Below are 55,250 nucleotides of genomic sequence, written 5' to 3' on the forward strand. Positions count from 1 at the left end.
TCATTTTAATTTCTACGGGATAACTAACTCTAGTTGCCAACGCAAAAACACCTCCAAGGTTGTCCCCATATCTTACGACATGGTCAGGTTCTCTTGAAGGTGTTTTGATTTGTCTCACATTACGGGGTCAGTCCCAAAGGTCCGGACCTTTTTGTTCGTTTATCGCGTTTATTTCCGATTAGGCGACCATTCGCTAGGCGCCGATCCGGACGCTTGGTTCAGCGGTGCGGCTACTTGCACACGCGCCGGGTTGGTCACTTCCAGCGTAATCATCGATGTGACGACCGCTTGCATGGTCACGATCAGGTACGTTCAAAAAAAGATGGCTTTCCAATTGGGTAATTCCAACGAAAATCGTTTCTCCTTCTTGTTCTCGATGGCTCTATTATACGATTCGCGCAGAACGGCAGGCAAAGTCGCCATTTCCGCATTTTGGGCGATTTTCCGGCGGGAAAGGGCATGGCGGGCAAGCCACTTTTCGCGCTCGTGTTGTATGTAGCTCGCACTCGCTGGCAATCGCCCGCACGTCATGTTCGAAAAATCTCTGGAAAAAAACCCGCACTGCGCGAGGCTTTTATGGTTTAATCTACGGTATCAGATTGCGTATGGCATGCCGTGTCCCGCGGCAGCGAAAGGAAGTCGTTAGCATGAGTCAGGCCAACATTTTGCTGATTGAAGATGAAAAGAAAATCGCCCGCCTGCTGAAGCTGGAGCTGGAATACGAAGGATATGAAGTGACGGTCGCAGAGGATGGAGCAGCCGGATTGGACTGTTTCAAAAGCGCAGCGTGGGATTTGGTCCTTTTGGACGTGATGATCCCGCGACTGAGCGGGATGGAGGTGCTGCGGCGGATTCGCACGTCAGACACCTTGACTCCGGTCATTTTGGTGACCGCCAGAGATTCGCTGCCCGACAAAGTCAGCGGACTGGATTTGGGGGCGAATGATTACATCACGAAGCCGTTTGCCATCGAGGAGCTGCTTGCCCGGATTCGCGCGTGCTTGCGCATGGCTGGGGCGCGAAAAAAAGAAGAGGAAGAGGCGCCGCTGCGCGTGGGCGATTTGCTTGTCGACGAGAAGAAACGGCTCGTCATGCGCGGCGAATCGCCAGTGGAGCTGACGCCGCGAGAGTTCGATCTGCTCGTCTATCTGGTGCGGCATGTCAACCAGGTACTCGGCCGGGAGCAAATTTTGAACGAAGTGTGGGGCTATGACTACTACGGCGATACGAATATCGTCGATGTGTACATCCGTTATTTGCGCAAAAAGCTGGACGATCCTGCTCATCCTCCGCTCATTTCGACGGTGCGGGGAATCGGGTATTCGCTGAAGGAGTAGAAGGGATGACGATTCGCAGCAAAATTCATCTGTTTTCAACCGTGTGGCTCGTGCTCGTGCTGTGTATTATCAACACCTCGATCTACTGGCTTTTTTACAAGCAAATGACCGGGCTGGAATTGGAGCGGCTTCAACTGCAGAGCGAAAAAATCGCGCAGCGGCTGCATGAAGCAGGCAGTCAGGCAGATGCGACTGAGCTTTTGCAAGCGTATTTGGCGCCGATTGAGATGATCCGTATCGTGAATCAACAGTCGCATCCGGTAGTGACAGCGACGAAAGATGTGGACTATGCCAACTGGCGACCTGTATACAGTGCGCAAGAAACGTACCAGGTTGTGGAAAAGGCTGGCGTGCTGCATGCTGTCGGCCAGGTGCCGATGATTGCGGGTGACGGCAGCGTCATGTCTCTGGAAGTAACCACGGGCTTGTCGCACGTACAGGAAACGATGCAAACATTGCTCATCGTGCTGCTGGTCGCTTCGCTCGTCGTCTTGCTGCCGTCGTTTCTTGCCGGCCGGATGCTCGCAAAACTCATCGTGGAGCCGATCCGCTCCCTGATTCGCACGATGGAAGAAATCCAGAAAAAAGGCCAGTTCAAAAAGTTGGAGCTGCCAGTCAAATCCAACGACGAGCTGTACCAGATGGGGGATACGTTCAACAAAATGATGGACATTCTCCAGCTGCACTTTGCGAAGCAGCAGCAGTTCGTCCTCGATGCGTCCCACGAGTTGAAGACCCCGCTCACGGTGATCGAAGGATATGCGACCATGCTGAAAAGGTGGGGGATGAACAAGCCGGAGCTGTTGGAAGAGTCTGTCGAGGCGATCTATTCCGAAGCGGTGCGGATGAAAAAGCTGACGAGGCAAATGCTGATGCTGGCGAACCCGGACGAGGAAGCCAATCTGGATATGCGGGCAGTAGACGTGGTCGAGCTATGCGAAGAGACGAGCAAATGGATGAGGCGCACCTACGAGCAGGAAATCCGCGTCGAGGCGCAAAGCGCAGCGGTTTACGCGCTCGCTGACGAGTCAAGGCTCAAGCAGCTGCTGGTGATTTTGCTCGACAATGCGCTGACCTACAGCCAAAAGGCTATTCGAATCGAGATCGCCGAACAGCGAGACACGGTGAGCTTGTCTGTGATCGACCAGGGAGTGGGCATACCGGAAGAAGACCTTGTCCATATTTTCGACCGCTTTTACCGCGTGGACAAAGCGCGGGCAAGAGATACAGGTGGCACAGGACTGGGCTTGTCCATTGCCAAGCGCATTGTCGATGTGCACAACGGCAGGCTGGATGTCCAGAGTGAAGTCGGGGCAGGCAGCCGTTTTACGGTGACGTTGCCCAAAGCAGCCCGAGAGAAAGCGGGGGAGAACGCTTGAAACAAAGACGTGTGTGGTGGCTCTTGGCCCTGCTCTTCGCAGCGGCAGCTGTTTTCGCTCTCTCCCGGATTGCTGGAGGAGAGCCGGAAGCAGGGCGCACGATCCGGGAAGTGGAGGAGTCTCTATCCGCTCGCTACGGCAAAGTCATTTCCGCTTTGGAGAAGACCGGGGAGGCAGGCAGAGAAGTATATGTCGGGACAGTGGAAAATGAAACGGGAACGTACCAGGTTGTCGCGGACGCCGAGACGGGACGGGTGATACGGATTACCCCTCTGGCGAAAAAGCAGACACCCCCGGACAAGACCGTACAGCCCGTGGACGAAAGCAAGGAAACCCCTCCTGTACCACCTGCGAACAACGAGCTTGCCAAAAGCGGAATCTCACTCGATCGGGCCAAACAAATCGCGCTGCAACAAGTGGCCGGGACGTTTGACAGCATCGAAGTAGAGCATAAAAACGGCGCAACCGTCTACGAGGTAGAGATCAAAACTGACGAAAACCGGGAAGTGAAAGTAAGCATCGATCCGCTGACGGGACAGGTTTTGTCGATCATGTGGGAGGATTAAGTCCGTTCTCAGCAAATTTTAATCTTCTTCTCTCTGTTCGCTCATCTGCGTCTTGTAGCATGAAGACAGCAGAGAAAAAGGAGAGAATTTCCATGAAAAAAATCGTCATGTTAGCAGCAGGTATCATGCTCGTAGGAAGTTTTAGCGTCACAGCCTTGGCGAAGACGCATCAGCACGTTCCTCAGCCGAATCAGCAGGCTGTGCCCGTCTTTTTGGAAGTAGATGAAGATGTCCCGGCAGACTGGGCGAAGCAAGTACGCCTTACTTCCGAGCAGGCACAAAAAATCGCGCTCGGCGTCCAACCCGGAGTGATCAAGGAGTGGAAGCTGGATCGCGCGGGAACGGCGCTCGTGTACAAAGCGGAAATCGTCCAAAACTGGAAGGAGACCGATGTGTACGTCGATGCCGTAACCGGGCAGGCGTGGCGCGAGCATGATCCGGCCCGCAAGCAGCAGCTGGTGAAGATCACCGCAGAGACAGCTCAAAAGATCGCCTTGTCCAAAGTGAACGGAAGCATCAAGAAAATCAAGCTGGATGAAGACGATGGACAGTACGTGTACGAGGTGGAAGTCCGTACCTCTAACCGCCAGGAAGCGGAGCTGGAAATATCGGCTACCACAGGCGACATATTGAGCATGGAGTGGGACGACTAAGTTTGTTGCGGCGCCGGAAGCCGATCTTTGTTTGCAAACAAAGGTCGGCTTCTGGAATTTTCCTTGGGAATATCCGCTATTCCATGGTATAATTTTGACGCCAATATACGACTAAGGAGTATGGATGATGGAAAAAAAGCTAATCTTCGGTCATAAAAATCCAGATACGGATTCCATTTGCTCGGCGCTCGTTTACGCTGATCTGAAAACCAAGCTCGGCGACAATGTAGAGCCGGTTCGCCTCGGTGTCATCAGCAGCGAGACAGCGTTCGTCTTGAACTACTTCCAGGTAAAAGAGCCGCGTCTCGTGGAAACAGTAGGAAATGAAGTCAACGAAGTCATTCTCGTCGACCACAATGAACGTCAACAAAGCGCAAACGACATCGAGCAGGTGCAAGTAGTCGAGGTAATTGACCATCATCGCATTGCGAACTTCGAAACGAGCAACCCGCTGTACTTCCGTGCAGAGCCTGTCGGTTGCACGACTACGATTTTGAAAAAAATGTACAAGGAAAACGGCGTGGACATCCCGAAAGAAATCGCGGGCCTGATGCTGTCTGCGATCATTTCCGACACGTTGCTGCTGAAATCCCCTACCTGCACTGCGCAAGATGTTGCGGCAGCTCACGAACTGGCTGAGATCGCAGGCGTGGACTTGCAAGCATACGGCCTGGAAATGCTGAAAGCAGGCGCTGACCTGAGCGACAAAACAATCGCTCAACTGCTCTCTTTGGATGCAAAAGAATTTCAAATGGGCAGCGCGAAAGTGGAAATCGCCCAAGTAAACGCCGTGGACGTCAACGATGTACTGGCCCGCCAAAGCGAGCTGGAAGCAGCGATCTCCGCGATCATTGCGGAAAAAGGTCTGGACCTGTTCGTCTTCGTGGTGACAGACATCTTGAACAACGATTCCGTTGCGCTGGCGCTCGGCAAAGCAACCGAGGCAGTAGAAAAAGCGTACAACGTTACGCTCGCAGACAACAAAGCGGTGCTCAAAGGCGTTGTATCCCGCAAGAAGCAAATCGTTCCTGTACTGACAGATACGTTTCAAGCTCTGTAATTGTTAGAAAAAAGCAAGCTGCCCGGACACATTGGTCTGGGCAGCTTTTTTCATGCATTCAAAACGGATTGTTGTTGTGCTGTTGCAAATGATGCATCGTCTGGTGAGCATAGGCGTCGTCGCTGTAGTGGTGGACGGCGTGCTTGTCTCTGGCCCGCAAGCTGACAGACCCTGTAAAAAAGAAGGCCGCGAGGAAGGTGGCTGCTACTGCGATGAGAAAATAGAGCAAAAGACATTCCCCCTTTTCACAATGGCTTGCTTTTACAATAACATTATTTTCCTGCTGCTACCACTGTTGACTTTGCCGGTGCGTAAATGTGTACGATGAATTTGTCAGGAGGGATACAAGATGGAATATACCGTGCAAAAGCTGGGTCTCCTGGCAGGTGTCAGCACCCGGACATTGCGTTACTACGATGAGATTGACCTTCTCAAGCCGGCGAGAATCAATTCATCCGGGTATCGTATTTACGGGCAGGCAGAAGTGGATCGGTTGCAGCAAATTTTGTTTTACCGCGAGCTTGGTGTCAGCCTGGAGGAGATCAAGGAAATCATGAGTTCTCCCACCTTTGATGCGGAGCGGGCACTGCGGGAGCACCGGGAGAAGCTGTTGGAAAAACGGGCGCAGCTGGATCGGCTGATTGCGAATGTCGATCTGACTTTGGCGCAGCGAGAGGGGACGAAAACAATGACAGACAAACAGAAATTCGAAGGCTTCAAACAGCAGTTGATTCACGACAACGAGCAGCAGTACGGCGAAGAAATTCGGGCCAAGTATGGCGACGAGCGAGTAGAGCGTGCCAATCGGAAAATCAAAGAGATGAGCGAGGAAGAGTATGCGCAAGTCGAGCAATTGAACGAAAAGCTGCACGCGACGCTGAAGCAAGCGTTTGCCAGCGGCGATCCGGGCAGCGAGCTGGCCCAGCAGGCAGCCGATTTGCATCGCCAGTGGCTCAGCTTTTACTGGGACAGCTACAGCAAGGAGGCGCACGCAGGCGTGGCTCAGATGTATGTCGATGATCCGAGATTTACGGCTTACTACGACAAGGAGCAGCCTGGCCAGGCAGCATTCCTGCGCGACGCTGTCGTCATTTACACACAAGCCTAATGACTAGCGAAAAACTTCCCCTGAACCGCGCATGCTTTTGGCGGTTCGGGGGAGTTTTTTGTTTGGGCGCTATTTTTCTTTGTGTTTGTTATGTTATATAATTGTTCATTATCTGATACAAAATGCAAAGAGAGGAGCACTCTGGTGGAATCAATACAGACGATCATTGGAGCAAACTTGGAGACGATTCGCAAAAAGCGGGGCTTGAGCCTCGATAAAGTAGCGGAGCTGACGGGCGTAAGCAAAGGCATGCTGCACCAGATTGAGCGCGGCGATTCCCAGCCGACGGTGACGACCTTGTGGAAAATGGCAACAGGTCTGCAAGTGTCGTTCTCATCGCTGTTGAAGGCGCCGGACAGTGCCGTTTCTTTTGTGTCAATCGCAGACGTGTCGCCCATCATCGAAGACAACGGCTTGTGCCGGGCGTATTTGCAGTTTCCTTTTGATCCGATGACCAAGCTGGAAATGTTTCGCATCGAGCTTGACCCGGGGGCAAGCTACTCGTCGACTCCACACAATGAAGGCGTCTACGAGTACATTACCGTCAGCGCGGGCGAGTTTTGCCTGAAAATCAAGGACGAGCTGTTTCGCATGTCGGAAGGTGACGGCATCCGTTTTGCTGGAAACGTTCCCCATCAGTACAGCAATGAAGGCGAAAAGCAAGCCGTCATTCAGGTCGTGATGTATTACGCAGAGCCGTAACCGTGACTGTCGTTCACAGCTAACGAAAAACGTGTGAAAGGAAAGGAGCAAAACTGATGCAGCCATTAAAAGAAAGCGCGCAGAAAGTGCAAGCGAGATTGCAACAATTGGGGTATGACAATCAGGTGGTCGAACTGCCGGATAGCACCCGCACAGCAGCGGAGGCAGCGCAAGCGATCGGATGCGAGGTCGCGCAAATTGCCAAGTCGATCATTTTTCGCCGGAAGACGACGGACAAGCCTGTTCTGGTCGTGGCAAGCGGCACAAACCGGATCGACGAAAAGCTGCTCGCGCAATGGATGCAGGAGAAGCCGGGAAAAGCAGATGCCGATTTTGTGCGCGAAAAAACCGGATTTGTCATCGGCGGTGTCTCGCCCGTCGGACATCTGGAACCGATTGAGACGTGGATTGATGAGGATTTGCTTCGCTTCGAAGTCATCTGGGCGGCTGCCGGGCATCCGAACGCTGTTTTTTCGCTGACGCCAAAGCAACTGGTACAAATGACGAATGGCGAAGTAGCGCGCATCGCTTCCCGCCCGTAACCAGCCAAGAAACGGCAAAGCCCTCTCGAATCCGGGCACGATCAATGGTAAAGTGGAAATATTCACACGATATCAAGTTGGCAGGGGGAGAAAAATCGATGCAGCCTACTGAACCGATTTCCTTGGGACACCGCATCCATCTGATTGACGGCTTTGACATGGGCTGGGCGGAGCGGACGGGAACGTATGTAATAGCAGAGGAACAATTGACGCTTGTCGAGACAGGGCCAAGCCCGTCCGTGCCGTACATTGTGGCAGGATTGCACAAGCTCGGCTTTTCGCCGGAGCAAGTCAAATACATCATCGTGACGCACATTCATCTGGATCACGCGGGCGGGGCAGGCTTGTTTTTGCGCGAATGCCCGCAGGCCAAAATCGTGGTGCATCCAAAAGGAGCGCGCCATCTGGTGGACCCGAGCCGCTTGATTGCGGGAGCGAAAGCCGTTTACCAGGACGATTTCAACCGCCTGTTCGATCCGATTGTGGCGATTCCCGAGGAGCGAATCTTGGTGCGAAAAGACGGAGACACCTTGCCGATCGGGCCGAACTGTGTCCTTGAATTTTTGGATTCGCCCGGCCATGCGAACCATCATTTCAGCATTTACGATCCGGTTAGCCGCGGCATGTTCACAGGTGATACAGCGGGCGTTTTTTATCCGCAACTCCAAAAAGACGGATTGCATTTCGTTTTGCCGTCCACGTCTCCAAACCAGTTCGATCCGCAGGCGATGCTTGCGTCTATCGAGCGTTTTCGCAAGCGCGAACTCCAGCGTATCTACTTCGGGCATTTTGGCATGACGGAAGAAGTGGAGGACGTCTATCGGCAAGTGGCAGAGTGGCTTCCCGTATTCGTGGCAGAAGGCGAGGCGGCCGTTTCCGCCGGGCTTGGCACGGAGCAATTGGGGGACAGGCTGTTCGCTCTTGTCAGCCAGCATCTGCAAGCGCGCGGCATTGCCGAGCAGCATGAAGTGATGAACGTCCTGCGACTGGATTTGCAGGTGTGTGCGATGGGAATTATCGATTACTTGCACAAGCGCAAGCAGTAATTTTCGTCGGTTAGGCAAAAGGCCAGTGGCTGCTGCAGGTTGACGGGTAGCCTGGGCCTGCGTTTTGGTGCAAAATGACGCATTCTTTTTTGGGCCAAGGAATGCTATGATGGTGGGTGAGTCTTAGCTTGCAGGCACAAACAACTGAATACAGCAAGCAGGTGCCTCGTCTGTCATGGGCGAGGTGAAAAGGGAAGCCGGTGCAAATCCGGCGCGGTCCCGCCACTGTAAAGCGGCTGTCGCAAGCCGCAAGCCAGGAGACCTGCCTGTTTGCATGATGTGCCTGCGCCTTCGCGGAAAGGTTCGGCCCGTTCAGGACTTTTTGGCGTGACCAGATCGTTCTGGCAAGTCGACCCTTTTGTTTCCCGCTGGAAGCGAAGGGGTTTTTCTATGCTAAGAATCAACCAGTTGCCCAGAAAGGAAGTTATACATATGAAACGTTCGTGGAAACTGCTCATGCCCCTGGTCATTGCTGCAAGCTTGGTCGGCTGCACAGGCAATGGCAACACGCAAACAGCCCCTGCTCCAAAGACAGAGGCGCCACAGACAACACCACAGGAAACAACGGCCAAAGCGACTGTCTACCCGCTGACGGTCAAAGATTCGACGGGAAAAGAAGTGACCTTGCAAAAAGAGCCGCAGCGGATTGTCTCCACCTCTCCGGGTGAAACAGAGATTTTGTTCGCACTCGGCCTGAACGACCGGATCGTCGGGGTGTCCGACTACGACGATTATCCGGCAGAAGCTGCCACGAAGCCGAAAGTGGGCGGTGTCGTCAAGCCGAGCGAAGAGGCGATTCTCGCCCAGTCGCCTGATCTGGTCATCGGCGGAATCTCGATGGATGAGCCTGTCGCTGCGAAGCTGAAAACGTTAGGCATGCCTGTTTACGTGACTCACCCGCAAAAAATGGATGAGATATTTGACAACATTTTGGCGATGGGTGTCATTACAAACAGACAGGAGCAGGCGGAAAAAGTAGTCGCAAGCATGAAGCAGGACATCGCGCGCGTGCAGGAAGCGGTCAAAGCGGTGAAGCCGGAAGACAAGAAAAAAGTGTACCTGGAGTTTTCGCCGGGCTGGACGGTGGGCAAAGGGGAATTTCTGGATGAGCTGATCTCACTGGCAGGCGCGACAAACATTGCCGCTGATACCCAAGGGTGGAACCCGATCAGCGAAGAAAAGATTTTAAAAAGCGATCCTGACGTCATTTTGTATGCAAAAGGCATTACGGACGACAAGACAGGGAAAAAGCTGGAGGACATCATTGCGAACCGCAACGGCTGGGACAAGATGAAGGCGATCCGCGACAAGCAGATTTTCGGGATGGAGCAAAATTTGCTTTCGCGCCCGGGACCGCGGATTACCCAAGGTTTGATCGAGGTAGCCAAAGCGATTTACCCTGATCTGGTGAAATAAAATGAAGAAGCAGTTGCTTTTATGGGGAGGAGCCAGCAGTCTGATCCTGCTGGCATCGGCGGTAGTCAGCATTTCGATGGGAGCGGCATCGCTTCCGCTTTCGCAAGTATGGCTGATCTTGTTGCATCAGCTCCCCGGCATGTCGGACTTGGTTGCCGTGACATGGCCGGATTCGTCCGAGCAAATCGTGATGAAAGTGCGTTTTCCCCGCGTCATCCTAGCGATTCTGGTAGGGGCTTGCCTGTCGCTTGCGGGCGCCGGATTTCAAGGGGTGCTGCGCAATCCGCTCGCAGACCCGTTTACGATGGGAGTGGCATCCGGAGCTGCTGTCGGTGCCGCTTTTCTGATCCTGTTTGGCTTGCAATTCGCTTTTCTCGGGGAATGGAGCACGCCTGTGGTCGCCTTTTTGACGGGGCTGTGCAGTCTGTGGATTGTACTGTCGCTGGCGAAGACGCAGGGCAAGCTGCAAACAGAGACGCTCATTTTATCCGGGGTCGTCATTCAGGCGTTTCTCGGTTCGCTCGTCTCTTTTATGGTGTCCTTGTCGAACCAGACGGTGAACGAAATCGTCTTTTGGCTGATGGGCAGCTTGTCGTTTCGCGGCTGGGCTTTTACGTATGTGCTGATTCCGTATGTGCTGATCGGCGTAATCGTGCTGGTTGGCTATGCCCGCTCCTTGAACCTGTTTGCTCTGGGTGAGCGTCAGGCGGCGCACCTGGGCGTCAATGTCGACAAGACGAAGCTCATTATTTTGCTCGTATCGACTTTGTTGACGGCGGCAGCGGTTTCGATCTCAGGGATCATCGGCTTCGTTGGCCTCGTCGTGCCGCATCTGGTGCGGATGCTGGTCGGGCCGGATCATCGCATCCTGCTGCCGATGTCGGCGATTGGCGGCGGCATCTACGTCCTGTGGGCGGATACGCTGGCGCGGATGCTGCTCGTTCCTACGGAAATCCCGCTCGGCGTCGTGACCGCGTTTTTGGGAGCGCCGTTTTTCGCCTATTTGTTGAAGCAAAACAAACGAACCGGAAGGAGGTAGCTGCGATGATCCACGTACGAGGTTTGCAAAAAGCTTACCAGGATGTATCGGTTTTAACAGAAATCGATTTTGACGTGAAGCGGGGCGAGTTTTTCGGCATCATCGGCCCGAATGGCAGCGGCAAATCGACGCTGCTGAAAATGATCTCCAGCGTCATTGCCCCTGATGCGGGAGAGATTACGCTCGCCGACAAGCCGCTTGCCCGCTATACGCGCAAAGAGCTGGCTCGTGTTCTCGCCGTACTGGAACAGGAAGGGCTGCCTCCTGTCGGTTTCCGTGTCCGCGAAGTGCTGGAGATGGGACGCTTCCCTTATCAAAACTGGCTCGGTGAGGAAAAGGATGACGTCACGCCGCTGATCGAGGAAATCATGCAGCTGCTGGGGCTTGTGCCGCTGGCGGAGCGCACGCTGGATCAGCTGAGCGGCGGGGAGAAGCAGCGCGTGGCTTTGGGCAAGGCGCTCGTGCAAAAACCGCAACTGCTGCTGCTGGACGAACCGACTACGTACCTCGATATCGGCTACCAGATTCAACTGATGGATATCGTCCGCAAGTGGCAAAAGACGACGCAAGTGACCGTCGTGGCGGTTCTGCACGACTTGAATCTGGCGTCGCTCTACTGCGACCGCATCCTGATGCTGCACAAAGGAGTGCAGATTGGCGTAGGAACGCCGCAAGACATGCTGCAAACGGACAAGATTGAAGCGGTGTACGGGACAAGGCCGATCGTCATGGAGCACCCTGTCCATCATTTGCCGCAAATCATGCTGCAATCCCGGGCGTAAGGAGACGTTGGAATGATCGTACTTGTGACAGGCGGTGCGCGCAGCGGAAAGAGCACGTTTGCGGAAAAATATGCGGCTCATCTGGGAAAAGCAGGCGTCTATATCGCCACCGCGCAAGCTTTTGACGAGGAGATGCGCGAGCGGATCGCAAGGCATCGCGCGCGAAGACAGCAAAGCGGCTTTCTGTGGGAGACAGTCGAGGAGCCTTATGCACTCGCTGACGTGATTCGCTCGTTGCAGCAGCGAGACGAGTTCAAGCAAAATCAGGCAGTCGTGCTGGTTGATTGCCTGATCGTCTGGCTGTCCAACTGGCTGATCCGCCACGAACAGGAGCAGGCAGTGGAACGCACGCTTGCACAGGTAGATGAGCTGATTGCAGCGCTGCAACATTTTCCCGGAACGATTTTGTTCGTTACGAATGAAGTCGGAGACGGGCTGGTTCCGGAATATCCGCTGGGACGCATGTTCCGCGATTTGGCGGGCCTGATGAACCAGCGCATGGCGGCGGCAGCCGATCAGGTTTTCCTGCTCACGGCAGGCATTCCGCTGGAGATCAAAAGCAAGGCGTTTCGCTTTTAGGAAGGGGAAAAGACGGTTCGAGTCGTCTTTTTCCCTTTTTTATGCTATAATATAAGAAAAGCAATGGAAGGGATCAGGATACCATGCGTCCCCATAGGACGATCTGGAAACGTTTTGACCTCTCCTACATCTAGCTTCGTAGTAGTCGATCGTCACTTGGACGACCAATCTACTACGAAAGCGAGGCCCTTTGTATGAGTAGCGACTTATACTTGCGATGTTCCTCCGTAGTCGGTTGGTCGTCTGTGCCAAAACCGACAAAAATGCGAGGAATCGATGATGAGGAGAGCGCTGCAATTTGTTCAACGTTACGGTATGATTTTGTTTGGAGCTTGTTTGCTGGCATTTGCGTATTATCACATTAACTTTCAGAACCATTTGTCTGAAGGTGGCTTTGTAGGTTTGGGCCTGTTGGCCAAATACGTCTTTGACCTGTCGCCAGCGTTAATGGTGCTGCTGTTGGATATCCCGCTGTTTTTGGTTGCCTGGTTAGTGAGAGGGCGACAATTCATCTGGGATACGATTTTTGCCTCTTTGGCTTTTACCGGGTTTTACGAGCTGTTTGAGCAGTATTCCCCGATTGTCATGGACATGAGCAGAATGATGCCCCTGGCTTCTGTACTGTCAGGCGTATTGACCGGACTCGGTACGGGACTGGTTTTGCGCTACGGAGCAGCGACGGGCGGCGACGACATTTTGTCCCTGTTGCTCAGCAAGTATACGGGATTGTCCATCGGTACGATTTTCTTGTTGCTGGACGTGATGGTTTTGTGCCTGTCGTTCTGGTATGTGCCGATGAAAGAGATGCTGTACACCATTTTAGCTGTAGTCATTTCCAGCCAAGTGATTACCTGGACGGTCAAATCCGGAACAGGAATCGCCGTAGAGGAAGAGGCGCACGCTCATGGCAACGTCTCTGTGACGCACCAATGAAAATGAGTAATCCAGTTGAAAAACATGCCTATACACATGCGCGAAAAAGGCCAAGTCGGGTTAGCTGTCGACTTGGCCTTTTGCCATTTCTACGTACATAACTATATGGCGAAGTAGTGGATACTAACCCTTACGAGAGTTTTGACGGAAAGGACGGGGGAGCAATGAGCGATCGTTTTTTTGGCAACTACAAAGCGTTCGTGGTCATCCCGGCAAAAGAAAAGGGAGCGGGGCCAAAAGCGTTTGATCCAAGCGATTACAGCCGCCATTTCATCCTGACGTTTTCCTTGTACGATTCGCTGATTACGTGCTGGAAGGAAGCCGGGAAGTTCAAGGTTCAGCCGCGGCAAGGCTTGGCTCGTGTCATCGATGCGTTTAACCTCAAGCACGACGGCACGGCTTACTTGCAAATGCTGGAGATGGAGGACGACCAGCCGTATTTTGTGCTGGCGTTATCTTGCAAGTCGGCCGCCGATCACGAGCAAGCAGCGATTAACCGGATTACGCAGCTGCTGGAAAAAGATTTCGCCACGGATCTGTTGATCGGGGAAACATGGTACCAGCTGATCGGCGCCAAAGGCAAATTCGAGCGGAAGCTGTTCTCCTACAACATACAGCCTTATGCTCAACCTCCGAAGTAGTCGGCGAGTCCATCCGCGATGGCTTGCGCGGCTTTTTCCTGGTACGAGGACGTGCGAACGAGCGCTTCGTCTTTTGGATTCGATAAAAAGCCCAGCTCCACGAGCACGGACGGCCTGTCGTTTTCCCGCAGGACGTGGTAGTCGCCGTAGGAGATGCCGTTGCTTTTCAAGCCTATGCCGCTTGCCAGGCGCGATTCGATACTGCGGGCGAGGTCGTAGTCTTTGTTTTGCGCATAAAAAAAGGTCAAGGTGCCGCTGTTTGGCTTGGTCGAAGAATTGTAGTGGATGCTGACGAAGGCGTCTGCTCCCCGCGCCTCGCTGATCGCCACCCGCTGCGAGAGCGAAGGCTTTTCCGCATCGCTCGTCCGCGTCAAAATGACCTGCGCCCCGCGCTGCCGCAGCTTGCTCGCCAACAGCGCCGTAGTTTTCTGGTTCAGCGTCTTCTCTTCGGTGTTCCACTTCGTTCCGAGCGTTCCTACATCGCTTCCGCCGTGCCCCGGATCAAGCACGATGACTTTGCCCCGCAGTCCGCCTGACTTGTTGCTCTTGCCTGTGGCTGGACTGCTTTTTCCTTCCTGGATGTAACTCGACGATACCCAGCCTGTTTTGCCATCGGCGGTTCTGGCCTGGAGCCAGTCTGCTTGCCTGTTGACGATCTCTACCTGCGTGCCTGCGGACAGCACGTGCAAAATGTCATGCGTAAGTCCGGGACCTTTGCGCATGCGCAGCGCATCGGCTGTCACGAAGCCTGTTTTTTTGCTGCCAGAAGTTGCTGGGGCTTGCACGGATGTGCCTGAGCTTTTCGCAGGGGAGGAGGCGGTGCCAGCCGCGCCTTTTTGCAAGTAATAGCCGGCAACCCAGCCGCTCGTGCCCTGGTAGTTGATTTTCACCCAGCCATGCGATTCGTCCGAGATGGTCACGGATGTACCGTACTTCAGCGTCGCAACGACGGACGACTGCAAAGCTGGTTCGCTGCGGACGTTCAGGGAGGTCGCAACGACTTTGGCTTGCGCTTGCGCTGCTTGTGCCGGCTCCGTGAAAGCGGCCACAGCGAAACATACAGTCAGCGCGCCGAGCAGGGACGCTGTTTTGCTTGTTCGTTTCATGATGTCTACCTCTGGTCATCGATTGTCAGTTGCTCTTTGGACAATGATAAAGGGAAAAGCAGCCTGCCAGTAGGGCATTTTTTCCTGATTTTGCTTAGGAAATTAGTGGAGGGGAGGAACGTATCGCGCCAAAGCGTTCGCGGCTGACTCAGCCATGCGCTTTTTCAGCTGATCGTTCTCGACCACTTTGACCCGCAAGCCGAGAAAGCGCAGCCGGGACAAAATAAATTCTTGCTCGTCCTGTAAAAAGCGCAAGATGATCGTGTATTCATGTGTGTCCGGGTCGTAGGCGACGTCTTTGTCAAAGCAGGAAAAGGCGTATAAGATGCGCTGCAGCTCGTTATTGTAGCGGCGCACGACCAAGATTTTCGCCGATTTTTTGCGCGCCGCCAGTTTTCCGGCAATGACGGGCAAAAAGCTGTCGTACCACTCGTCCTCGATGTAGATTTCCTTGATGGACTGGATGAGCGAGAGTGGCGTGGTAAGCAGTTGATTGGAATCGACTGTCAACCAGATCAGATACCAGTCTTTTTTGACCAGGGAATACTCCAGCTTGTACGGGACGCCGCGCTGCTTGCGGAAAGCCGGGCCTTTTCGGGTAGCGCTATGAACCAAAATGTGATTTTTGCCGAGAATGATGCGGCGCAACTTGCGGATGAGCGGGTGCCAGACTTGCTTGGTGGACGCGCCCGCTTTTTCCACAAACGATGCTTGATCGGCTGATCGTTCGTGCGTGGCGGTCAGTTGCTGGAGCTTTTGCAAAGTATCGGCTGCAAAAAAGTGGGCGGCGGCCGGGTGGGCAAGCATCATGGCAAGCCATGCTTTCTCGTGCGACGTCACCGGATACAGGCCCGCTTCGTCCAGCCGCGCAACAAGCTGGTAGTTGTGTATTTTATCAAACAGATTCATAGTAAGCGAGCAGCTCCTCCCATTCTTTTTGAAACTGCCTGCGCAAAAAAGCTGGTGCAAGCACTTCGCAACTGGAACCGAAGCTGCGAATCCAGGGCGTGATCTCCTGCGTGCCGTTGACTGTGATCTCGTACACGAAGCTGTCCCTGGTTTCTTCCGTGATGCTGCCCCACTGACCTTGCGCCTCGACTCTTTCCTTGATGAAAGAATGCGGCGTGTGCTTGGGGTGGAAGAAGCGCAGCCTGATCGTCACGGGATCTCCTGTGTCGATGAGCCAACTCGTCTGGATTTGCTTGTCTACGCGCTCCTGCATGCGGGCAAAAGCGTCAGGATGGGCTTGTTTGCCGAGAGCGAGCTGGGTCATTCCTTCCACGCGGTATTTTTTCAGCGGGCCATTTTCGCTTTCCTGCGCGAGCAAATACCAGCGCCCGTACTGATGGTCAAAAATGACCCGCAACGGGTACACGTTTTGCGGCTTTCCTGACGAATCGCGCTGGAAGGCCGGATTCGTATTTTGCGAATCGTAAAATTTGCTGCGCTTGGGCGTGAAATAGCAAAATTCAACCATTTGCTGCTTGGTGATCGCAGCGGCGAGAATCAGCGCCTGCTGCTCGTCAAGAATGCGGGAAACGAAGTGATATTTGAACAAAAAGGCTTGCCAATCCTCGCGTTGCAGGCGTCTGTCCAGGAAGCGTTGTGTCTTGTGGCGCAAAAAGTAGCCGGGCACAGCAGGCAGTTGCGTGTTTGCCATGATGTCGATGAAGTCGTGCAAGTCCAATAGCTCGTCTTCTGTCAGGCAGTTCCACAGGTCTTGCGCGAAGGAATAGACGAACGGACGGGCTTCCCCGCTTTTTTGGATGACGCCGAGTTCTTCCAAGTATTTCAAATCTTGCCGCAATGTTTTTTCATCCGGAACTTCGCCAGTTGGCGTGGAGAGAAAACAATCCAGCAGCTCTTTTGTAGAGCACGGCTGTTGGCTGAGTTGCTCCAAGAGGCGGGAAAGCCGCTCCACTTCCGACTCTTTCAACGATTTGGCGTGATAGAGAAACATCAGGAAATTGTCGGTGACAGCGAAGTGGTTGTAGCGCAACTGTGTGTAGTAACCTTTCTTCTCCTCATCCGTCACGTACTGGTAGATCGTGGACTGGATTTCCTTGAGCTTTTTCACCGTTTTATCCAGCGTGTGTACGGAGATGCCCAGTCTTTGCGCCAACTGTTGCCGATTGTAGGCGCCTGCGGTCAAAAACATCAGCCTGAGCAGCTGCATTTCTTTGTCAAAGCCTTCTCTAGCCATTTACATTCATCCTTATCCGTGCCATTTTTTCCAAATTAGTCCTCATATTACGAAAGAGCAAGAGCCAAAGTCAAGTCGTAATACTTTTGCCATGTTCATCCATGCAAAAATGAGCGAAGATAACGACAGAGAGAAGGAAGGGCACGCAAAGCTTGCCCGCTGGAAGGAAGAGAGGAGAACACGATTATGAAGACGATAAACCACGGACAGCACCATCGGGAGGTTCAGCTCGGCTCTGGCTCCGTGCATGTGTTTGCCAACGATGAAGTGTTTGCCAGCTTTGGGGAACGCGTATACGAGATGGCAGAGCACAATCTGCGCATCCCGCGCAATGTGTATTTTTCTTACACGCCGGATGCCCATGTCGGAATTGGAACATGCATTGGGACGACTGCGGTCTGGAATATGCACGACGGATTTGTGTCACCGTCGATTGTCGGTTCGGATATCGGCTGCGGCATGCGTGTGCATATGACGCCGCTGCACCGGGACGACTTGCAGGACAAAAATTTGAAGCGGAAGCTGATCGAGGCGATAGAAGCGTACGTGCCGACCTCTGAGCGCGGACAAACGGACTTTACAGACATTTCGATCGAGGAAGTCGTAAAGCATGGACTGAACGGACTGCCGGCTGCTTATTTGGCGAAGCCGACAGGCGAGCCGGGAGAAGTGAGCCGATCGCTTACACACGTGGAAAAGCATACATTTGCCTTCGATCATGCGGCGTTGGCACACATTCCGGCCAAGTCGTGGCAGCGGGCGTGGGGTCAGCTCGGAACATTGGGGGGAGGAAATCACTTCATTGAAATCCAGGCGATCGAAATCGCGGAAGAAAACCGGGAGATCGCCACAGAATGGGGCTTGTTCGACGGGCAAGTCGTGATCATGATCCACTCTGGCTCCCGCGCCTGGGGAGCGACGCTGGGAAGAGATTACACGAAAAGCTTCAAGGAAGCGATGTTCAAATGGGGGATCGAGAACCCGGAGCCGAATCTGGTTTACGCGCCAATCGAGACGGCGGAAGGGCAAAGATACTTGAACCTGATGTACTCGGCGTTGAACTACGCCGTTACGAACCGCCATCTGATCGGCTACTCCGTGGAACGGGCTTTTCAGGATGTGCTGGGAAAAGACTTTTCGACCCCGGTGCTGTACGATTTGATGCACAACTACGCCCTTCAGGAGTATCACCGCAACACGCCGATGTTGATCCACCGCAAAGGGGCGACCAAGGCGCTTCCGGCAGGCCACTTCCAAAATCCGAAGGCGTACAAAAAGACTGGGCATCCGGCGCTGATCCCAGGCTCGATGGGAACATCTTCCTACATTATGGTAGGGGCAGACAGCGGAGCGAAAAACTTTTACTCGATCTGCCATGGCGCAGGACGCGTGCGCTCCCGCAAGGCTACGAAAGAAATCGTGACGATTGATCAGTTCGAGCGCGCCTTGCGGGTAGGCGAGGATGACGAAATCATGGTCAATCACCGCTCGCTCGCAGCGATTTTGGATGAATGTCCGCAAGCTTACAAAGACGTGGATCAAATTATCGATTCCGTCGTCGGGGCAAAATTGGCGTCTGTCGTAGCCAAATGCAAGCCGCTGATCGCAATCAAAGGGGTATAAGAAGAGGTGGTTCCCGGTGTCGCGCGGGGGCCATCTTTTGATTTTTCCAAAATAGGTTCGAATGTAACATAAATTGCATGGCTTGTGCAACCGATATCAAAAAGGAGACATTATAGGGGAGATAGGGGAACAAATATGGCTACATACTATTACTTCACCTGCCAAAAGTGCCGAACCCGGGGGGGAGTTTTCGGCGAACAGCCTTGGGGGTGGGGGAACTTTGACATGATCGAGTCCTTCAAGTTTCTGGCCCATCACATCCGCACTTGCGGGGAGGATTCCATCCGCGTCATCTCGGAAGATGTGGACGAATACGTCGATCAGTTGCATGGAGAATACAACACCTTCCTGGAAGAGACGAAGCATATTTTCCCGCATTCCAAAGATTGGGAGTTTCTTGATCGGTGGAAATCGCTCAAAGTCGAGGAATTGAAGGAAAAATGGGTAGAGGAAAACCGGATCGCGCATCCGGATGAACGTTTGAAGATTTGCGGTACGCTGGAGGACTTTGAAATTTTGCAGCAGCGGGCGGGGCGCATTTCTTTTTTGGCAAAGGTGCGGGACGATACGGACACGCTCTGGAAGGTGGTTGCCAGCTCGCCTGAATTGCCTGTCTTGCATCATTCCTATATCATCATAGGAGTAAGACAGGATCATCCGGAGCTGGGGAAAATCGTGGAAGTGTTCAAGATGGTTCCCCGCTCTGTAGATAGGAAAGAGAGGGAAGGCGAACGTGAAGCTTGAAGCGATCAGTGAACTGCTTGAAAAAGTACGGGAGCGCAATCCGCTTGTGCACAACATCACCAACGTTGTCGTGACCAACTTTACAGCCAATGGCTTGCTCGCGCTCGGAGCATCTCCCGTCATGGCTTATGCGAAGCAAGAAGTGGCGGACATGGCGAAAATCGCCGGATCACTCGTCCTGAACATGGGCACCTTGAGCGAGCGGGAAGTAAAGGCGATGCTGATTGCGGGCAAATCGGCCAATCAGCACCACGTTCCGGTCTTGTTCGATCCGGTAGGCGCAGGAGCAACCCCGTATCGAACCGAAACGGCACAAAAAATCGTGCGCGAGCTAGATATCGCCCTGGTTCGCGGAAATGCGGCGGAGATTGCCAACGTCATCGGGGAATCGTGGGAGATTAAAGGCGTGGACGCAGGCGAGGCAGGCGGAGATGTCGCTTCGCTCGCCAAAGCAGCTGCCGAGAAGCTGGAGACGGTAGTGGCGATCACGGGCAAGGTGGATGTCATTTCAGATGGCAGTACGGTGTACGCCATCGACAACGGCCATCCGATCTTGACCAAAGTGACGGGAACAGGCTGCCTGTTGACTTCCGTCATGGGGGCTTTTGCCGCTGTTGCCGAAAACACGTTGGCGGCGGGGGCTGCTGCGCTCGTCGCATACGGTGTGGCTGCGCAAAAAGCAGCGGAAAAATCGGCGGCAGACGGTCCGGGCAGCTTCCAGATTCAGTTTTTGGATGCGCTGTCCTCCGTATCGGCCGACGATATCCATCGGCTGGGCAAGATCGAACAGCATAAGCTGTAAGAACCGAAAGCAGACTCGTCGCTGTTCGGAAGCCGAGAAGCCGGATTTTGGCAGCAAGTTGCCTTGGGTGGGGCGGGAAGAGCAGCTTCTTCCCGTCTCACCGCTTGGGCATGTGCTTTTGGGAATGAAAAAATCCCCTGTTTTCCAGGGGACGAAAATGATCGCGACTGTATGGCTATGATTAGGCTAGATAAGTTAGGGCGTAGCTGTAATTTCGCAGCGTATAGCATAAGAGCTTCTTTTGGTGCTCCGAGAGCGCTAGGAATACAAATTCTACTTGATCATTTTCAAACTTGCGGACGTAAAAGCAGGAAATCCCATGGCAGATCACTTCTCTTTTAAGCGACAGTGCAGCACGGGCGTCGGTGCATATGTGTACTTCCACGGCGTGTAACCTCCTTGGACATTCAATAGAGTACCAAAAAAAGCCAAGGAAAATCACGGGAAATATGGCGGAATTATGTCCAAGTAGTTACCGTTTTTTGTATAAAGAATGATAAGAATGACAATTCGTAAAAAGGCTACTTCATGTCGTCAGGAATACACTTCGATCGGGAAAAATAGGCGGAAATCATCGCAGCCATCCTGCCTTTTTCCGTGCTCATATCGATCTTGTCCTGCAAACAGCGCAGCAGCTCCTGATCGCAGCTGCACGAAAAGTAGCCGCGCTTCTGGTAGCAGTAGTCATGTTTTTTGCAGCAACGGTCGATATCGTCGATAGGGGCGCCTGGTCCAGAGCAGCCTGGCCCGCACCAATTTCCGTACAAACAAGGGATACGTCTTGCCCGCCGTCGTCTTCTGCCCACCTGTCATCACTCCGCAACATAGATGATTACTGGTAGCATATTGGCGGAGGGAGAAACTTGCTTTAGGCAATTCCCACAAATTTTAAAATATATCTTGTAATCGTTTGCTAGATATGATAGATTAATTCTTGCCTGAGCTGTACAGCTCGGCAAGTGATACAGATGGATGGATGTCCGAGCGGCCGAAGGAGCACGATTGGAAATCGTGTAGGCGGGGTCGACCCGTCTCGTGGGTTCAAATCCCACTCCATCCGCCATCTTGGCCCGTTGGTGAAGCGGTTTAACACAGCAGCCTTTCACGCTGTCATACAGGGGTTCGAATCCCCTACGGGTCACTTAGAAGCCCAACAACTGGTTGGGGCCCCGGCGAAAGTCGGGGTATTGTGGAGGCTTAGCTCAGCTGGGAGAGCATCTGCCTTACAAGCAGAGGGTCGGCGGTTCGATCCCGTCAGCCTCCACCATTTTCATACGCGGTCGTGGCGGAATTGGCAGACGCGCTAGATTCAGGTTCTAGTGGTGGCAACACCGTGGAGGTTCAAGTCCTCTCGACCGCATCGCTTTATCAATGAAAGGTTCTTGTTCTGCTGTTTCTGGCAGAACAGGAGCCTTTTTGCTATTTCCAAATCATGTACAAGCATTTGGCCATGCAAAACAAAAATCCCATCCATACAGAAAAAGGAGCCGGGGACCAGCCTCCGACTCCTTTTCGCTTTTGCCGATTATGACCCTGGCCGTTTGCGCCTGAACAAGAGATACAGGAAAAACGGAGCGCCCACTCCGGCGGTAAATACGCCCGCAGGAATATCGAGCGGCAAAAACAGCATTCGTCCCGCCAGATCGGCAAGCAGCAGCACGATTGCGCCGATGAGCGCTGCCGTCGGGATGACGATTCCGTAGCGATTGCCGACGAGCTTTCTCGCCATATGCGGGGCAAGCAGGCCGATGAAGGAGATCGTTCCGGCGATGCCGACCGCTACCCCGGCGAGGGCGACGCTGAGTAGCATCGCGGCCATTCGGCTCATCTGAAGTCTGCTGCCGAGACCGATCGCTGTTTCTTCGCCGAGCGCCTGAATGTCCAGCTCTTTCGCATACAAGAGCGACAGCGGGATCAAAGCGACGATCCACGGCCAGATGGCCTTGATATAGCTCCAGTTCGTCCCGTACAAGCTGCCCGTCATCCAGTTCAGCACCTGGGCTGCGAGATAGGCGGGGCCGCTCAGCAGCAAAAACATCGTCAAGGCGCTCATCGCCGTCGAGATGCCGATACCGATTAGCACGAGCCGGGACGGAGTGACTCCCTTTTTCCAGGCGAACGAGTAGTTGACCGAAGCAGCGGCGAATGCCCCTGCGATCGCGATGATCGGCACGTAATGAATACTGTAGCTGGTAAAGGCGGTCATAAAAGCGACCACCGCTACCGAAGCGCCGCCCGTAACGCCGAGCAGGTCCGGAGAAGCGAGCGGATTGCGGATCACTCCTTGCAGCAGGCTGCCGGAAACAGCCAATGCCGCGCCGATCAGGAGCGCCGCTACGATGCGTGGCAAACGAAACTGTGTAATAATCAGATCGCTTCCTTCGCCGTTCATGCCGACAAGCGACAGGACCACGTCCCGAATCGGAATGGACACACTGCCGAGCGACAGACAGAAGACGGCGAGGATCAAAGCCGCAACGGCAAGCGAGCTTACGATCGTCGCATTTTTCCATGTCGGACGTCTCTTCATGACTTCCTCCTTCTCGCCACGAAGATCAGGAACGGAACGCCGATCAGCGCCGTCGCCACGCCGACCGGGACTTCTTTCGGCATAAGGACGAAGCGCGAGGCGAGGTCAGCCGCTACCAGCAAAATCGCTCCGGTCAAGGCGCTGTAAGGAAGCAGCCAGCGGTGATCGCTGCCTACCGCGTATCGGCACAGATGCGGCACGATGAGTCCGACGAAGGCGATCGGTCCCGCCGCCGCTACGGAGCTGCCAGCCAGAAGGACGACTGCGAGCGCGGAGGCGGCCCGGATCAGTGTCAGCCGCTGACCGAGCGACTTGGCGTTGTCGTCGCCTAGCGCCAGCACATTGAGGGAGCCTGCGATCAGCATTGCGAGGAGCCAGCCGACGCACAAGTACGGCAGGACGAACAGCAGATGGCCCAGCTCTCGACCCGATACAGAGCCGATCATCCAGAGCAGCGCCGTTTCCAGCGAATGCTTGTGAATGAGCATAATCCCTGAGGTGACCGAGGACGCGAAGGCAGCAACAGCCGCCCCGGCCAGCGTCAGCTTGATCGGCTCGAAACCGCCGCCCCCCTGCATGCTCAGCGTGTATACGAACAAGGAAGTTATCGCCGCTCCGCCGAGCGCGATCCAGATCATGCTGCTCATCGGCAGGGACGATCCGGTTAAGGCAAGTCCGATAACGATAAACAGAACGGCACCGGAATTGATCCCGAGCAGAGAAGGCGAGGCTATCGGGTTTTTCGTCAGCACCTGCATGATCGCTCCGGCAACGGCCAAGCTCGCTCCGACGGCGGCGGCGATCAGCGCCCGGGGAACACGCGTAGTCGTCACGATCAGATGCTCGTTGGAGCCGTCAAACTGTGTATAGGCGAGCCAGATGTCGCGAAGGCCGAATTGTTGCAGCCCGAACAGGACGCTGGCCAGCATCCCGAGCAGAAGGATCGCACACCCGACGGCAAGCCCGATCCATTTCCGCTTGCGACTTTGCATCACTATCCCATTGTCCTTCACCTCTTTTCGTGTTCTGAACAAGAAAAAAACCGGCGTCAGCTTCAAGCCGACGCCAGCCAGCGTTTATGTTACTTCACTTCGAAATAAGCGGCCAGCTCATCGAGCAGCAAGTTCGCCGCCTTGTAGCCGCCTGCCGAGTTCCAGATCGCCTCGTCTACCTGGATCACCTTGTTCGCTTTGGCAACGTTCAAGTTTTTGAACAGCGGGTCGTTTTTCCATTCCTCCACAACCTTCGCCGCATCGTTTTTCCCGGCTTGCTCCGACACGAAGTAAAACATGACATCTCCGTCCATGCTCGGGATCGTTTCCTTCGTCATCACTTCGATAAACGAATCTTTGTCCTGAGCGGGCGGGCGAGCGATGCCGAGTTGATCGAGCAGCACCCCGGAGAATGTCTGCTTCTGGTAAATCCGCACCTGCGACGCGGAGAAGCGGACGACCGACACTTTTGTTGCCGCTTTGCTGCCCAGCTTCGCCTTCACGTCGGCAACGCGCTTGTTGAAGTCCGCCATCGCTTTTTCGCCTTCGTCCTTCTTGTTGATCGCTTCCATGTACAGCTTGAAATTGATTTGCCAGTCGCCAGCCAGGTCAGCCGCGAATATGGTCGGCGCAATCTGGTTCAACTGCTCGTATATTTTCTCCTGCCGGACTTTGTTTCCGATAATGAGATCCGGCTTCAAGCTTGCGATCATCTCGATATTCGGCTGCAACTCGTCGCCGACGACCGTGACGTCTTGCATCTCGTCCTTGATATGGTTGTACCACGGCGAGCCGACCCACGATTGGACGGCGCCGATCGGCTTCACGCCTACAGCAAGCAGCGCTTCCGTACCTTCGTTTGTCAAAATGACGACTCTCTTCGGCGTGCCGTTCACTGTCGTTTCGCCCATCGCGTGCTTGATGACGCGGGGGGCTTCTTTATCCGACGAAGTCTGGGACGCCGGGGCTGTCGCCTCTGTATTTTGCTGTTGTCCTGCCGGCCCGCTAGCCCCCGTACCCGGATTTGTCGTACCTCCGGAGCATGCGCTTAGCAGCAAAGCGAAGCAAAAGAGCAGTGTAACGGCTAAAGATGTTCTGGTCTTTCTACGCATCGATAAATGTCCCTCTCTCTCATGTTGATAACGATTATCAATTACATGAACACTATACCGTTGAAGCTCTCGCGCAACAATGGGAGATGTGGACAGGAAGGATGGATTTTTTAGACGTTGCTCCTGTTTCAGCGCCTTTTCTTTAAAAGCGGTCGGCGAAACGCCCTCGTTTTTTTTGAACTGGCGGCTGAAATAGTAGCTGTCCGGGTAACCGACGCTTTCGGCAATTTCTTTAAGCGTGCAATCGGTCCCAAGCAGCAGTTCTTTCGCTTTCGTCATGCGAAGCTGGATTAAGTAATCGATCGGGCTCGTCTCGTAGCGTCGCTTGAACCAGCGCAAAAATTGGCGCGGATTGCAGTCGAGCATCTCCACAAGCGATTCGAGCGTAATCGGCCGGGCGTAATGCTGGTTCATGAACAGCACCGCCTGGGTGACCGGGTCCGGCTTGATCGGCTCGATTCCTTGCTGGTCGAGCTGTCGCATGACTTCGTAGACGAATTGATAAAATAACGACTTCACATGCAATTTGTCGATAAGACCAGCCGCGATCCATTCCTTGGCCATTCGCTCGGCGATATCGAGCAAAAAAACCGGATATTGCGGCGCAAATCCGTACTGCATGCGAAACGGATCGTCCAGCTCCGCTTGCCGCATCAATTCTTTGCGGCTAGGAAGGGAGGCCGATGCCTTGTACAAAATCATGTAATATTCGAATGATTGCTTGGCGGCAATATCGAGGCAAACGCCCTTGCCCCCGTGAAAAAGATGAAACCGCTGCGCATCGTACGGCACTCCGTCGAGCCTTACTTGCGCGCTTCCGCGGGTCGCATACAAAAAAGCGTTGGCTGGCAGCCGATAGGCGAGCAGCTCTTCGCCGCTTTCCATGCTTCTATGCCGTATATCCATCACTTTGACGGAAGCCTGATTCCATAGCAACAGATGATCGTCCAGTTTCATTCGTTTCGCCTAGCCCCTTCCAACTCCAAGCTCAAGTCCATAATGCTCGTTGCTACTCATTATATTTGATAATAATTCTCAATTACAACGACTATTCTTATAAAAGGAGAAAAAAGATAGGGACCGTCAATGAAATGTCTACGTTGGAAGAGCGGATGACTTTGTTCTGGGAAGTATTCGGAATGCCTGAGCAAGCGAAGGAATTTATCGCACAGTATGAGACAAAACGCGAGGAATCATCTATGAAGATCTGGGGATGAAAGCTCCGGCCATGGTTGAAAAAGAGTTTTTCAACCGAGAGAACCCAAAATCGGAAGGCTACTATTCGCCGATTTCGCTGGAAGTGATTGGGGAATGCTTGCACGACGCTGACATCATCGCATACACGAATTTTGCGCCCCAAGCAGACGTGCTGGAAAAGCAACTTGACTCGGTTGGGATATGGAAAACGATTCCGGCAGTGAAGCAAGGAAATGTTATGTTTCATTCGGTTAGCGATACGCTGTCAGATTGTCAGATAGAAGGAAAAGCAAGCAGTGCCCGCTGTTTTGTTTGTAACCGCGGCTTGGCAGAGAGGGGGACAATCGCCTTTATCGTGTCAAGCCGCTTTTGGTGCGTTCACGCGACTGACTGAGGGATTGACTCGCTTGTATTATGGATTGCTCAAATTTGGCATATATGGACGTTCCTCTTCATTCCAATACTTGCTAAACTTGCCTACATCATACATCAATTCAATTCATGAGGAGTGAAGAAAATGGATGGAGTGCGTTACAAGGTAAGAGAAGTGTTGGACAAGAGCAAGATTGAGGCATTTTTGCAGCAAGCGCGAATCGGGCATCTTGGCATGGTCGACGGACAGTTGCCGTATGTGGTTCCGCTCAATTTTGTTTGGACAAATGGGAAGCTTTACTTCCATGGAGCTACTGGCGGGAGACGCAATCAGGTGATGAGCGCGAATGCGGAGGTCTGTTTTACGGTTTGCGAGGAATACGGAACGATTACTGATCCGGTGCCAGCCAAGACGGACACAGCGTATATGAGTGTCATCGTTTTTGGCAAGGCAGAACCCGTCGCCGATCTGGATGAAGCGACACACATGCTGCAAGAAATGATTCATAAATACGTGCCTGGTTACTATAAACGGCCGTTGCCCAAGCAGCACGTAGACAAATACCGTTCAGCCGTATTCGGTGGCCCGGTGCAGGTGTATCGAATTGATCCACAGCACATCACCGCCAAAGAAAATCCAATAGAGGAAGAAAAAATGTTCAAACCGGGACTAACGGTGTGACTGGTATGAAAATCCGGCGGCTTGCATTCGCTTGATCGCGGCAATCTCGGAAAAGTAGGAGACAGAGGCTACTCTGCCCGGCGTGGGGGAACGCCTCATCCGAATCTTCATCAGAAAGAAGGCAGGGAAGATGGAAAATCTCGTTGCGGAGAATCTGCAAACTGTACGGCAGCAGATGAAAACAGCTTGCCAAGCCTCGGGACGCAAGCTTGAGGACGTGAAGCTGTTGTTGGCGACCAAAACCGTCCCGCTGGAAAAATTGCAATTAGTCATGCAAGCGGGGGAAACGCTGTTTGGGGAAAACAAAGCGCAGGAGCTGCGCGGCAAATTTCCGCTTATGGAGCAGTACAAGCAGGTGGAATGGCATTTTATCGGGCATTTGCAGACGAATAAAGTGAAGGACGTCGTCAAATACGTGACGCTCATCCATTCTGTGGACCGTCTGAAACTGGGGCAAGCTTTGCACCAGCAGCTCCTTAAAGAGAACAAGACTATGAACATACTGGTGCAAATCAACACGTCCTACGAAGAAAGCAAATTTGGTGCGCCACCGGAAGCAGCACTGGAACTGGTCGAGCAATTGGCGCAGTTTGAGACGTTAAACATAAAAGGCTTAATGACCATTGGAAAGCTGAATGCGACAAACGACGAGACCCGCCACTGTTTCCGACTATTAAAAAGGATTCAGACAGAGATCAGGGAGAAAAAGCTGCCGCGAGTCGAAATGGACATCCTGTCGATGGGAATGTCCGGCGATTTCACGGTAGCGATTGAAGAAGGGGCTACGATCATTCGCGTAGGAACGAAAGTGTTCGGCCAGCGTTACTTGCCGGACAGTTATTACTGGAATGAACATGCGCGTCAGGACGACTAGGGGAAAACAGGCGGGGATGCTTGCGTCATAAAAGCATCCCCGCTAGACGTTTTATGCCTGCTGCAATGGCTCGTTCGTCCACTTTGGCAAAACCGAGGACAAAACCTTTCCGGTCGCTTTCCAAACAATACTTGCTGAGCGGATAAACTCGGATTCCTTGTTCGAGCGCCAGGTTCGTCGCGGCTTCTTCGGCAAACGATTGCTCGGCTTCAAGAAGCATGTGCAAGCCCGTTTCCACGCCGCTCAGTGTGAACTGTTCGCCAAGCCCCGTCGAGAGAATCGCTTTTGTCATAGCCTCGTGCCTGCGCCGATACACATTGCGAACTCGCCGCATATGGCGCATGAAATGACCGTGTTCGATAAAATGAGCAAGCGTCAATTGCTCCATGATCGGAAGATGGCGGTAGGTTAATTCCTGAACGCGAGCGAGCTGGCGAATGGCCGCTTTGGGACCAACGATGGCCGACAGGCGAATGCCGGGAGCGACCATTTTGGAAAAACTCATCATGTACAGCGTGTTTTGAGGTCGTTGACTGAACAAAGTTGGAAGCGGATCACCGCGATAGCGAAATTCACTGTCGTAATCATCTTCGACAATCCAGAACCGCCGCTCGGCAGCCATGCGCAACAATTGTTGCCTGCGAGGTTCCGACAAAATGACGCCAACCGCACACTGGTGCGACGGCGTAACAAACACAAGCTTGGACGCAGGGGGAACATGGTCGACGCAAAGTCCGTACTCGTCAACCGGAACGGGAACAACTTGCATACGCCGATACTTCATCGCCATCCAGGCAGCAGGGAAGCCGGGATCTTCTACCGAAACCGTCTCTCCTTCTTGCAAAAGCGCTTGCGCGATCAAATCGAGACTGTGCTGTGCGCCAGAGGTTAACAGGATTTGGTCGCTATCCACATGAACGCCCCGTTCGAGCGACAAATAGCGTTGAATTTGCTCCCGCAGCGGCAAAAATCCATAAGGATCGCCGTAAGCCCAACTGTCCAGGCTTGTTTCTGTGGTAGCCTGCAAAAAGGATTGCCGCCAATTTCTTTGAAAATGCTCATCCAAATACGGCTCGTGGGGAGTGAAATCGATCGCTATTTTTGGATTGTCTTTAGCGCCGAACCAACTGTGCAACTGGCCGACCGCATCGTTTAATAAAGGCAACTCGGGCGGAAAAAGCTCCGGGGGCGAAGCCTCCTCTGCCGGACGAGCTGCATAAATCCATTCGCTCACTCTCGTTCCGCCGCGGCGAGAGGTTACCGTGTAACCCCGGCTGTACAGCTCCTCGTAAACGATCTGTATGGTTGAACGGGAAACGCCAATCAATGGAGCAAGCTCGCGGGACGGGAGCAGCAGCTCGCCTGGCGGCCATTTTCCGGTTGTAATGTTATGAATCGCCTGATCCAAAAGTTGCTGCCAGATGGGCCGGGCGTCATCGCGGTTTACTTTTAGCATTTGTTCACCTTCGCGTGTTTGTACTGTTAATATGGATTGCACGAGATGCTGGTTTATTGTTGAAAAGTGTCAATCCAATAATTGGTATACTAGCACGACAATCTTTGCTTTGGCAACACGGCAAGGCTATAGAAGAAACATAGCCGACTTTCCCCAACAGGAAGATCGGCTTTTTACAGTTGGAGCCTCAAGCTGCTCCTGCTGGCGTACGTCTTGTGCCGCTCGGGAGTTGTGGTATAACTAGAAAAGAAGAACTGGCAGCGAAAGAGGTGACATTCCTTTTATGGAAGCAACCCTTCACGTTTGGAAAGAAGGCGGCATCATGCAGTGGGAAAGCACGCAGCCGTCCATCGAGATTACGTGCTTTGCGCCTACGATCCTCACTCCCATGACGGGCCGGATTCGCGTGAACGATGGCAAGAAAACGCTAAAGCTGGAGTCGATGAGGATGCTGTTTTTGCGTCCGGGCGACTCGGTCACGTTGGTCCGGGACGGGGCGGAACTTCCGGCTGTCTGCCGCATTTGCTTCGAAAGCTATCGGTTGGCCCAGCACGATGACGACGCCATTATGTACCGCAATGATCGCAGCGGTTTGCCTGCGAGCGGCTGGATCACCAACAAACTGCCGTATCGGGCAACTGTGCTCGTGAACGAACTCGTGCGTTTGCAGGCCAATCCGTCTGGGCATACGGCAAAAGCGGAGCGGCACCACCACCTTTTCAAAGAGCTGATGCAGCTCGTTTTGCACTATGAGACGACACCTGAGCTGGATTGGGAGCCTTCCATCCACAGGGCGATCACGTATATCGACGAGAACTACCGAAGCCCGATTACCCGTTCCGAACTGGCGCGTCTGGCCGGGTTTCATACGAGCTATTTTTCCACGATGTTTGCCAAAAAGCTGGGGTGGGGCTATTCCGAATATTTGAATCGCGTACGGATTGACCGGGCTAAAGAGCACTTGCTGGCGTCGACCATGACGATCAACGAGATTGCCCTTGAGGTCGGCTACAGCAACGGCGAATATTTGAGCCGAAAATTCAAGCAGCTGACAGGCATGTCTCCCGGCGAGTTTCGCAGTCGTCCGGCCCCGAAAAAAATCGCGGCCTTTCAATTCGCAGGGGCCTTGCTGGCGCTCGGTGTCACGCCTGTAGCCACAGAAGCCGAATTGGTGCGCGGCTCGCTCCTGTTGCAGGAGGAATTGCGCGATGTTCCGATCATAAAGGGAGCGTACGATGACGAACAGCTCGGCAAGCTGAAACCGGATCTCATTTTGGCGCCTACATACTTTTACCATACGCCTGGCCGGATGAAGCAATTGGAGAAGATCGCGCCTGTCCTCGCTCTGGAATGGGCCAAGCTGGACCCTCTGGCGGAAATGCAGCTGATCGGCAAGCTGATTGGTAGAGAATCGGAAGCACAGCGATGGCTGACAAAATATCAGGCACAAGTTGACGAAGCGAGACAAAGTCTGCGCGCATTGATTGACAGAGGGGAGACGGCAGCCGTCTATGAATGGCGTAGCGACGGCATCTTCATTTGGGACAAAACAGCTCGCGGAGCGTTTAACTTGTACGAAGCTCTTGGCATCCGCCCGCCTGATACTGTGCGCCGCGATGTACTCGTGCGAGGAAAGCATCTTTGGATAACGGAAGACAGGCTGCCCGACTACATGGCAGACCATATGTTTGTGATCGATGCCCGCGACGACCAGAGTGACGAGGGAGAGCATGTATTGGCGAGCATGCATGGAAAGGGACGGGTGTACCGACTGTCCTTGAACGAATTTTGGAGCAGCGGCGGCATGGCATTGGAGCGGCAACTGCGCATCCAGACAAATTGCCTGATCGCTGGTGAGTCGGAGTGAACATTTATCCATAAAAAGCGGCAACATTATGAAATAGACGGTCTGTGGAAAAGCTTGCTATGATGAGTACGGATTTTAATGATAATGATTATCGTTATTGCTTTGATCTTTTCTCATTATGAAGCAAGAAGGGGCTGTGCAGGATGAACAGAACAAACGAGCGAGTATCCCGGCCGCTGATGAAATTGGCCATGTGGCTGCTGGTCATGACGGTGTTGCTGGCTGCATGCGGCGGTACCGCAGGAACAAATCCGCAACCGGAGGGGCAAAAAGACACGGCTGCTGCGTCTGACGAACCGAGCAAGCCAGCCACCCGAAAAATACAGACAGTCAACGGAGAAATCGAAATTCCCGCTGAGCCGAAGCGAATTGTCGCCCAAGGATATTTGGCTACTTTCCTGGCGCTTGGCGTCAAGCCTGTCGGAGCGCCGTTTTGGGATATCGATTCGCCGCACATCAAATCACAGACGGCTGGCATCGAGGATATCGGAACGATTGACGCCGGCAGCGTCGAGAAAATTTTGTCGCTCAATCCCGATCTGATCGTTACGTTGAGCGATGATCCCAAGCTGTATGAGCAACTGAGCAAAATCGCGCCGACGATCGTCTTCGTCCATACGACCTTCAAAGACTCACGCGATCAAATTCGGACGTTTGGCGAGATTTTGGGCAAGGAAAAAGAAGCCGAGGCGTGGATTGCCTCCTTCAACGACACCGTTGCCAAAGCCAAACAAAGAATCAAGGGAGTCGTCGACGAAAATGCGACCGTGGCGATCATGGGCGGGTTTGAAAAGCAGCTGGTCGTTTACGGGCAAGGTCTGTGGCGAGGAGCCGAAGCGATGTACAGGCACCTCGGACTGAAACGGCCGCCACAGGTGCAAAAATTCGTCGATGAGGGCAAGGAGAACATGACGATTTCGCTGGAGCAGGTCAAAGAGTTTTCGGGCGACTACCTGTTTGTCGAGTCTGGCAAGCAGGCGGGACTTGACCCGGAGAGTCCGATCTGGAATACGCTGGACGTCGTCAAAAAAGGGCATGTCTACCAGATGGACACCGATTATTTTTGGCCGTACGACCCGATTGCTGTCCAAGCGCAAATCAATCTGATTGCCGATATGCTCGTGGAGGGCAAGCACAAATTATAAGCGCAACCCGTATTCACACAACCGCATCATAGCTCGCCAATCGGCTCGTGCCTTTTTCCAAAAGGACGGGCCGATTTCGCTATTCCGAAGTGTTTGCTCCCTGATGAGTGCCGCTGTTTCCGGAAGGGCGATCCGCGTCTGTCGCGCCAGAACAGCGGCGTTTTTGGAGAATTGTGCATGTCCCTTTAGGTTTCTGTGTATTTCCAATTGCGAGCGCCCTTGCTACACTAAGTGTCGAGAATGATTATCAATTGGACTCGTCATGAAAGTGCTGCTGCTTTGGGGAAGACAAAGCGGGCAGCCATGGCAAAAGAAAGGGATGATCGGCAGCAGGGGGAGCAAACGGAAAGCGCAAGGCCAGGTTTTCAATACAGGAATGAAACGATGCTGGAGGAACCGACATGAATAGATGGACAGGAATCATTTTTTCGCTAGTTTTGCTGATGGGAGTGCTGGCTGGCTGCGCTGGAGGGGGAGCGGAGCAGACGCCTTCCGCGAGTTCTTCGTCAAAAGGCGAATGGCCAAGGACGATTACCGACGGTGCGGGCCATCAAGTGACGATCAAGGAGCAGCCGAAGCGCATTGCTGTGCTGCATCCTCTGTTCCTTGACTACTTTTTCGCATTGGACGTGCCGCCGATTGCCTCGGGCAGTGCAGAGAGTGCGCTGAAAGAATACGCGACCTTGCAGCCGTATGTGGGCAAGGCGGAGATTATCGATCTGGGCAGCGGCAAAGATTTGAACCTGGAAGCGATCATTGCGGCAAAGCCTGACCTGATTGTCAGCTTCAAAGGCCATGGCGATGCCCAGTACGACGATCTGTCGAAAATCGCGCCCTTCATTCAAATTGACTACAGTGACAAATGGGAAAACGCCACCATGCTGTGCGCACAGGCGATCGGAAAAGAACAATTGGGCGAACAGCTCGTCAAAGATACGAAAGAGAAGATCGCCAAAACAAAAGAGCGGCTGGGCGATCTGAAAACAAAAACGTTTGCCTTGCTGCGGGTGAGCAGCAAAAACGGTTTTACCGCCCAAGGGACGAAAAATACGGTTTACTACAACGAGACAGAAGGATTTGGCCTGAAAAAGCCAGATCAGTACCCGGAAGAGGGGGGCGAGCTTTCCCTGGAAGCCCTTGCGGAAATGAATCCCGACTACATCATCATTCAGCACAAGCTTGACGCTGCCCAAGCAGCCATCCAGGACAAGCAAGGATCGGCTGTATGGAACTCGTTGAAGGCAGTCAAAAACAACCAGGTTTTACTGTTTGATAACTCGTTGAATACAGGCAGCGTGCTGGCGATCCGCCTGGCTGCCGACAACTTTTCCAAGCTGGCGGGGAAATAGGCGAAACAGCCACCGGAAAAGAAAGCCTTGCAAGCGAGATGGAATGAGAAGTGGACCGAAGCAGCTTTGTTTCGGTCCGTTTTCGCATGTTTATGATTCCCCTGATTGTCCCAAGCTTTTGCGTCGCCCGTTGATGAACAAGAGAGACAAGGCGAGCAGGAAGAGGACGGCTGCAAAAAGCACAACCCCTTTTGCCTGAAGAATGAGGCCGACCAGTAGCGAGGCGAGGATCGTCCCGGCGTAGCGGGCTGTCATGAACAATCCGGTGGCGACGCCAATGATCTCTTTTGGCGTGGAGCGGAACAAGGCGGCCTGCATGCCTACGCTGTTCAGCCCGTTGCTTACGCCAAACGCTGCCAATGCCACACAGACGCTGATCACCGGGGAGGCAGGATTCAACATCGCGAGCCAGACAGCGCCGAAGAGCATCAAGACAGCAGAGACGAGCAAAGCAGGGCGGGGTCCAGACTTGTCGATCCAGCGTCCGGCTAATGGCGATGCGATCAGCGAACCCAAGCCAAGGCTTAACATCAAGAGTCCGGTATGCAGCTCGGAGACGTGACGAACGGTTTGCAAATAAACCGGCAGGCCGAAAAATATCGCGTAAAACACGACGTTGACGAGGACAAATTGGATATGAACCCATGTCATGGCACGGTATTTGGCGAATGCGTGCAAAGGCAGAAACGGTGACGGTACCCGCAGCTCGTGGCGAATGAAGACCGCCAAGTTCACCAGGCCGATTCCGCCGAGAATGACGTTGCCATAAGCGAGAGGCCCGGCCGACTTCGCCTGGAAAAAGCCGATGAGCAAGGCGACGAGCCCCGCTGTGAACAAGGCAATTCCCGGGATGTCCAACAGCGCAATCCATTGGCGCAAGGAGAGCTGCCGGGATACGGACGTGGACGGCTCGTCGCGCGGAATCATTTTCCACACGAGCAAAAAACTCGCCAAAGCGAACGGAAGGTTGACGAAGAAGATAGAAGGCCAATCCCACCAATGAATGAGCACTCCGCCAATAAAAGGCCCGATGGCAGCCGCCGTGGACTGGAACAAGGATAACACGCCAAGCGCCGTCCCTTGCTTTTCCGTAACATGATGCCGCACGATGGCGATCCCGACTGCCACGACCATGCTCGTGCCAATCGACTGCCCGATGCGACAAACAAGAAGCCAGCCAAACGTGGCGGAGAAGGGGGCAAGCAACGAAGCGATCCCGGCGATGACCAGCCCGACGAGAAAAATGCGTTTTCGCCCAAACATATCGCTGGCCTTGCCCATCACGGGCTGCGCGATTGCGCTTGTTATGTAGAACGAAAACAGAATCCAGGAAACGGTAGCAAAGTCCAAAGCATACACTTGTTGCAGTCTGGCAATGGCAACGGCGATCATCGATGAATTTAACGGATTCAGCAAGATGCCCAGTCCGACGGCGACCATCAGCCACTTTTGACGAATCTCCATGTTTGTTCCTCCCATACGTTATTGCTGTCATCGTACGGGAAACCATTCATTTATTCCAACGCATTTGATGCTATACTTTCATTGATTAAAAGGAATGAATGGAAGAGGGATGGCGGCATGGAACTTTTGCAGTTGCAATATTTTCTCACGGTAGCCAGGCTGGAGCATGTGACCGAGGCTGCCCGAAGCCTGCATGTGACGCAATCGTCGTTAAGCAAAACGATTCAGCGGCTGGAAGAGGACTTGGGGGCTCCACTATTCGATAGAGTGGGCAGAAGGCTGCGTTTAAACGAGCACGGCAGCCGATTTTTACTCCGGGCTGAGCGGGCTTTGCTGGAACTGGAAGAAGGCAAACGGGAAATTCGCGATTGGACCCAGGCTGAGTACGGAACACTCAAGTTGGCGGTGACCAATGCGAGCACGCTGCCCGGGATTTTGAGTGAATTTCGGAAACAATGGCCGATGATTCACTTTCACGTCCAAATGGTGACTACGCAAGAGATGCTGGCGGCGCTCAGGCGCGGGGAGGCGGATTTTTGCCTGTCGTCTTTTCCGGTACAGGACGACGAAATCCAATGCCAGACATTGTTTCTCGATCCGATTCTCGTCGCTGTGCCGAAAAACCACCGACTGGCTGGACGGCGAAGTGTCGCTTTGGCTGAGCTGCAAGGCGAGTGGTTTGTCGGAGTCAAACGGGGGTATGCCACACGCGACTTGGTGGATGCGGTTTGCCACGAAGCCGGATTTGAGCCTGCCTATGTGTACGAGGGCGATGAACCTGCGAGGCTCGTCACTTTCGTGGAAGCAGGGATCGGCATTGCTTTTATTCCGTGCACAGGGAGGAGCCTGCACGAACAAGTCCACTATTTGCGAATCGAGGATCAGCGGCTGGCACGAGAGATTACGTTGCTATGGCACAAAAGTCGGTATATTTCCCGTGCTGCGCAACATTTTCGTTGCGTCGTGGAAGCGTATTTCGCCGATGTGACCGGAAATGCCGTGCTGTCTTTTTGCCAAGCCGATTCCCCGCCGGACTGCTCTTGCTGATGCCAGTCCAGGTCAAGCAAGCCGAAGCCATGCTGCCAGCCCGAGTGGAGCATGGCTTCGGCTTTTGGAACTTGGACGATGCATTCACCAGCGTCTTGACACTGGAGCAGTTTCCCGCCATGTGGACATGAAAAACCCCGTTTCCTTGCGAACGGCAAGCTTTTGCCAGACGCAGGAAAGCGGGGACTTTTTTGTGGAAAAAGGCTAGGCAGATGTTTGTTTGCTTGGTTGACTTTGCCTGGTTCGCGCATTCGCCACCAAACTGAGCAAAATCAGCGCGAGGTTAAAGGCCATGGCGATTGTAACTCCTGCGGCCATGGACATTCCGGCGGTTTGGCTCATGGCGACTACGGCTCCGCCGATCCCGACCGCCACGCCGGGGGTAAAGGAGTCCGCGAATTGCAGGTTGCCAGATACTTGACCAGCTTCCCCTTCCCTGACCAGAGTGAAAGCGACTGTTCCGCTTACGGTATGCGCCAATCCGATGCCGATCCCGATGATGACTTCCCCGATCACCGCCATCGCAATCGTCAGGGATGGCACCCACAGCATGACGCCGATCCCGACAAGCATCAGCAAAATCCCGAGCGTGATTCGCTTCGAGCGTCCGCGACCTTGATCGGCTGCGTCCCAGCGAGCCTGCAAAATCGCCACGATGCACCAGCTGAACGCCGCGCTTGCCACGATCAGCCCCGCTTTGTCCGGAGCAAGCCCTTTCGTTTTTGTCAAAGCGAGCACGAGAAAATTTTGCGTGCAGACATAGGCGGCGAAAAAGAGTCCGCGGGAAGCGAGCAGAGCCGACAAGCCAGTTTGAAAAGTAAAGGTTCCTGAGGGCAGCAGCTTGCGGAGAGGTTGAACCATCAAAGCGAGGCCCACGATGATGAGCGCGACTCCCCATGCTTGCGGCAGCATGCCAAGTCCGCTCAAAAACAGCCCGGTTCCGACCGCGAGCAGCACAGACAGGCCGACCACGCCGGATTCGTCTTTCGCTGGAACAGCGGGGATCGTCAGCTTGCGGAAGGCAGGCAGCGTGAGAAGCACGGCAAGAAGCATGAAAGGCAGCACGCCCCAAAAGACGAATCGCCACGAAAAGTGTTCGGCAATCAATCCCGCTACATAGGGCCCGAGCATGGAGGGGAGCACGTAAGCAGTGCCTAATGAACCCAATATTTTGGCGCGAAGTTCATCGGGATAACTCAGCGAAATGGCCGTGTACATGCAAGTGTACATGGCTCCCGCACCGAAGCCTTGCAAGACGCGCGAACCGATCATGACGTACATGTTGGAAGCGATGGCGGCTGCGACGAGTCCGAGCGCGAACAAAGCGACCGCGATGGTGAAAAGCAGGGCAGGCCCTTTTCGGTCAATCTGACGGCCGACCACGAGCGTACCGACAATTTGCGCCAGCAAATAAGCGCTGAATATCCAGCCGAACAAATGAATCCCTTGCAAATCGCCAGCAATGACCGGAGCGACTGTTGTGACGGCCAATCCTTCGAAACCGATCGCCATCGCTGACAAAATGATCCCAATCGATAAAGCAAGATAACGCGGGCCAAAAATGCTTTGTGCAGACAAGCTGGTCACCTTCCTTCGCGGATTGTAAACAGAGCGGCCAAGTATCCGGATACTTTGTAAAGAAATTTCTTTAATTAACAAATTATACCTGCGTTTTGACTTTGTCAATATTTTTCTTTATAATCTAGACAGTCCGAATTTTGAAGGTGATGGGATTGAAAAAGTCGAACACAAATGCAAAAGACGGGGCAGAAAGAACGAGGCGGTCGATCATCAATCTGCTCAAGCAAAACGGCGCCATGGACGCCAATCAGCTGGCGAGCGAGCTGGGGGTGACCGCCATGGCGGTGCGGCAGCATTTATACGACCTGCAAGAGCAAAGGCTCGTCACTTTTTCCGAGGAACCGCGCTCAATGGGCCGACCGGCCAAAATGTGGGCGTTGACCTCTGAGGCAAACCGCCTGTTTCCGGACGGCTATGCCGATTTGACTGTCAGCTTGATTGAATCGATGAAGGAAGCTTTCGGCGAGGAAGGCTTGGAGAAGCTGATTGAAATTCGCAACCGCAAGCAAGTGCTGGACTATCAGAGCAAGGCGCCGCTTAGCTTGCCGTTGCAGGAAAAATTGCTTGCTTTGGCCAAATCGCGGACGGATGAAGGCTATATGGCAGAGATCATTGCCAACGAAGACGGCTCGTTTTATTTTGTCGAGAAGCACTGTCCGATCTGCGAGGCGGCGAGAGCCTGTTCCGGCTTGTGCAACAAGGAGCTGGAGATGTTTCAGGCCGTGCTCGGCGCTGGCTTGACGATAACGCGGGACGAACATATTTTGGCTGGGCATAATCGCTGTGTGTACCGGATCGTTCCTCAGGCCGATTCTGTCTGAATGTTTCGGCACAGCTTGCTGTGCGCTGTTGCTCCACAGGACTCGTAACAAAAGCGGGCTTGGCTACGGGTTACGGGTCTTGCGGGTCTATTTTCGCTATTCTTGACTTTAATTTCACGTGTGTTACAATAAAATGCAGAAAAGAACCTCTGGGCGCAAAGATGAGCCAGAAGTTCGCAAAGCCACTTGCGCTGGCGAGTAGGTCGCAGAAGCGTGCGAGTGGACGTGCCTTTGTTTTGCGGGTGTAGTTCAATGGTAGAACTCCAGCCTTCCAAGCTGGTCGCGTGGGTTCGATTCCCATCACCCGCTCCATAGCGTTTGGCGGTGTAGCTCAGCTGGTTAGAGCGTTCGGTTCATACCCGAAAGGTCGGGGGTTCGATTCCCTCCGCCGCTACCTGATCTGATTGTGTCCATGGCGGTCGTGGCGAAGGGGTTAACGCACCGGATTGTGGCTCCGGCACTCGTGGGTTCAAGTCCCATCGATCGCCCCATACAGCAAAAGGGAAAAGCCCAGCAGGTTCTTGCACGAGCCTGGCTGGGCTTTTTTGTGTTCTCGTCTTTTCGCGGGAAACAGCTTCTCCCCAGCTTACGGAAAAGGATGCGGCTGGAAAAAGTGAATCCGGTTGCCAAAAGGGTCTGTCACAGACACTTCATGCGTTCCCCATGACGTCTTTTCCAAACCCGGCCGGGCGTATTTGTACGACTTGCCAGCCAGTGTCTGGTGAAGCAGCTCGATGTCCTCGACCTGCACGCGGATCGCTGCACCCGGGCACGCATCTCCGTGATGCTCAGTCAGATGCAGCACGCAGTCAGGCGAGGAGACTTGCATGTACAGCGGAAAATTGTCCTCATAGCGATGCTCCCAATCGACCTGAAATCCGAGAAAGTCGACGTAAAATTCCTTCGCTTTTGCTTCGTCAAAAATGCGAAAAATCGGCATAACGGCAAGCGTCATCTTTTCACAAGCCTCCTTCATGTAGGAATCGCAATCTCTTCATACCATTCCATGCGACCACCCCGATTTCCTATCAGCTAGAAAAGAGAGAGAACTGTTAACCGCAAGCGCTCACATCCCCGTTCATGCAAAACGTCGAGACGTGTTTCACAGAAAAAAGCGTGCCGAGTCCCCGGTGGACTGACACGCTTTTTCGGTTACATTCCTTTTTTCTCCAGGACATGCGACGGAGCAAACAGTTTGCGCCATTTGATTTGCGGCACGCAGATGGCAGCCAGGATCATCAGAACGCCGCTCCACTGGGAGAGAGTAACTGTTTCATGCAACACGAAGCTGGACAAGAGAACGACCGTCGGCAATTCGACTGCGCTCAAAATCGTCGCAAGCCCGTTGCCGATCCGGGGTACGCCTACAGCCAGACAAAAGATCGGGATGACGGAGCCGAATACAGCGACCAGCAAGCCGAGCGGCAGCAGACCTTCCAGCAGGCGTCCGTTGAGCAAAAACGTTGGCGGATAGACGATGGACAACATGACGGCAGCCATGCTGATCGTAATCGCGCTGCGCAAGTAAGGATTCATGCCGGGCAGGACGCGGCCGCTGAAGAAAATGACCAGGGCAAAGGTAGCGCCAGACAGCAGTCCGTAAATCAGGCCAGTGACGCTCACGTTTTGCAAGCCGCCTTCGCTAAGCCCGCTGGCGAGCACCGTTCCCCCTCCCAGCATGAGCAGCGAAACCCATTTGGCAGCTGACGGCCACTTGCGATCGACCACGGATTCGAGCAAAACCCCGATCCAGGTGAATTGGAACAACAGGACGATCGCGAGCGAAGCAGACACGCGGCTGACAGCCTGATGGTAAAAAATGCTGGTAGAAGCCATCATCAGACTGACAGGCGCGAGGATCAGCAAGTATTTGAACTGGAATCGTTCCCGCGAGAAGAACAAGGCCGCCACAATCATGATCAAGCCGCCGAAAACCAGTTGACTTCCGCTCATTTCATAGGGAGTGAAGCCCAGGGCAAATGCGTGTTTCATGAACAGCGACAACACGCCATAGCTGCATGCGCCAAACAAAACGAACAGAACAGAACGCCAGTATGTCATAGGTAAAAATTCCTTTCTTATGACTAAACTCGGTTGAATAATGCCTATTGTACACCAGTAAGAAAAATGGTACAATGAAAAATTTAGCTTTGCTTTATTGTGTTACTGAGGTAATCAACTATCTAGGTAACTCACTACTATGGTAGCGAAGGAAAGTATCTGAAACGCTTATATTGAGCATGAATACATAGCCGTTTGGCGGCAATTCCGGTACACTACTCTATATGTGTGGCACATGGCAAACTCGGTGGAGGCAGAAAAAATGAAACAGGGGATCTTTTATGCGGTTGCGGCGTATTTTGCATGGGGTTTGCTCCCTCTGTACTGGAAGCTGTTTCAGTCAATGGGTGCATGGGAAATCCTCGCTCACCGCATCGTCTGGTCCGTTCTTTTTGTCGCAATCATTATTCAGGTAACGAAACGCTGGAAGACGATGTGGGGCTCGGTAACCGGGGGGAAGATGTTCGCGGCTCTTGCCATTTGTTCGCTTCTGATCAGTGCGAACTGGCTGATTTACATTTGGGCGGTCAATAACAACCAGATCATGCAAACAAGCCTCGGCTATTACATGAACCCGTTGTTTACCGTGTTGCTCGGCGTCATCTTTTTAAAAGAAAAAATGCACGCAGGGCAGTGGGTTGCGCTCATTCTGGCAGCCTGTGGCGTCCTGTTTGTCACCTTTCAATACGGCGAAGTTCCGTGGATCGCGCTCTCTTTAGCCGTGACGTTCGCATTTTACGGTCTGGCGAAAAAGCTCGTAAAGCAAGAAGCGATGATCGGGCTTGCCTGGGAGACTTTGTTTGTCGCTCCAATCGCTCTCGGCTATTTGCTTATGCTCCAGGCGAACGGAACGGAGACGATCGCGACTCTCGCCTGGTGGCAAATGTTGCTGCTTGCGCTCGCAGGAGTTGCGACTGCGATGCCGCTGTACTGGTTTGCACAGGCTGCCGTGCGCTTGCCGCTGTCAATTGTCGGTTTCATCCAGTATTTGTCTCCGACGATTTCTTTGCTCACGGCCGTCTTCCTTTATAAAGAACCGTTTACAACCACGCATTTGATCAGTTTTGCCTGCATCTGGTCTGCGCTGATCATTTTTACCGCAAGCTCGATGCGCAAAAAAACGGCCGCTGCTCCGATCAAACAGGAAGTGGCGATCAAAAAGCAGGCGTGAACGTGAACGAAAAAACTCCTGACCAGTTCCGAGGCATATGCTTCGTCTGGTCAGGAGTTTTTTGTTTGCGCAAAAGCTTAGGCTTGCTGTTTGCGGCGATACGCGCCATGGTCGGTTGGACCGACGTACTGATTGAGGGCAAAGGAGTGGCGAATCGCTTCTGTAATGAAATCTTTCGCGACAGCAACGGCTCCGCGCACGGAGTTGCCTTTTGCCAGCTCGGCACAAATCGCAGCCGAGAATGTGCAGCCTGCTCCGTGGGTAAACGTAGTGTCAATGCGCTCGGACTCAAGCACTTCAACAGATTGGCCGTCATAGAAAACGTCGACGGCATGGCCGCCTTCCAGCTTGGTGCCGCCTTTTACGACAACGTAAGCGGTGCCGAAGTCATGAATGCGTTTTGCCGCTTCTTTCATATCATCAACGCTTTTCAGCGCGCCCATCTCACTGAGGATGCCCGCCTCGAACAAGTTCGGGGTTGCCACAGTCGCACGCGGAAGCAGAACTTCACGCAAGCTGATGGCGATTTCCGGGTGGAGCGCTTCAGCGCCTTTACAGATCATCACCGGGTCAACGACAACGTTTTTCAATTGGTATTGTTCTATTTTGCGGCTAGCAAGCTCTACCAGTTCGGTTGTACCGAGCATGCCCGTTTTTGCTGCGTCTACGCCGATTCCGGCCAGTACCGTCTCGATCTGCTTTTCGAGGATGGCCACATCGATCGGAAACACTTCATGGTTCCAGTTGTTGTGCGGGTCTTGGGCCACGATGACAGTAAGCGCTGTCAATCCGAATACGCCAAGCTCCTGAAACGTTTTGAGGTCTGCTTGTTGTCCAGCTCCGCCGCTGGTATCGGAGCCTGCAATCGTGAGTGCTTTTTTCATGGTCATTTTGATTATCTCCCTTATGTGCAGCAGCGAAGTGAATGCAGATCTTTACTGTCATGCACTGTAATGTCTCCCTCTATATTAAGAGGAAAAAAACGGCGATGTCAATAATATCTCCACAAATAAAAAACCGCTTCCCCGAGATGAGGAGCGGTTGCAGATGTGTGTATGCAATTAATTGGAAGCAGCGTGGTGGAAGGAAAAGCTGATTGGCGTGGACAGAGTGCGGGAGCGCTTGGTAGCGAGCTGTTTGGCTTGCTTCGCTGCTTCAAACATGCTTGGTGCCTTGATGATTTCCACCCATCTGCGCGTTGCGGTTTCAAATAAAAAGCGGTAGATTGTCATCGGTCATCGACCCTCCGTGTTTTCTTCACTCTCTTATTGTAGTACGGATTTGGCAGCAGTTGGTTACGCGTTTGTTACATGATTTTGAAGATCTTGCATCTTTTTTGTAACAAAACAAGGGAAAAATTGTTTTTCAAAAAGCCGTTACGTTTTGAACGTTTTTGCGTCTTTAGTATGAGAAATGAACGAATGAGGTGCTGTAAAAGATGGCCAACACAAAAGGAGAGCTGACAGTAACCGGGGTCAATCACAGCTACGGAACAGGGAAACTCAGGGTGCCCGTACTGTTTGATATTAACCTGCACATCAACCGCGGCGAGTTTGTGGCTCTGTGCGGTTCGTCCGGTTCAGGGAAGTCCACACTGCTGAATCTGCTCGCGGGCCTGACCAAGCCGGAAGAAGGAAGTGTGACGGTAAGCGGAGAGGAGATCTCCAAGTTTAGCGAAAACCAGTTATGTCTGTTTCGGCGCAAAAACATGGGCTTCATTTTCCAGTCGTACAATTTGCTGCCCAACCTGACTGCGCTGGAAAACGTGGAGCTTCCGCTGATCTTCGCGGGCGAAAGCGTCAAGAAGCGTCGGGCGAAAGCGACGGAGATTTTGAATCGCGTCGGGCTGGATGGGCGGATTCATCACCGTCCAAACGAGCTGAGCGGTGGTCAGCAGCAGCGTGTCAGTATTGCGAGAGCGCTGGTCAACCAGCCGGATATCATTTTGGCTGACGAACCGACGGGGAATCTCGATTCGAAGACGGAGCAAGAAATCCTTCATCTTATGAGGGAAATGAACAAGGAAAATGGGACTACGTTCATCATCGTTACCCATGAGCAGGAAGTAGCAGAACAGTCCGACCGCGTGATTTACTTGCAAGACGGCCGGGTTGTACAAAAAAGGACGAGACCAGCGTAGGCGAGGGTATGAGGTGAACATATTGTGAAGGTAATAGATTCGTTTCGCATCGTCTGGAGAAATCTGTGGCGAATGAAGCTGCGGACGGCTCTGACGTCCGTCGGTGTAATGATCGGAACGGCGGCCATTGTTGCCATGATGGCGCTCAGTCTGGGCCTGAAGGAAAGCGCTGTGAAAAGCTTGGAAAACTTCGGGAACCTGACGGAAATGGACGTCGAGCCGATGTATTACAATCAGGAAAAGGACGAGCCGATCCCGGATGACCAGCGCAAGAGGCTGAACATGGAAGCCGTGCAAGAACTGAAAAAGATCCCGGGAATCGCCAGCGTCATGCCCGTCAAGCGGCTGAACGAGCAGGCGAAGCTCAAAGTAGGCAGGCGCGAGGGCTACGTGGAGCTGGTAGGGGTAGACGTGAATGAATCGGCTGCCTACCGGAAAAACGATGTGGAAAAAGGGAACTATTTGACAGGCTCTCCGCAGGAAGTTGTTGTGGCGTACGATGTTCCAAGAGAAATGCGCGATGTGGAAAAAGAAAAACGCGAGGCGCGCAGACGAAATTCCGGAGGCGGCAGGCAGTCCGACATGCCGCCGGATATGATGGGCGGCGGTGGCGAGGGAGCAGCCTTCAACATCGTCGACAAAGCGGCCACACTCGTTTTGACGCGGGAATACCGCATCGACGACGAACCGAAGTTTGAGAAAAAAGAACTGCGGGTGAGAGTCGTCGGACAGTTGCGCAAATCGGAAAACTTCCGATACTCCAGCGCTGTGTACGTGCCGCTCAGTGTCGTCAAAGAGCTGAACGATTGGGTCAACCGCAGCCGGGGCAACGAGAGCGATGAAGGCTCACCGCGCCGTACGCGCGAGCAAGCGAAGAAAGACACGTTCGAATTTGACCAGATGACCGTCAAGGTGGAATCGCGCGAGCAGGTAGAGAGCGTTGTCAAAGCCTTGAAAGAAAAAGGCTACGAAGTCTGGTCGCCAGCGCGCGAGCTGGAAACGATCAACAAATTTTTCTTCGTGATTCAGATGGTCTTGGGCGGTATCGCGGCGATCTCCTTGCTGGTAGCCACGATCGGGATCGTCAATACGATGATCATGTCGATTTTGGAGCGAACGAAAGAAATCGGCATCATGAAAGTGATTGGCGCAACGGTATTCAACATTCGCTGGCTGTTCCTGATGGAGTCGGGCTTTATCGGTCTGATCGGTGGATTGGCCGGACTTGGCATGGCCTGGGGCGCTGTAGAACTGGTGAATTATTTCGGAGCCTCGGGCGGCATCATGGACAGTTTGAACATGGGGTATGGCGGAGGCGGACCGGAAGGCGAACCGAGCAAATTGGCAGTCATTCCAGCCTGGCTGGCACTGTTTGCCATCGGCTTCTCCTTTGTTATCGGTTTGCTCGCAGGGATTTTCCCGGCTATTCGGGCTTCCCGTTTAAGCGCACTTCAAGCGATTCGATCAGAATAAGAAATGTGGGGAACGAAGATGAACAAGAAAAAATGGATCATACTGGCAGCAATCGTGGTCGTTCTGGGAGGGGGCGGCTACGGTGGCTACGCATACTACCAGTCGCAAAACACGGTGGCAGAAGAACCGCCGGCAGAAGAGCCTTCCTTCCCGACGGCTGTCGTAGATGTAGGGGAAGTGAAGAAAACGATTTTCTCTTCCGGGACCGTGGAAGCAAAAGCGCGTGAGGAAGTCCGTTCCGAGAGCAGCGGCAAGGTGCAGAAACTGCTCGTGAAAGAAGGACAAGCGGTGAAAAAAGGCGACGTGCTGTTTACCGTAGACAGCATGGACGCCCAGCTTGAATTGCAAAAGCTGGAGCTGGGGATCACCCGCTCGCAAAAAGAGTTGAGTGAGCTGAAAAACAAGAAAGACCGGATTGTCTCCAACAAAGCCGGGAAGGTGAAAGAACTGCTCGTAAAAGAAGGAGACTCGGTTACTCCTGACACGGTTGTAGCGAAGCTGGTCAACACCGACAATTTGAAGATTGTCGGGAAGTTTACGGCGTTTGAAGCGGATCAGTTCCGCGTCGGCCAGCCTGTGAAGGTGTTTGTCACCGCCTCTCTCTATTATGTGGATGGAGTGGTGACGAAGGTCGACAAGATCGGGAAAAAGGAAAAAGGCGTGGGTGGCGTTCACGACGTCGAAGTGCTGGTCAAGAAGCCGGGTGCACTCTACGCAGGAGATATCGGGCAAGTTCAGTACACAGACCCTAAAGGGGTGCTGTACATGAGTCAGCAAGCCACTCCGTTTGAATTGTCGGATGAAATGGAGATTTTGGCCGGAACGCATGGCAAGATCGGAAAAGTGGAGATTGACAAGGAAGACGAAGTCAAAAGCGGACAGCTTTTGTTCAAAATGGATTTGACCGATTCCGAGCTGGAACTGAAAGACAAAGAGCTTTCCTTGAAAGAAGCGCTGCTGAACCTGGAGCAGAAAAAGCGGGAAATCGCCAAAAAGCAAGTGGAAGCGCCGATCAGCGGGGTCATCACGAAGCTGAATGTCAAAGAAGGCGAAACCCCTGGTTCTGAGCCAGTTGCCGTTATTATGGATACTTCCTCTGTTTACTTTGTAGCTGCGGTAGATGAGATGGATATTCCAGCGATCAAGCTCGGCCAAAGCGTAGATGTTTACTTGAATGCTTTTGGCAACAAGCCGTTCAAAGGGAAAGTCACCGAGCTTCCGAAAGAAGGGACAAAAGAGGACAAGTCTGTTCGCTTCGCCGTCAAGGTGGAGTTGAGCGAGGCTGCCGATATGAAGCACGGCATGACGGGTGACTGCGATATTTACGTCGGGCAAAAAGACAACGTGAAGCGATTGCCGCTGAATGCCGTTGAGGTCATGGAAGCAGGACATGCAACCGTCATGGTCAAAGACCCGTCGTCTGGAGAGCCGACACCGAAAGAAATTGAGATCGGACTGGAAGGCGCGGACTTTGTAGAGATTGTCAATGGCCTGAATGAAGGCGAAGAAGTATTGATGATGAATCCGGAAGGCATGTAAGGATTACAGCACGAGATGCAACGAGAAAAGACAACAGCCTTGTGTACCCGTCTTGCAAACGGATCGCGTTGGCTGTTGTCTTTTTTAGCGATAGCGGGTCAATGAAAGTCTCTCGCAGACGTTTGAGGTCAAGCTTTTCAAAGGATGAGCCACCAGCTGGCCAGTCTCGCGGCTGAACTGCTCAACTGCCGGACCCATGGACAGCTGCGCCGCTGCCAAGGCTATGCCAGGGCGGGCAAGTTGAAGGTGATGGAGCGCTTCCTTTATTTTGGCGTAGTATGCTTCTTGTCTGTTTGCCATCAGCAGGTCAAACGAATTTGCGATGATGTGAAGCTCGATTGCGGGATCGCTCCCGGCTGCTTGCGCGTAGCTCCGCAAGCGGTTCATGGTCGGCTCGACTGTGGCCGGGTTGCTGAACAAAAGCAGCTTCGCACCGGGATCAAGCGACAGCTCCTGAAGAAGCGGGCCGTCTATGGTGAAAATGGGAACCGCGAAGCTGGCCTCGTCTTCTGGGGTTAGGTAAGAAGCGTACTGGGTGCAGGTGATGATCACGGCGTCTGCCGAACATCGACTCATCCACTGCAAATGGTCGCGCAGTTTCGCGTGCGCCTGCTCAATTGCAAGGGCAACAGCTCCTGTGCTTTGCAAAAGAATGCCCGGATCGACGAAATGAACAAGTTCGACGTCGAACGCGGCGAAGGCATCGGCTAAAAGCGCAATATTCGAATGGTGCGCGTGCAAGCAGGCAATTCGCTTCATCGGCTGGCATCCGGCTGCAAAGAGGTTGGCGTGGCTTCCTTGCGGGCGATGAAGCGCAGTCGCTTGTAGTCCATGACCCAGCTGCCAGCGTGGAAAAGCGCCGGGCGCAGCAGCTCCGTTACCTCTTCGCGGATGTCCGTCCTCGCTTGCGCGGACAGTCCCGCGAAAAAAGGGCTGCAAAAGGAATCCAGCCAATGCTGTAACCCCTGATCGCCATCTGGCAGGGTGGTTGGTCTGTCGAAGTGGGAGGCCAGTGTGACGCGAAAGCCTTGCTTTTCCAAAAGGGCAGTGTACTCGCCGGTGCTTGGAAAATACCAGGGAGAGCGCTCATCTGCCGAAATATTGTGCCGACTCAATGCGATCCGCAAAGCTTGGAGGATGTATTCGCAGTTGCCTTTTCCGCCAAGCTCGGCAACGAAGCGTCCGCCGGGAACGAGCAGCTGCCAGACAGACTGAATCACTTCCTGCGGCTTTTTCATCCAGTGCAGCGCCGCATTGGAAAAAACAGCGTCATACAGCTCGTTTGACTGATAGGAGTGGGCGTCGGCTACGGAAAAGGCAATCTGTGGATATTTTTGTTTGGCTGTCTCGATCATGCTTGCGGAAAAGTCGATGCCTGTCACCTTGGCGCCAGCCTCTACCAGTTGCGCGCTCAAATCCCCGGTGCCGCAGCCTACATCGAGAATGTTTTCGCCGGGCACGGGGGAAAGCCACTCCAAAAGTCCTTTGCCATAAGCGGACACAAAACTCATCTTGTCATCGTAGAGCTTGGCATTCCATTGATTCGTGAGACTCATCTGTCTCCCTCCTTTTCTCTTGTTTTACCAGTTTTATAGGTATAAATCAAATCTATAAAAATGATCAAACGAATAGTTTTTACCTATGTGCATGGCGCGGAATTTTTTCAAACGGCACAGGAAATCAGGCTCATTTTGTCGAAGAAAGACGAGTGGAAACACTACAGCGAATGCAAAGAAAGGTAGAGAATATTCCGTGAAAAAATGGGTTGTAAAAGCACTTCTTGTGTGTCTGGCTACTGGCACCTTTTTGTCGGGAGTATCGGCTCCGCCAGCCATGGGAGCAGGGGCTGCAACATCTATGAAGAAAAACAGCCAAGTAGCAAAGCCCGTTTCGCAGCCTGTTCACAATATGATTATCTTTAACGACTATCAAGTGGCTGGCCAGGATTCAGGAGGGTGGAACTGGGTAAAAAATGACGAATTTATCCTTCCGCCAGATACTCCTCTCGATATCGACCTGCTGCAAACGACGTATGGTAGCGGCACGAACCTCAATAAAAGCGAGGTGATGCTTGACGGTGTTGCCATGCCGGAGTACCAGGCCGAACAGCAGTCTTCGCAAAGCACGTTCCGTTGGCAAGTTCCCCGCTTTTCCATTCCGGCTGCCAAATTGACGGCTGGCCTGCATACACTCACGTTTGTCGTATCAGATGCCAAAGGGCAGAAAAGCACCGTGCATGTGCGCTTTCAAGTAGAAGCGCAAAACTACCCGAGCGTTTTTGAAGGGGAGAAGGCTGAGGGCGAGGAAGTTCCAGCCGGCCGTCAGACAGTTATTTTCGGCATGATGGGCTCTACGAATTTTGCCAGCACGGTTCCGGGAACGTGGAAAATGACCAACAAAGCAACAGGTGCCGAGCTAAAAGCGGTACCGGGAACCGTTTTTGCGACGGGAACGCTGGCAAATGGAGAATACGATCTCGTGTTCACTCCCGATGACATGAGCATGAGCATCTGGACGACAAATATTCGCGTCGGCATGGCGGAACTGTACATGGGAACGGACGCCAATGGTCAAAAGCTCTCGCAAGGCCAGCAAATCTCTGCCCCTGCGGCTCCGGGAGTGGTTCCGCTGTATTCTCCCGTTGCCGGACGCTGGTCGGCGAATGGGACAGGACAGACTTTGACCGACTCCCAGCATTTCGAGGTGGCGATTCCGGAAATGATGGCGGGAATGACGATGACGGTCACTTTTGAGCCGAATCAGACAACCAATCCTGACAACATCTGGGGCAGCTCAGCAACGGAAGTAAAAATTCAGGTTCCCGGTGCGCCCAACTCGTGTGATTCAGCGAGTGCAACTGCGACGATGGATGTGCTGATGCAGCAAAATGCGCAATCCTCGATGATGGTCGAGCGGGAAAATTTGTCCTCGTCCGATATTACCGTGAAGCTTTACCAAAGACCTGTACATGTGATCTGGCTGGCGACAGCGGCGGAGCATGTGGAGCATGGCAGTGAAGCGTCAGACGACGAAGGGCCGGGCTTCTGGGCCGTTGACAACGTGGTGGTGGATGAATCGAAGCTGAACTGGGATCATACAGCGCTCCTGCTGTCCAGCTACAAGCCAGGCCGACTCAAGGTGAACTATTACAGCAAGCGGGAGCCTCGCCAGTCGTGGTGCGGCTATATTCAAGTAATTGAAGATGTCCGGCCAATCCCGGCTGTCCCCGCCTGCGACAAGGATGAATCAGGCTTGGCTCCTACCCAATCGCCGCTGCTGTTGATCAACAATCGCGGCAAGGAATATCGCGACGGGCAGACCATTTCAGTCAATTCCTTGGCAGAGCTGGACAATGACAGAGAGCTGCGGCTAAAAGCTACGTACGCAAAACGCAGCGGAAACAAAAAGCTGCGGGATGGAACGGGACGCAACGGCACGGCTTACTACATGCCGAACCTCGTCTGGACGTACGGAGAGACGCCAGTTGGCTCCAATCAGACGACTGTTGGAGCGACGATTTCATCCGACAACACGGTTCAAGTGTTTTATGAAGGACAGGAAATCGCGCTTTTCGAGTCAGACCCGGATGATGAATACGAAGATGAGGGAATGTCATCCCTCGATTTGCGGCAAATTATCGAGGACAACGACGGAAAAGCAGGCGTCTACACAATCAAGGTGACCAACCATCTTACGTACAAGACTTGCTCGCTTGTGCTAAAAGACAAAAAATACGTGAAAGACTTGAACGTCCAGGAACGAAATGAAACCATGTCTCTGAAAGTAGAAGTGAAATAAGCAAACGTCCCCCTTGCAATTGGCAGGGGGGTTTTTGTTGGGAAAAGTGCTCAAAGGGGAGGGCAAGCGAGATGACCAGTGAACAGATCGCCATTCTGAAACAGTTCGGTTTTTGCATCGAAGGGGAGCAAGTGAAACATTTGAAGCTGGGAATCGTAACAGACAGTAAGGAATTTGCACGCTTTTCCACGCCTGAGCAGTTGCAGGAGCATATCAAACAGCTGCTTCGCAATCAGTGTTTATGGAAGCAAAAGCGCGGCGAGCAATAGAAACAGAAGAGCGGAAAGGTGTGGGAGGGATTGGGACAGATGGAGTCGAGAGCATATTTGCAGCAGGAGCTGGCAGCGGTAGAAGCATGGGAGAAAGATCAAAACGACTTGTGGTTTTGGGAAAAGCTGGGCAGGCTTCCTTTCGTCTGGCTGGATAAAATAACGCCCAATTTCGTCAGGGATAAGCTGGGAACGGCAGTAGACGAGATGGCGGCATTTCTTGAAACGGGAGGGACGTATCTCGTTTCGGATGCGGCGATTTACAGCAAGTTCGCTCAGCGGCTTGAGCAGGAGCAATCCGGTTCGAGGCAGCCGCGAGCAGAAGAGGTCGCAGGAGCGCCGCTTGTGCTCATGGATGAAGTGGCTCTTAATCTGAAAGAGTCGCGGGCGACTTTTGCCACGGTGCAAGGTGCGACGACGGGGATCGGCGGAATTTTTACATTGGCTATCGACATTCCGTTGCTTTTGGGCACCTCGTTGAAAGTATTGCAAGAAATGGCCCTCTGCTACGGATATCGGCCAGAAGAAAAGCGAGAGCGCCTGTTCGTGGTCAAGTGTCTTCAATTTGCTTCCTCGGATATTGTCGGGAAAAAAGCGATCCTGGCTGAGCTTTCCCGGTTTGACGAGCCAACTGCGCAGAAAGACGTCATCGCGCAATTGCAAGGCTGGCGGGAGGTCGTCGTGACGTACACCGAAAATTTCGGGTGGAAAAAGCTGTTTCAGCTGGTGCCGATTGCGGGTATTTTGTTCGGAGCGTACTTGAATCGTTCAACCGTACAGGATGTCGCCGAAGCGGGGAGAATGCTTTACCGCAAGCGGCGAATCCTGGAGCGATTGCGGGCACAGGAAACAGCGCAGCGTGATTAAGCCAGGTCTTCGGCTGTCAGCGCGAAAATCAGATGATCTTCCCACACGCCGTTGATCTGCAAGTAGTGCAAGGACAACCCTTCCTTGCGAAAACCGTTTTTCTCCAAAACGCGAATAGAGGCCGTATTGCGAGGCATGACAGCGGCTTGCACGCGGTGCAAACCGGCTTCTTGAAAGGCGAAAGCGAGAGCGAGCCTGACGGCGGCTGTCGTGTAGCCTTTTTGGTTGCAGCTTTGATCCATGAAGTAACCGATGGTTGCGTTTTGCCAGGCGCCGCGTACGACGTTTGACAGGGCAACACGGCCGATCATGTCGTCCGTTTCGCGCAGAAAGACGCCAAAAGCGTAGCCTGTGCCAGCGGCAAAGTCTTTTTCCGCCTGGGCGATTTGTTCCTGTTGGCCCGTGAGCGTCAAAAAGGAAGACGACCGAATCGGTTCAAAAGGTTGCAAAAAAGCATGATTACGCAGCCGAAGCTCAAGAAGCTCGGCTGCGTCGTCCATGCCCAGAGGTCGCAGATAGACCGTTTCTGTATGTAGCGTCATGATATCAATCCTCCCTGGAAAAAGTCGGATCGACATTGTACCATGACTTGATTTAAGTGGAAAGGCTTTTTCTTTTCAGCGGCCTTCTGGTCTTAGCCCAGCAATTCGGAGAAAGAAACGCCAAACGCCTTGCAGGTTTCCACTTCTTTCGCTGTAGGGGACAGCTCGATTTTCAAGCCTTCAAGTGGTGTTTCCGCACCGCGCTCGCTCGCCTTTTTCAAGAGAGTATCTACGGCAGCGCCAACGTGCTCGTAAGCGGAATCGCAGGAACCGAATGCGACTACTTTTTTGCCAGTCAGATCGATGTCGTCCATCTCTTCGTAGAAGTCCAGGCACTCGTCCGGAAGATCGCCGTCGCCCCAAGTGTAAGCGCCGAGCAGGATGCCATCGTAGTCCTCAAGCTCCTTGGCTGTTGCGTCCATCACTTCTTTTATCTCCAGCTCTTTTCCTGTGGATCGAATACCCTCAGCAATCGCTTCAGCAATCTCTTGTGTGTTTCCAGTCATGCTTGCGTAAACCATCAAAATGCGGCTCATAAGGTTGAAACCCTCCAAATAAGATAATGAAAATCATTCTCACAAAAATAAGATAATGAAAATGATTCTCGTTGTCAACGATTTTTTTTCTTTCTATAAAGCTGTTGCCACATGGGAATGATTTTGGTAGAGTTAAATGAAATTATAATATTGGAAGTCTAAATAGAGGTGCGCCGAAGAATAGTACATCTTTTCGTCATCTGCCGGGGGGCGGGAAAAGGAGGAAAGGCTAAAGCGCCGAAGCGGTTGTTGTTCCCCTCGAACAGCAGCGGCTGGGGTGGCTCATGAACAATGAACATCCTGTCACAAAAGACGATTGTCTTCTTGTGGAGCGCTATTTACGATTTGCTTGGGCAGTTTGGAAAGCAATGAGATAGCGAATGCACTCATTGCTTTTTTTAGTCAATTTAAACAAGGCAAGGTTTTGATCAAAAAGGAGGATTTACCTGTGAACATGATGGATGCAAATGAAATTATCGCGTTTATTCAAAAAAGCGAAAAGAAAACACCTGTGAAAGTATACGTGAAAGGCAATCTGGAGGGCATTGACTTCGGTGCCAGCGCAAAAACGTTCATCACTGGCTCTACTGGCGTCGTCTTTGGCGAGTGGAAAGAGATCGAGCCTGTTTTGGCTGCAAACGCCGACAAAATCGAGGACTACGTGGTAGAAAGCGACCGCCGCAATTCCGCGATTCCATTGCTCGATACAAAAGGCATCCAGGCTCGCATCGAGCCGGGCGCGATCATCCGTGACCAGGTTACCATCGGAAACAACGCGGTGATCATGATGGGAGCTTCGATCAATATTGGCGCGGTAATTGGCGAAGGCACGATGATCGACATGAACGTGGTTGTAGGTGGACGCGGTACAATCGGGAAAAATTGCCACATCGGCGCTGGTTCTGTCATTGCAGGCGTTATTGAGCCGCCTTCCGCACAGCCGGTTGTTGTCGAAGACGATGTCGTGATCGGTGCCAATGCGGTTATCCTCGAAGGCGTTCGCGTAGGAAAAGGCGCGGTCGTAGCAGCAGGCGCGGTCGTGATTGAGGATGTGCCGCCATACGTGGTTGTTGCGGGCACACCTGCTCGTGTCATCAAACAAATCGACGACAAAACTCGCTCCAAGACGGAGATCAAGCAGGAGCTACGTCAGCTGTAGGGGAGAGAGCTCACATGGACTGGCGTACGCTCGACGAACAATACATCGTCTCTTCTTATAAACGTTTGCCTATCGCGATCGCCAAAGGGGAAGGAAACTACCTGTACGATACAGCGGGCAACAAGTATTTGGACCTGTTTACGGGCCTGGCAGTCAATGTGCTGGGCCACTCCCACCCGCGGATTGTTCAGGCGCTGCGCGATCAGGGAGAACGTTTCCTGCACATTTCCAACGTATTTTTGAACCAGCCGGCGATCCTGTTGGCCAAGCGGCTGGTCGAGCAGACGATCCCGGGAAAAGTGTTCTTCACCAATTCCGGCGCAGAGGCGACCGAGTCCGCGATCAAAATGATTCACAAATGGACGAAGACCGACGGAGCGGGACGCGAAGGGATCGTCGTCTTGCGCAACAGTTTTCACGGCAGGACGCTGGGCGCCGTTCGGCTGACCAGGCAAGCGCACGTCTATCAAGATTTTCCGCAGCCGGATTTTCCCGTGTACGAGCTTGATCCGGAGGACACAGCCGGATTGCGCGCCATCTGTCGCGAGGCAAAGCCAGCAGCCGTCCTGATGGAGCCTGTTCTTGGCTCCGGGGGTGTCGTGCCTTTGTCTGTAGACTTTTTGCGCGAGGTGGCGACCATTTGCCAAGAGGAAGGCATGCTGTTTGCCATGGATGAAATCCAGACAGGCATGGGACGGACGGGAAAACTGTTTGCCTACGAGCACGCAGGCGTGACGCCAGATTTGATCCTGTTTGCCAAAGGAGTAGGCGGCGGACTTCCGCTCGGTGGCGTCATTGCCGGGACGAAGCTGATGAACCAGTTCAAGCCGGGAGATCACGGCACGACTTTTGCGCCGTCTCCGCTTTCGGCTGCTTTGGGCAATGTCGTGCTGGACGAACTGCTCGATCCCGCATTTGCAGCGAGCGTAGACGAAGTGATTGCCT

56 protein-coding genes, 7 tRNA genes and 2 riboswitches (1 of these 65 running past the window's edge) are annotated in these 55,250 nt (G+C 53.3%); of the genes, 43 read left to right on the plus strand and 20 right to left on the minus strand.

Going from position 1 to position 55,250, the window contains the following annotated elements; all coding sequences use genetic code 11:
* Nucleotides 1-168: 168 nt before the first annotated feature.
* Nucleotides 169-300, minus strand: coding sequence for a hypothetical protein (locus M2298_RS07500; RefSeq protein ID WP_255679103.1), 132 nt, complete (start codon nt 298-300; stop codon nt 169-171).
* Between the two features lie 347 nt (nt 301-647).
* On the opposite strand from M2298_RS07500, the gene M2298_RS07505 reads away from it, so the two are divergent.
* The 5 genes from M2298_RS07505 (at nt 648) to M2298_RS07525 (ending at nt 4,995) form a co-directional block, all read left to right on the plus strand.
* Nucleotides 648-1,337, plus strand: a complete 690-nt coding sequence (locus M2298_RS07505; protein WP_280648401.1) for a response regulator transcription factor — start codon at nt 648-650, stop codon at nt 1,335-1,337.
* 5 nt (nt 1,338-1,342) lie between these two features.
* Nucleotides 1,343-2,716 (plus strand): ATP-binding protein, encoded by a 1,374-nt coding sequence (locus M2298_RS07510; protein WP_280648402.1) that lies wholly within the window; start codon nt 1,343-1,345, stop codon nt 2,714-2,716.
* Nucleotides 2,713-3,282 (plus strand): PepSY domain-containing protein, encoded by a 570-nt coding sequence (locus tag M2298_RS07515; protein ID WP_280648403.1) that lies wholly within the window; start codon nt 2,713-2,715, stop codon nt 3,280-3,282. Before M2298_RS07510 ends, M2298_RS07515 begins: the two co-directional genes overlap by 4 nt.
* Nucleotides 3,283-3,374: 92 nt before the next feature.
* Nucleotides 3,375-3,935 (plus strand): PepSY domain-containing protein, encoded by a 561-nt coding sequence (locus M2298_RS07520; RefSeq protein ID WP_173599318.1) that lies wholly within the window; start codon nt 3,375-3,377, stop codon nt 3,933-3,935.
* A 127-nt stretch (nt 3,936-4,062) separates the two neighbouring features.
* Nucleotides 4,063-4,995 (plus strand): manganese-dependent inorganic pyrophosphatase, encoded by a 933-nt coding sequence (locus M2298_RS07525; protein WP_122964901.1) that lies wholly within the window; start codon nt 4,063-4,065, stop codon nt 4,993-4,995.
* 58 nt (nt 4,996-5,053) lie between these two features.
* Here the strand turns inward: M2298_RS07525 and M2298_RS07530 are convergent, their stop codons facing one another.
* Entirely contained in the window at nt 5,054-5,224 is a 171-nt protein-coding gene (locus tag M2298_RS07530) for a hypothetical protein (protein ID WP_167470318.1), read from the minus strand.
* A gap of 120 nt (nt 5,225-5,344) precedes the next feature.
* Here M2298_RS07530 and M2298_RS07535 point away from each other — a divergent pair, with 120 nt between their 5' ends.
* The 10 genes from M2298_RS07535 (at nt 5,345) to M2298_RS07580 (ending at nt 13,783) form a co-directional block, all read left to right on the plus strand.
* Nucleotides 5,345-6,103: a MerR family transcriptional regulator gene (locus M2298_RS07535; RefSeq protein ID WP_280648404.1), complete on the plus strand. Its 759-nt coding sequence runs from the start codon at nt 5,345-5,347 to the stop codon at nt 6,101-6,103.
* Nucleotides 6,104-6,247: 144 nt separating this feature from the next.
* Nucleotides 6,248-6,805 (plus strand): helix-turn-helix domain-containing protein, encoded by a 558-nt coding sequence (locus M2298_RS07540; protein ID WP_122964903.1) that lies wholly within the window; start codon nt 6,248-6,250, stop codon nt 6,803-6,805.
* A 56-nt stretch (nt 6,806-6,861) separates the two neighbouring features.
* Complete coding sequence (locus M2298_RS07545) at nt 6,862-7,347, plus strand: YbaK/EbsC family protein (RefSeq protein ID WP_174769218.1); 486 nt, start codon at nt 6,862-6,864, stop codon at nt 7,345-7,347.
* A gap of 98 nt (nt 7,348-7,445) precedes the next feature.
* Nucleotides 7,446-8,393, plus strand: coding sequence for an MBL fold metallo-hydrolase (locus M2298_RS07550; RefSeq protein WP_122964905.1), 948 nt, complete (start codon nt 7,446-7,448; stop codon nt 8,391-8,393).
* A 142-nt stretch (nt 8,394-8,535) separates the two neighbouring features.
* A riboswitch (cobalamin riboswitch) is annotated at nt 8,536-8,677 on the plus strand.
* A gap of 148 nt (nt 8,678-8,825) precedes the next feature.
* On the plus strand, nt 8,826-9,809 hold the full coding sequence (locus M2298_RS07555; protein WP_173596990.1) for an ABC transporter substrate-binding protein: 984 nt from the start codon (nt 8,826-8,828) through the stop codon (nt 9,807-9,809).
* A 1-nt stretch (nt 9,810) separates the two neighbouring features.
* Entirely contained in the window at nt 9,811-10,848 is a 1,038-nt protein-coding gene (locus M2298_RS07560) for a FecCD family ABC transporter permease (protein ID WP_063229754.1), read from the plus strand.
* Nucleotides 10,849-10,853: 5 nt separating this feature from the next.
* On the plus strand, nt 10,854-11,630 hold the full coding sequence (locus M2298_RS07565) for an ABC transporter ATP-binding protein (protein WP_173596991.1): 777 nt from the start codon (nt 10,854-10,856) through the stop codon (nt 11,628-11,630).
* Nucleotides 11,631-11,642: 12 nt separating this feature from the next.
* Nucleotides 11,643-12,209, plus strand: a complete 567-nt coding sequence (cobU, locus tag M2298_RS07570; RefSeq protein ID WP_217022960.1) for a bifunctional adenosylcobinamide kinase/adenosylcobinamide-phosphate guanylyltransferase — start codon at nt 11,643-11,645, stop codon at nt 12,207-12,209.
* Between the two features lie 276 nt (nt 12,210-12,485).
* A complete protein-coding gene (locus tag M2298_RS07575; RefSeq protein ID WP_122964909.1) occupies nt 12,486-13,142 on the plus strand; it encodes a YitT family protein in 657 nt (218 codons plus the stop codon).
* A 164-nt stretch (nt 13,143-13,306) separates the two neighbouring features.
* Nucleotides 13,307-13,783 (plus strand): hypothetical protein, encoded by a 477-nt coding sequence (locus M2298_RS07580; protein ID WP_122964910.1) that lies wholly within the window; start codon nt 13,307-13,309, stop codon nt 13,781-13,783.
* Here the strand turns inward: M2298_RS07580 and M2298_RS07585 are convergent.
* The 3 genes from M2298_RS07585 to M2298_RS07595 form a co-directional block, all read right to left on the minus strand.
* On the minus strand, nt 13,768-14,889 hold the full coding sequence (locus M2298_RS07585) for an N-acetylmuramoyl-L-alanine amidase family protein (protein WP_280648405.1): 1,122 nt from the start codon (nt 14,887-14,889) through the stop codon (nt 13,768-13,770). The two genes, M2298_RS07580 and M2298_RS07585, sit on opposite strands and share 16 nt — an antisense overlap.
* A 102-nt stretch (nt 14,890-14,991) precedes the next feature.
* Nucleotides 14,992-15,798, minus strand: coding sequence for a WYL domain-containing protein (locus M2298_RS07590; protein WP_280648406.1), 807 nt, complete (start codon nt 15,796-15,798; stop codon nt 14,992-14,994).
* On the minus strand, nt 15,785-17,092 hold the full coding sequence (locus M2298_RS07595; RefSeq protein WP_280648407.1) for a helix-turn-helix transcriptional regulator: 1,308 nt from the start codon (nt 17,090-17,092) through the stop codon (nt 15,785-15,787). Before M2298_RS07595 ends, M2298_RS07590 begins: the two co-directional genes overlap by 14 nt.
* Nucleotides 17,093-17,278: 186 nt before the next feature.
* On the opposite strand from M2298_RS07595, the gene M2298_RS07600 reads away from it, so the two are divergent.
* From M2298_RS07600 to thiM, 3 genes are all read left to right on the plus strand, one after another.
* The gene (locus M2298_RS07600) at nt 17,279-18,715 is read left to right on the plus strand and encodes an RtcB family protein (protein ID WP_122964914.1); all 1,437 of its coding nucleotides are present in this window, start codon (nt 17,279-17,281) and stop codon (nt 18,713-18,715) included.
* Between the two features lie 225 nt (nt 18,716-18,940).
* A complete protein-coding gene (locus M2298_RS07605) occupies nt 18,941-19,459 on the plus strand; it encodes a hypothetical protein (RefSeq protein WP_229049707.1) in 519 nt (172 codons plus the stop codon).
* Nucleotides 19,449-20,261, plus strand: a complete 813-nt coding sequence (thiM, locus tag M2298_RS07610) for a hydroxyethylthiazole kinase (protein ID WP_122964916.1) — start codon at nt 19,449-19,451, stop codon at nt 20,259-20,261. Before M2298_RS07605 ends, thiM begins: the two co-directional genes overlap by 11 nt.
* Nucleotides 20,262-20,782: 521 nt before the next feature.
* On the opposite strand, the gene M2298_RS07615 is transcribed toward thiM, so the two are convergent.
* Nucleotides 20,783-21,067, minus strand: a complete 285-nt coding sequence (locus M2298_RS07615; protein ID WP_063229741.1) for a phospholipase A2 family protein — start codon at nt 21,065-21,067, stop codon at nt 20,783-20,785.
* A 164-nt stretch (nt 21,068-21,231) separates the two neighbouring features.
* On the opposite strand from M2298_RS07615, the gene M2298_RS07620 reads away from it, so the two are divergent.
* From M2298_RS07620 to M2298_RS07635, 4 genes are all read left to right on the plus strand, one after another.
* A tRNA-Ser gene (locus tag M2298_RS07620) sits at nt 21,232-21,324 on the plus strand.
* Between the two features lie 4 nt (nt 21,325-21,328).
* Nucleotides 21,329-21,402 (plus strand) — tRNA-Glu (locus tag M2298_RS07625).
* A gap of 50 nt (nt 21,403-21,452) precedes the next feature.
* Nucleotides 21,453-21,528 (plus strand) — tRNA-Val (locus tag M2298_RS07630).
* Nucleotides 21,529-21,537: 9 nt separating this feature from the next.
* Nucleotides 21,538-21,621: transfer RNA gene (locus M2298_RS07635), tRNA-Leu, on the plus strand.
* Between the two features lie 165 nt (nt 21,622-21,786).
* Here M2298_RS07635 and M2298_RS07640 read toward each other — a convergent pair.
* The 3 genes from M2298_RS07640 to M2298_RS07650 all read right to left on the minus strand — a co-directional run bounded on the left by M2298_RS07640 (nt 21,787) and on the right by M2298_RS07650 (nt 25,852).
* Nucleotides 21,787-22,791, minus strand: coding sequence for a FecCD family ABC transporter permease (locus M2298_RS07640; RefSeq protein ID WP_122964918.1), 1,005 nt, complete (start codon nt 22,789-22,791; stop codon nt 21,787-21,789).
* Nucleotides 22,788-23,783, minus strand: a complete 996-nt coding sequence (locus tag M2298_RS07645; protein WP_280648499.1) for a FecCD family ABC transporter permease — start codon at nt 23,781-23,783, stop codon at nt 22,788-22,790. Before M2298_RS07645 ends, M2298_RS07640 begins: the two co-directional genes overlap by 4 nt.
* 89 nt (nt 23,784-23,872) lie before the next feature.
* On the minus strand, nt 23,873-25,852 hold the full coding sequence (locus M2298_RS07650; protein WP_280648408.1) for an ABC transporter substrate-binding protein: 1,980 nt from the start codon (nt 25,850-25,852) through the stop codon (nt 23,873-23,875).
* A 271-nt stretch (nt 25,853-26,123) separates the two neighbouring features.
* On the opposite strand from M2298_RS07650, the gene M2298_RS07655 reads away from it, so the two are divergent.
* The 3 genes from M2298_RS07655 (at nt 26,124) to M2298_RS07665 (ending at nt 28,020) form a co-directional block, all read left to right on the plus strand.
* The gene (locus M2298_RS07655; protein WP_280648409.1) at nt 26,124-26,486 is read left to right on the plus strand and encodes a TroA family protein; all 363 of its coding nucleotides are present in this window, start codon (nt 26,124-26,126) and stop codon (nt 26,484-26,486) included.
* Between the two features lie 123 nt (nt 26,487-26,609).
* Nucleotides 26,610-27,146 carry a pyridoxamine 5'-phosphate oxidase family protein gene (locus M2298_RS07660; RefSeq protein WP_122964922.1) on the plus strand — a complete coding sequence of 179 codons (537 nt, stop codon included), beginning with the start codon at nt 26,610-26,612 and terminating at the stop codon, nt 27,144-27,146.
* Nucleotides 27,147-27,276: 130 nt separating this feature from the next.
* Complete coding sequence (locus M2298_RS07665) at nt 27,277-28,020, plus strand: YggS family pyridoxal phosphate-dependent enzyme (RefSeq protein WP_280648410.1); 744 nt, start codon at nt 27,277-27,279, stop codon at nt 28,018-28,020.
* A 25-nt stretch (nt 28,021-28,045) separates the two neighbouring features.
* Here the strand turns inward: M2298_RS07665 and pdxR are convergent, their stop codons facing one another.
* Nucleotides 28,046-29,476: a MocR-like pyridoxine biosynthesis transcription factor PdxR gene (gene pdxR / locus M2298_RS07670; protein WP_280648411.1), complete on the minus strand. Its 1,431-nt coding sequence runs from the start codon at nt 29,474-29,476 to the stop codon at nt 28,046-28,048.
* A gap of 283 nt (nt 29,477-29,759) precedes the next feature.
* Here pdxR and M2298_RS07675 point away from each other — a divergent pair, with 283 nt between their 5' ends.
* From M2298_RS07675 to M2298_RS07685, 3 genes are all read left to right on the plus strand, one after another.
* On the plus strand, nt 29,760-31,343 hold the full coding sequence (locus M2298_RS07675; RefSeq protein ID WP_280648412.1) for a helix-turn-helix domain-containing protein: 1,584 nt from the start codon (nt 29,760-29,762) through the stop codon (nt 31,341-31,343).
* A 143-nt stretch (nt 31,344-31,486) separates the two neighbouring features.
* Entirely contained in the window at nt 31,487-32,488 is a 1,002-nt protein-coding gene (locus M2298_RS07680) for an ABC transporter substrate-binding protein (protein ID WP_122964925.1), read from the plus strand.
* A 401-nt stretch (nt 32,489-32,889) separates the two neighbouring features.
* The gene (locus tag M2298_RS07685) at nt 32,890-33,837 is read left to right on the plus strand and encodes an ABC transporter substrate-binding protein (RefSeq protein ID WP_280648413.1); all 948 of its coding nucleotides are present in this window, start codon (nt 32,890-32,892) and stop codon (nt 33,835-33,837) included.
* 90 nt (nt 33,838-33,927) lie between these two features.
* On the opposite strand, the gene M2298_RS07690 is transcribed toward M2298_RS07685, so the two are convergent.
* Nucleotides 33,928-35,301 (minus strand): MFS transporter, encoded by a 1,374-nt coding sequence (locus M2298_RS07690; protein WP_280648414.1) that lies wholly within the window; start codon nt 35,299-35,301, stop codon nt 33,928-33,930.
* Between the two features lie 117 nt (nt 35,302-35,418).
* Here M2298_RS07690 and M2298_RS07695 point away from each other — a divergent pair, with 117 nt between their 5' ends.
* On the plus strand, nt 35,419-36,348 hold the full coding sequence (locus tag M2298_RS07695) for a LysR family transcriptional regulator (RefSeq protein ID WP_280648415.1): 930 nt from the start codon (nt 35,419-35,421) through the stop codon (nt 36,346-36,348).
* Nucleotides 36,348-36,479, plus strand: a complete 132-nt coding sequence (locus M2298_RS07700) for a hypothetical protein (protein WP_256436804.1) — start codon at nt 36,348-36,350, stop codon at nt 36,477-36,479. Before M2298_RS07695 ends, M2298_RS07700 begins: the two co-directional genes overlap by 1 nt.
* Nucleotides 36,480-36,552: 73 nt before the next feature.
* Here the strand turns inward: M2298_RS07700 and M2298_RS07705 are convergent, their stop codons facing one another.
* Nucleotides 36,553-37,935: an MFS transporter gene (locus tag M2298_RS07705; RefSeq protein WP_328139757.1), complete on the minus strand. Its 1,383-nt coding sequence runs from the start codon at nt 37,933-37,935 to the stop codon at nt 36,553-36,555.
* A 146-nt stretch (nt 37,936-38,081) separates the two neighbouring features.
* Between M2298_RS07705 and M2298_RS07710 the strand changes: the two genes are divergently transcribed.
* The 4 genes from M2298_RS07710 to M2298_RS07725 all read left to right on the plus strand — a co-directional run bounded on the left by M2298_RS07710 (nt 38,082) and on the right by M2298_RS07725 (nt 39,241).
* The gene (locus M2298_RS07710) at nt 38,082-38,750 is read left to right on the plus strand and encodes a helix-turn-helix transcriptional regulator (protein WP_122964929.1); all 669 of its coding nucleotides are present in this window, start codon (nt 38,082-38,084) and stop codon (nt 38,748-38,750) included.
* A 238-nt stretch (nt 38,751-38,988) separates the two neighbouring features.
* Nucleotides 38,989-39,062 (plus strand) — tRNA-Gly (locus tag M2298_RS07715).
* An 8-nt stretch (nt 39,063-39,070) separates the two neighbouring features.
* A tRNA-Met gene (locus tag M2298_RS07720) sits at nt 39,071-39,144 on the plus strand.
* A 21-nt stretch (nt 39,145-39,165) separates the two neighbouring features.
* Nucleotides 39,166-39,241, plus strand: a tRNA-His gene (locus M2298_RS07725).
* A gap of 95 nt (nt 39,242-39,336) precedes the next feature.
* Here the strand turns inward: M2298_RS07725 and M2298_RS07730 are convergent.
* The gene (locus M2298_RS07730) at nt 39,337-39,705 is read right to left on the minus strand and encodes a glyoxalase superfamily protein (protein ID WP_122964930.1); all 369 of its coding nucleotides are present in this window, start codon (nt 39,703-39,705) and stop codon (nt 39,337-39,339) included.
* Between the two features lie 197 nt (nt 39,706-39,902).
* Nucleotides 39,903-40,811, minus strand: a complete 909-nt coding sequence (locus tag M2298_RS07735; RefSeq protein ID WP_122964931.1) for an EamA family transporter — start codon at nt 40,809-40,811, stop codon at nt 39,903-39,905.
* Nucleotides 40,812-41,073: 262 nt separating this feature from the next.
* Here M2298_RS07735 and rarD point away from each other — a divergent pair, with 262 nt between their 5' ends.
* Nucleotides 41,074-41,982, plus strand: coding sequence for an EamA family transporter RarD (gene rarD / locus M2298_RS07740; protein WP_173597004.1), 909 nt, complete (start codon nt 41,074-41,076; stop codon nt 41,980-41,982).
* Between the two features lie 77 nt (nt 41,983-42,059).
* Here the strand turns inward: rarD and pdxK are convergent, their stop codons facing one another.
* Both pdxK and M2298_RS07750 read right to left on the minus strand, forming a co-directional pair.
* Nucleotides 42,060-42,872 carry a pyridoxine/pyridoxal/pyridoxamine kinase gene (gene pdxK, locus M2298_RS07745; RefSeq protein ID WP_122964933.1) on the minus strand — a complete coding sequence of 271 codons (813 nt, stop codon included), beginning with the start codon at nt 42,870-42,872 and terminating at the stop codon, nt 42,060-42,062.
* A 171-nt stretch (nt 42,873-43,043) separates the two neighbouring features.
* Nucleotides 43,044-43,214 carry a hypothetical protein gene (locus M2298_RS07750; RefSeq protein ID WP_167470319.1) on the minus strand — a complete coding sequence of 57 codons (171 nt, stop codon included), beginning with the start codon at nt 43,212-43,214 and terminating at the stop codon, nt 43,044-43,046.
* A gap of 206 nt (nt 43,215-43,420) precedes the next feature.
* Between M2298_RS07750 and M2298_RS07755 the strand changes: the two genes are divergently transcribed.
* From M2298_RS07755 to M2298_RS07765, 3 genes are read left to right on the plus strand one after another with little or no spacing between them, the layout of a single operon-like run.
* Nucleotides 43,421-44,122, plus strand: a complete 702-nt coding sequence (locus M2298_RS07755; RefSeq protein WP_122964934.1) for an ABC transporter ATP-binding protein — start codon at nt 43,421-43,423, stop codon at nt 44,120-44,122.
* Between the two features lie 24 nt (nt 44,123-44,146).
* Nucleotides 44,147-45,595, plus strand: a complete 1,449-nt coding sequence (locus M2298_RS07760; protein ID WP_122964935.1) for an ABC transporter permease — start codon at nt 44,147-44,149, stop codon at nt 45,593-45,595.
* A gap of 18 nt (nt 45,596-45,613) precedes the next feature.
* On the plus strand, nt 45,614-47,134 hold the full coding sequence (locus tag M2298_RS07765; RefSeq protein ID WP_173597005.1) for an HlyD family secretion protein: 1,521 nt from the start codon (nt 45,614-45,616) through the stop codon (nt 47,132-47,134).
* 84 nt (nt 47,135-47,218) lie between these two features.
* Here M2298_RS07765 and M2298_RS07770 read toward each other — a convergent pair whose 3' ends face one another.
* Together M2298_RS07770 and M2298_RS07775 are read right to left on the minus strand one after the other, a co-directional pair.
* Entirely contained in the window at nt 47,219-47,893 is a 675-nt protein-coding gene (locus tag M2298_RS07770; RefSeq protein WP_280648416.1) for a hypothetical protein, read from the minus strand.
* Nucleotides 47,890-48,690 carry a class I SAM-dependent methyltransferase gene (locus M2298_RS07775; protein WP_217021568.1) on the minus strand — a complete coding sequence of 267 codons (801 nt, stop codon included), beginning with the start codon at nt 48,688-48,690 and terminating at the stop codon, nt 47,890-47,892. Before M2298_RS07775 ends, M2298_RS07770 begins: the two co-directional genes overlap by 4 nt.
* A gap of 196 nt (nt 48,691-48,886) precedes the next feature.
* Here M2298_RS07775 and M2298_RS07780 point away from each other — a divergent pair, with 196 nt between their 5' ends.
* From M2298_RS07780 to M2298_RS07790, 3 genes are all read left to right on the plus strand, one after another.
* Nucleotides 48,887-50,932, plus strand: coding sequence for a hypothetical protein (locus M2298_RS07780; protein WP_173597008.1), 2,046 nt, complete (start codon nt 48,887-48,889; stop codon nt 50,930-50,932).
* Nucleotides 50,933-51,003: 71 nt separating this feature from the next.
* Nucleotides 51,004-51,201: a hypothetical protein gene (locus tag M2298_RS07785; RefSeq protein WP_217021567.1), complete on the plus strand. Its 198-nt coding sequence runs from the start codon at nt 51,004-51,006 to the stop codon at nt 51,199-51,201.
* Nucleotides 51,202-51,240: 39 nt separating this feature from the next.
* Nucleotides 51,241-52,068 carry an EcsC family protein gene (locus tag M2298_RS07790; protein WP_217021565.1) on the plus strand — a complete coding sequence of 276 codons (828 nt, stop codon included), beginning with the start codon at nt 51,241-51,243 and terminating at the stop codon, nt 52,066-52,068.
* Here the strand turns inward: M2298_RS07790 and M2298_RS07795 are convergent.
* Entirely contained in the window at nt 52,065-52,610 is a 546-nt protein-coding gene (locus tag M2298_RS07795) for a GNAT family N-acetyltransferase (protein ID WP_173597010.1), read from the minus strand. The genes M2298_RS07790 and M2298_RS07795 overlap by 4 nt on opposite strands.
* A gap of 92 nt (nt 52,611-52,702) precedes the next feature.
* Nucleotides 52,703-53,146 (minus strand): flavodoxin, encoded by a 444-nt coding sequence (locus M2298_RS07800; protein ID WP_063229726.1) that lies wholly within the window; start codon nt 53,144-53,146, stop codon nt 52,703-52,705.
* Nucleotides 53,147-53,301: 155 nt separating this feature from the next.
* A riboswitch (Lysine riboswitch) is annotated at nt 53,302-53,491 on the plus strand.
* 103 nt (nt 53,492-53,594) lie between these two features.
* Here M2298_RS07800 and dapD point away from each other — a divergent pair.
* Together dapD and M2298_RS07810 are read left to right on the plus strand one after the other, a co-directional pair.
* Nucleotides 53,595-54,305 (plus strand): 2,3,4,5-tetrahydropyridine-2,6-dicarboxylate N-acetyltransferase, encoded by a 711-nt coding sequence (gene dapD, locus M2298_RS07805; RefSeq protein WP_173597011.1) that lies wholly within the window; start codon nt 53,595-53,597, stop codon nt 54,303-54,305.
* A gap of 14 nt (nt 54,306-54,319) precedes the next feature.
* Nucleotides 54,320-55,250: the 5' portion of an aspartate aminotransferase family protein gene (locus M2298_RS07810; protein ID WP_122964944.1), read on the plus strand. The gene runs 284 nt beyond the window's last position; 931 of the gene's 1,215 nt are visible here — the first part of the coding sequence; its start codon is at nt 54,320-54,322; the stop codon falls past the right edge of the window.

Source organism: Brevibacillus sp. 1238 (genome assembly GCF_029892995.1).
In the GTDB taxonomy this organism is placed as follows: domain Bacteria; phylum Bacillota; class Bacilli; order Brevibacillales; family Brevibacillaceae; genus Brevibacillus; species Brevibacillus parabrevis.

What these genes read in the sequence shown, in the direction of transcription:
- M2298_RS07505 (WP_280648401.1), top strand. Translation starts at nt 648, where the DNA reads ATGAGTCAGGCCAACATTTTGCTGATTGAAGATGAAAAGAAAATCGCC.
- M2298_RS07510 (WP_280648402.1), top strand. Translation starts at nt 1,343, where the DNA reads ATGACGATTCGCAGCAAAATTCATCTGTTTTCAACCGTGTGGCTCGTG.
- M2298_RS07520 (WP_173599318.1), top strand. Translation starts at nt 3,375, where the DNA reads ATGAAAAAAATCGTCATGTTAGCAGCAGGTATCATGCTCGTAGGAAGT.
- M2298_RS07525 (WP_122964901.1), top strand. Translation starts at nt 4,063, where the DNA reads ATGGAAAAAAAGCTAATCTTCGGTCATAAAAATCCAGATACGGATTCC.
- M2298_RS07535 (WP_280648404.1), top strand. Translation starts at nt 5,345, where the DNA reads ATGGAATATACCGTGCAAAAGCTGGGTCTCCTGGCAGGTGTCAGCACC.
- M2298_RS07545 (WP_174769218.1), top strand. Translation starts at nt 6,862, where the DNA reads ATGCAGCCATTAAAAGAAAGCGCGCAGAAAGTGCAAGCGAGATTGCAA.
- M2298_RS07550 (WP_122964905.1), top strand. Translation starts at nt 7,446, where the DNA reads ATGCAGCCTACTGAACCGATTTCCTTGGGACACCGCATCCATCTGATT.
- M2298_RS07555 (WP_173596990.1), top strand. Translation starts at nt 8,826, where the DNA reads ATGAAACGTTCGTGGAAACTGCTCATGCCCCTGGTCATTGCTGCAAGC.
- M2298_RS07560 (WP_063229754.1), top strand. Translation starts at nt 9,811, where the DNA reads ATGAAGAAGCAGTTGCTTTTATGGGGAGGAGCCAGCAGTCTGATCCTG.
- M2298_RS07565 (WP_173596991.1), top strand. Translation starts at nt 10,854, where the DNA reads ATGATCCACGTACGAGGTTTGCAAAAAGCTTACCAGGATGTATCGGTT.
- cobU (WP_217022960.1), top strand. Translation starts at nt 11,643, where the DNA reads ATGATCGTACTTGTGACAGGCGGTGCGCGCAGCGGAAAGAGCACGTTT.
- M2298_RS07575 (WP_122964909.1), top strand. Translation starts at nt 12,486, where the DNA reads ATGATGAGGAGAGCGCTGCAATTTGTTCAACGTTACGGTATGATTTTG.
- M2298_RS07580 (WP_122964910.1), top strand. Translation starts at nt 13,307, where the DNA reads ATGAGCGATCGTTTTTTTGGCAACTACAAAGCGTTCGTGGTCATCCCG.
- M2298_RS07585 (WP_280648405.1), bottom strand. Translation starts at nt 14,889, where the DNA reads ATGAAACGAACAAGCAAAACAGCGTCCCTGCTCGGCGCGCTGACTGTA.
- M2298_RS07590 (WP_280648406.1), bottom strand. Translation starts at nt 15,798, where the DNA reads ATGAATCTGTTTGATAAAATACACAACTACCAGCTTGTTGCGCGGCTG.
- M2298_RS07595 (WP_280648407.1), bottom strand. Translation starts at nt 17,092, where the DNA reads ATGGCTAGAGAAGGCTTTGACAAAGAAATGCAGCTGCTCAGGCTGATG.
- M2298_RS07600 (WP_122964914.1), top strand. Translation starts at nt 17,279, where the DNA reads ATGAAGACGATAAACCACGGACAGCACCATCGGGAGGTTCAGCTCGGC.
- M2298_RS07605 (WP_229049707.1), top strand. Translation starts at nt 18,941, where the DNA reads ATGATCGAGTCCTTCAAGTTTCTGGCCCATCACATCCGCACTTGCGGG.
- M2298_RS07640 (WP_122964918.1), bottom strand. Translation starts at nt 22,791, where the DNA reads ATGAAGAGACGTCCGACATGGAAAAATGCGACGATCGTAAGCTCGCTT.
- M2298_RS07645 (WP_280648499.1), bottom strand. Translation starts at nt 23,783, where the DNA reads ATGCAAAGTCGCAAGCGGAAATGGATCGGGCTTGCCGTCGGGTGTGCG.
- M2298_RS07650 (WP_280648408.1), bottom strand. Translation starts at nt 25,852, where the DNA reads ATGAAACTGGACGATCATCTGTTGCTATGGAATCAGGCTTCCGTCAAA.
- M2298_RS07655 (WP_280648409.1), top strand. Translation starts at nt 26,124, where the DNA reads ATGGTTGAAAAAGAGTTTTTCAACCGAGAGAACCCAAAATCGGAAGGC.
- M2298_RS07660 (WP_122964922.1), top strand. Translation starts at nt 26,610, where the DNA reads ATGGATGGAGTGCGTTACAAGGTAAGAGAAGTGTTGGACAAGAGCAAG.
- M2298_RS07665 (WP_280648410.1), top strand. Translation starts at nt 27,277, where the DNA reads ATGGAAAATCTCGTTGCGGAGAATCTGCAAACTGTACGGCAGCAGATG.
- pdxR (WP_280648411.1), bottom strand. Translation starts at nt 29,476, where the DNA reads ATGCTAAAAGTAAACCGCGATGACGCCCGGCCCATCTGGCAGCAACTT.
- M2298_RS07675 (WP_280648412.1), top strand. Translation starts at nt 29,760, where the DNA reads ATGGAAGCAACCCTTCACGTTTGGAAAGAAGGCGGCATCATGCAGTGG.
- M2298_RS07680 (WP_122964925.1), top strand. Translation starts at nt 31,487, where the DNA reads ATGAACAGAACAAACGAGCGAGTATCCCGGCCGCTGATGAAATTGGCC.
- M2298_RS07685 (WP_280648413.1), top strand. Translation starts at nt 32,890, where the DNA reads ATGAATAGATGGACAGGAATCATTTTTTCGCTAGTTTTGCTGATGGGA.
- M2298_RS07690 (WP_280648414.1), bottom strand. Translation starts at nt 35,301, where the DNA reads ATGGAGATTCGTCAAAAGTGGCTGATGGTCGCCGTCGGACTGGGCATC.
- M2298_RS07695 (WP_280648415.1), top strand. Translation starts at nt 35,419, where the DNA reads ATGGAACTTTTGCAGTTGCAATATTTTCTCACGGTAGCCAGGCTGGAG.
- M2298_RS07700 (WP_256436804.1), top strand. Translation starts at nt 36,348, where the DNA reads ATGCCAGTCCAGGTCAAGCAAGCCGAAGCCATGCTGCCAGCCCGAGTG.
- M2298_RS07730 (WP_122964930.1), bottom strand. Translation starts at nt 39,705, where the DNA reads ATGACGCTTGCCGTTATGCCGATTTTTCGCATTTTTGACGAAGCAAAA.
- M2298_RS07735 (WP_122964931.1), bottom strand. Translation starts at nt 40,811, where the DNA reads ATGACATACTGGCGTTCTGTTCTGTTCGTTTTGTTTGGCGCATGCAGC.
- rarD (WP_173597004.1), top strand. Translation starts at nt 41,074, where the DNA reads ATGAAACAGGGGATCTTTTATGCGGTTGCGGCGTATTTTGCATGGGGT.
- pdxK (WP_122964933.1), bottom strand. Translation starts at nt 42,872, where the DNA reads ATGACCATGAAAAAAGCACTCACGATTGCAGGCTCCGATACCAGCGGC.
- M2298_RS07750 (WP_167470319.1), bottom strand. Translation starts at nt 43,214, where the DNA reads ATGACAATCTACCGCTTTTTATTTGAAACCGCAACGCGCAGATGGGTG.
- M2298_RS07755 (WP_122964934.1), top strand. Translation starts at nt 43,421, where the DNA reads ATGGCCAACACAAAAGGAGAGCTGACAGTAACCGGGGTCAATCACAGC.
- M2298_RS07765 (WP_173597005.1), top strand. Translation starts at nt 45,614, where the DNA reads ATGAACAAGAAAAAATGGATCATACTGGCAGCAATCGTGGTCGTTCTG.
- M2298_RS07770 (WP_280648416.1), bottom strand. Translation starts at nt 47,893, where the DNA reads ATGAAGCGAATTGCCTGCTTGCACGCGCACCATTCGAATATTGCGCTT.
- M2298_RS07775 (WP_217021568.1), bottom strand. Translation starts at nt 48,690, where the DNA reads ATGAGTCTCACGAATCAATGGAATGCCAAGCTCTACGATGACAAGATG.
- M2298_RS07785 (WP_217021567.1), top strand. Translation starts at nt 51,004, where the DNA reads ATGACCAGTGAACAGATCGCCATTCTGAAACAGTTCGGTTTTTGCATC.
- M2298_RS07790 (WP_217021565.1), top strand. Translation starts at nt 51,241, where the DNA reads ATGGAGTCGAGAGCATATTTGCAGCAGGAGCTGGCAGCGGTAGAAGCA.
- M2298_RS07795 (WP_173597010.1), bottom strand. Translation starts at nt 52,610, where the DNA reads ATGACGCTACATACAGAAACGGTCTATCTGCGACCTCTGGGCATGGAC.
- M2298_RS07800 (WP_063229726.1), bottom strand. Translation starts at nt 53,146, where the DNA reads ATGAGCCGCATTTTGATGGTTTACGCAAGCATGACTGGAAACACACAA.